Here is a 53,461-nt window from a genome sequence, read left to right on the forward strand (position 1 = left end):
CCCCCCCCCCCCCCCCCCCCCACGAAAATGGAAAAAAGCCCAAACATGCCGTTCAATGGAGCTAAGCTGCAGTCACATAGTAAATTTTTGTAAGATAATACAATAGTTGTCATTCCGGAGGAATCTAAACAATCTTCCATATTATTTTAATACAATACCTGGATTACTGCCGTACGGTAAACCCTTTAGAAATAATTACGGATAAAAGAAAGTTTTATCAACAAAAACGTTACTGTTTTCATTAATGGCATGCATGTAATGAATTATATAAAATTAAATTTTTACTTGATAAAACAGAGAGGATTTTACTTTAAAAAGCCCCAAAAAATTGTATTTTTGTTCAAACTATTAGAATTTATGGAATTTTTAGACAGATACCAGCAGATGGTTGCGGATGCTATTGCCAAATACACTTTTAAAGATAAACCTGCAGAACTGTACGAACCGATGAATTACATCATTTCGCACGGCGGAAAAAGGCTGCGTCCGATTATGGTTCTTATGGCTTGCGATCTCTTCGGAGGCAGCCTGAAAGAAGCCATAAAACCTGCCTTAGCTATCGAATTTTTCCATAATTTCACCTTAATTCATGACGATATTATGGATGAAGCTCCGTTGAGAAGAAATAAACCAACCATTCACACATTACATGGAATCAATGTAGGAATTCTTTCGGGAGACGGACTCATGCTGAAAGCTTACAAGTTTTTTGAAGATCTTGAACCTGAAACCTTCAAAGCGTGCATTAGGATATTTACCCACACAGGTCTGCTTTTATGCGAAGGCCAGCAATATGATATTAATTTTGAAACCCAGGAAAACGTAACTTTTGATGATTACATCAGAATGATTACCTATAAAACAGGTGTTTTGAGTGCTTCGTCTTTTGAAATCGGTGCGCTGATCGCTAAAGCAAACTTTAAGGATGCCAAAGCCATTTTCAATTTTGGGAAACATATCGGGATTGCCTTCCAGATCATGGATGATTATCTTGATGTATTCGGAGACCAGGCGCAGTTCGGGAAAAAGCATGCCGGAGATATTTATGAGAACAAAAAAACGGTTCTCTATCTCATGGCAAGAGAACATGCAACGGAAGAAGAAAGAAAAGAACTGGATTACTGGTATTCTAAAAAAACCGACAATATTGATAAAGTATACGGTGTAGAGAAAATTTTCAGAAGAACAAAAGTAGACGAAAAAGCATTGCGGCTTATTGAAAAACACAATGAGATCGGGCAGAGCTACCTTCAGAAAATTGATATTCCGGATGAAAAGAAAAAGCCGTTTACAGAATTGGCAAACTATTTACTAAGAAGAGAAAGTTAATGTACCCATTAAAAAATGTATCAATTTTTAAAATTCTAAATTGTTTTCATTTTCAAATTTCAAATTGAATGAATGAAGTTCAGGACAGAAGTTGATATTAAAGAATCGGAAGATAAAATTGAGATTGAAGATAAAATATTTTCAATAGGATCATGCTTTGCTTCGGAAATGTCGGATCTTTTCTGTCAGGGTCAGCTTCAGGCGCTGAACAATCCTTTCGGAACGGTTTTTAATCCCTTTTCCATTAATAATTCTGTGAAAAGGCTCCACGATGCGGAGTTTTATCACGAGGAAGAATTAATCACGTTTAATGACGAATTTATTTCTTTAGATCATCACACCAGTTTTGATACAAGATACATTCACCAGACATTAAATAAAATCAATGCTAAGATAGAAGAAGGAAATTCTTTTCTCCAGGAAACCGATTGGGTAATTATTACTTACGGAACGTCTTTCATTTATGAGTTTCTTCCTAAGAAAAAGCTGGTGGCAAACTGTCATAAAATTCCGCAGAAATTTTTTGAAAAAAGATTGCTGAGCCATCAGGAAATTACAGATTCTATATACAAGACAATTCTGAACCTGAATGACATCTGTAAGGACAACGTTCAGATTCTTTTTACGGTTTCCCCGGTTCGGCATACCAAAGACGGAATGATTGAAAATCAATTAAGTAAATCGAAGCTGATTACAGCGGTTCATGAAACGATTCAGCAGTTTGAAAACTGTCATTATCTTCCGGTGTATGAAATCCTGATGGACGATTTGAGGGATTATCGTTTTTATAAAGAAGATATGATCCATCCGAACAATCAGGCGGTGAATTATATTTTTGAAAAATTCGGGAATGCTTATTTTGCTGATGAAACCAAAGAATTTATCAAAGAAAATTTTAAGATCAATAAAGCGCTGGAACACAGAACTGACGACGAAAAAGATCCGAAATATATTGAATTCAAAGAAGAGCTGAATCAAAAAATTGAAGCGCAGCGGCAAAAAGTAAAGCATAAAATTTTTCAAAATGATTGACTTTACCAAGATTGATTACCTGAAATCGGGAAATGAAAGACAGCAAAAAGCCTATCAGCTTCTTTCAAAATATCGCTTTTTTGAAAAATTAAAAGCATATTCCCCAATTTTAGCCGGGACAATTCCTATTGAAATTGATGTTGAAGGCAGCGACCTTGATATCATCTGTGAAGTTGATCTCAGCTTTGAAGAAGATTTTTTAGATGAATTAATGTTGAGCAAATGCATTCCGGGAAATACCGACGTTCAGGTACATTATCCGGTGATTGATGGTGAAAAATGTATCGTTCTTAATTTTGTTCTGGAAGATTTTCCCATCGAAATTTTCGGACAAAATAAACCGACTACACAACAGAACGCCTATCTCCATATGATGGCAGAATATCGAATTTTGCAGGAAAAAGGAGAAGAATTTAAACAAAAAATAATACAATTAAAACAACAGGGGATGAAGACGGAGCCCGCTTTTGGGCTATTATTAGGACTTGAAAATCCTTATGAAGACCTGTTAAATTATAAATAAAATGATTGATACCCATACCCATTTATACGCAGAAGAATTTGATGAAGACAGAAAAGAAGTGATTCAAAAGGCTATAGATAAAGGAATAACCCAATTTTATCTTCCTGCCATTGATTCAGAATCGCATGAAAAAATGCTTCAGCTGGAAGCGGAATATCCGGGACAGATTTTTTCCATGATGGGACTGCATCCTTGTTATGTAAAACCTGAAACCTGGGAAAAAGAACTGGAAATCGTTAAAAATTACCTTGATGAAAGAAATTTTCCGGCCATCGGTGAAATCGGAATTGATCTGTATTGGGACAAAACAACGCTGGATATTCAGGTAAAGGCTTTTGAGCAGCAGATCGACTGGGCGATTGACAAAGATCTGCCGATTGTGATTCATACCCGTGAAAGCTTTGATGAAACCTTTGAAGTGCTGGAAAGAAAAAAACACCCGAAAATGAGAGGGATTTTTCATTGTTTTTCAGGAAACCTTGAGCAGGCAAAGCACGCCGTTGACCTTAATTTCATCTTGGGAATCGGTGGAGTAGTTACTTTTAAGAATGGTAAAATAGACCAGTTCCTGAATGAAATTCCTTTAAATAGAATTGTTCTGGAAACAGATTCTCCTTATCTGGCGCCGGTTCCGCACCGTGGAAAAAGAAACGAAAGCTCGTATCTTGATCTGGTGGCCGGAAAACTCGTGAATATCTACGGAAAAGACTTTGCGGAGATTGACAGTATAACCACAGAAAATGCAAGGAATTTATTTAAATAGTAATTTCAATAGGAACGGACTTTAGTCCGTTTTTCAAATCAAAAGATTCAGTTGGCTTCAGCCAAAACATAAAAAGTCTTCCATATCGGAAGACTTTTCATTATTTTTTTCTTGTAAAATTTTTATTTTTCGGCTTCTTGAATCCTGTAGGAGCAGCTGAAGAATCCGGTTTATTCCTGTTTTTTGATCTTGGAGCGCCGGATCTTGAAGGTTTGGGCTTATCTGAAGCAGGAGTAAAGGGTTTGTTATTGGAATCCCTCTTCTGAACCACAAGATCGTCTGTATGAAACGGATGATCTTTGATCACAGGAATCTTTTTCCCGATCAGTTTTTCTGTATTTTTCAGGTTCAGCAAATCCAGCCCGTCTACAAAAGAGATGGAAGATCCTTCTGCTCCGGCTCTTCCTGTTCTTCCGATTCGGTGAACATACGTTTCGGAAACATCGGAAAGTTCAAAATTAATGACATATTTCAGCTCATCAATATCAATTCCTCTCGCTGCAATATCAGTCGCTACCAAAACCCTTGTTTTGCCTGATTTAAAATTATTTAAAGCATTCTGACGTGCATTCTGGGATTTATTTCCATGAATGGCTTCTGTCGTGATCTGGTCTTTCTGGAGTTTCCTGGCGATTTTATCAGCACCATGTTTTGTTCTCGAAAAAACAAGAACAGAATCAGAAATATCGTTCTTTAAAATATGTGTTAAAAGATTCAGCTTATTTTCTTTATCGACAAAATAAACAGACTGCTTTATGGTATCTGCAGTTGATGAAACGGGTGTTACTTCTACCTTTACCGGGTTGTTAAGAATAGAATCTGCCAGTTTCTGGATCTCTGCAGGCATGGTTGCGGAGAAAAATAAAGTCTGCCTTTTCTGTGGCAACAGCTTGATGATTCTTTTTACATCGTGTACAAAGCCCATGTCAAGCATCCTGTCGGCCTCGTCCAGTACAAAAATTTCAAGGTTCTTTAAGCTGATGATTCCCTGGGAAATAAAATCGAGTAATCTTCCCGGAGTCGCCACAAGGATGTCAACTCCTTTTTTCAAAGCAGCCTCTTGGCTTCCCTGTTTTACTCCACCGAAAATCACAAGGTGCTTTAGCGGTAAATATTTTCCGTAAGCTTTAATGTTTTCTTCGATCTGGATGGCCAGCTCTCTTGTCGGCGTTAAAATTAAAGCTTTGATATGTCGGTTCGGAAATTTATTCTGAGTAAGATTCTGAAGGATTGGAATGGCAAAGGCAGCTGTTTTTCCTGTTCCTGTCTGTGCACATCCTAAAAAATCCCTTCCTTTTGTAATTTCCGGAATCGATTTTTCCTGAATGGGGGTTGGGTTGGTATATCCTTGTTCCTGAATTGCTTTGGCAATAGGTTCTATTAAGTTTAAGTCTGTAAAATTCAAATGAATTGTTTTTTTTAATTACAACAAAAATTCCTTCATTTTGAAGGAATTATATTTGCAAAGGTAGTTTAAATATTTTTAAGTACGTTAATTCACTTTTGTCCACTGTTGATTCTTTCTCAAATCTTCAAAAAACTGGTACAGTTCCGAAAGTTTTTCACTTCCTTTTTTACCGTAATCTTCCACATGTTTTGAAGTTCCGTCTGCAAATTTAATTCTTAAATGAGAAGATGGAAGATCGGTCACATTCTTTTCTCCATAATTATCATTCAGGTTTTTTACATCCAGTCCGTCAAGTAAAGAGATAAGTTTATTATAATCCTCCTGTTTGATGGTTCCCTTAAAAGTTCCTTCGCGTGGCTTCGAGAATTCGTCTTTTGATGGTCTTTCGCTGAAATTAAAATGTTCTGCTTCAAAAACAGCCGTTTTGTCTGCATTGATGGTCATTTTAAAAACCGGGCAAAACCCGAAACAAGGCGTAGCTTCATATTCGATAACATCATATTTTGAATTCATCTTCTGAGAATTGCATGAAAATAAAAAAATGAATGCGCACAGACTAAATAAATATTTCATAGCTCAAATTTGAATGGTTTGCGTCAATAATTGTTCCAGAAGTAAAAAGCGATTCAAATAATTTTTGTTATTTTGAAAACTGTAATTTTATCCTGATATGTATAATTTCCTGAAGCATGTTGCTAAAAAAATTGTTCCCAAAGAAATTCTGATTAAGAATGAAGATCTTATGAGAAATTTCCTTAAACCATTGTATCAGGGAAAAAATCATGAGTGCAATATCTGTACAACCAAACTTAAAAAATTTGTACTGTTGGAAAACGGGCAGCTTATCTGCCCTATGTGTGGAAGTTTACCAAGAACGCGCCGGCTTAATCTGATTTTAGAAAATGAATTTCTGAAGCCAAAAGCTTTTTTTCTTGACTTTTCCCCATCAAGAATGCTGTATAAAAAATGGAAAAAAAGAAAAGATATCCATTATTATCCTACGGATTTTGAAAATGAATTTCTTTCTGATTATCAATATGATATTACAAGAATTAATATTGAAGACAATACGTTTGATTTAATTGTATGTTATCATATCCTGGAACATATTATTAATGATAAAAAAGCAATGAGCGAGCTTTACAGGGTTCTGAAAACAGGAGGGAATTTACTTATACAAACACCATTTAAAGAAGGAGAGATCTATGAAGATTATTCTGTAAAAACTGAGCAAGAACGCTTAATGCATTTCGGACAGAAAGATCACGTAAGAATTTATTCTGTAAAAGGGTTGGAAAACCGGCTTAAAGAAGCGGGATTCACTACTGAAATCAGAATTTTCGATGAAGATATTTATCTGGGATTAACAAAGAATGAAACGGTGATCATTTGCAAAAAATAAAGGAGAAACATTTCTGTATCTCCTTTTATATGATTGGTTTTATTGATTTCTATCCGTGAAGCTGTTTCCAGATGGCATCTTTCAATTCCATAAGACCTTCTCCCGTAACCCCTGAAAAAAACAACGGCTGCTTGTTTTCAGGAAATTCCGCAGCGATTTCCTTTTTCAGCTCATCATCCAGAAGATCGGATTTTGAAACGGAAACGATGAAATCTTTATCCAGCAATTCCGGGTTATATTCTTTCAGCTCATTTTCCAGAATTTTAAACTCCTGGAAATGATCTTCAGAATCAGCAGGAATTAAAAACAATAAAATGGAATTTCTTTCAATATGTCTCAAGAAGCGGTGTCCCAATCCTTTACCTTCCGCAGCACCTTCAATAATCCCCGGAATATCTGCCATTACAAAAGATTTGTAATTTCTGTAATCCACGATACCTAAATTCGGGGTTAATGTGGTGAAGGCATAATCGGCAATTTTTGGCTTCGCTGCTGAAACGGATGCCAATAGGGTTGATTTTCCTGCATTTGGGAAACCTACAAGGCCTACATCGGCAAGAATTTTAAGCTCAAAAGTAACGTAACCTTCCTGGCCGTCCATTCCCGGCTGTGCATATCTTGGCGTCTGGTTGGTAGAAGATTTGAAATGTTCGTTTCCAAGACCGCCCTTTCCGCCTTCCATCAGGATGATTTCCTGTCCGTCTTCCAAAATTTCCCCGATGATTTCGCCGTCTTCATTTTTAGCAATCGTCCCGATCGGAACTTCAATATATACATCAGCTCCGTACGCTCCGGTCAGCTGGTTTTTTCCACCGTTCTCACCGCGTTCCGCTTTTACGTGACGCGTATAACGAAGAGGAAGTAAAGTCCATTCATTGGCGTTTCCTTTCATGATAACGTGGCCTCCGCGACCACCGTCACCGCCATCCGGTCCGCCTTTAGGAATATATTTCTCACGACGAAGGTGGGCAGAGCCTGCTCCTCCGTGGCCGCTTTTACAATGAATCTTTACGTAATCTACAAAATTTGACATAATTTTAATTCAAGGTTTAATGTTGAAGGTTCAAAGTTTTAACCTTGAATTTGGAACTTTGAACCTTGAATCAAAAATTTTTTATTTTTGAACCTTTTCTACTTCAGCAAAAAGTTTCTCAGAAATCTCGTCGATATCTCCGACACCGTTAATTTCCACATATTTGCCCTGCTGCTTGTACAGTTCGGCAACTTCTGCTGTTTTTGCGTAGTATTCTTTTATCCTGTTTTCGATGATCTCTACATTGCTGTCGTCTGATCTTCCGCTTATTTCTCCTCTTTTAAGAAGTCTTTCCACCAAAATTTTATCTTCAACAACCAATGAAAGACAGATGTCGATCTCATCATTCAGCTCTTCTTTTACGATTTTTTCCAGTGCTTCCGTCTGAACGGCAGTTCTTGGGTATCCATCGAAAATAAATCCTGCCGCATCGGTAGGTTTTCTGATCTCGTCAATCAGCATATCTGTTGTTACCTGGTCAGGAACCAGCTCTCCTTTGTCGATGTAAGATTTTGCCAGTTTCCCAAGCTCGGTATCATTTTTCATATTGAATCTGAAAAGGTCACCTGTTGAGATCTGTTTTAAATTGAATTTCTTAATCAGGTTCTGAGCCTGAGTTCCTTTTCCACTTCCCGGAGGGCCGAACAGAACAATGTTTATCATAATGTTGTTTTGCTTCTGGCGATTGGCAACTGGCTTTTGGCTTTTTACCTTGAGCTTGTCTGCTTTTAGCCTTTAGCGTTTTTAAGTTATTATTAAATTTATTTTTTATTTTACTTTTTAAGCTAAAAGCTATCAGCTAATAGCCAACAGCGTTTAATGATTGATTTGTCCTTCTTCCAGTTGATACAGATTCGGTAAATTTCTTCCCAATTCATCGTAATCCAGTCCGTAGCCGAGAACAAATTTGTTCGGAATCTCTTTTCCGATGTAGTCTAATTTGAAATCTTTTTTATACACTTCCGGCTTTAATAAGAAAGAAGCAATTTTTACAGATTTCGGACGCTGTGTTTCATTAAAATATTTGAAAAGGCTTTCCACTGTATTTCCGGTATCTACAATATCTTCCACCAAAATAATGTGACGGTCTTTTACGTCTTTCGTTAGTTCCATTTTCTGGTAAACGATCCCGGTAGATTCCGTTCCGGCATAAGAGCTCATCTGAATAAAAGCGATCTCACAATCTCCCGGATAATGCTTCAGAAGGTCTGAGAAAAACATAATCACCCCGTTCAGCACTCCGATGAATACAGGAACTTCATCCTTGTAGTCTTCATAAATTTTTAAAGCGGTAGCTTTTACAATCTCCTGAATTTCGGCGTCCTCTAAATAAGGAACAAAAGTTTTATCGTGAACTTTAATACTTTCCATAAAAATTTTAGTAGACGGCAAAGTTAAGGATTTTTGATGAAAGTTTTCAATGGGTGAAAGCGTGATTGTATATAGTAAGAAGTAAACCTCACATGTTTCAAAAACCTGTAAGGTTGATGTTTTTTTTGGTATACGGCCGTTTTAAACCTTCAAGGTTTTTAAAACCTTGAAGGTTTGTTAGACAATTTCTTATTTGATTATCCTCAATGATAATAATGTTGATCTTCAAAATGTGCAAATTCAGACGAATTCGTCGGTGATGATTTCACATGATAGGGGTGAAATTATTTTGGATAAAAATATTTCTTTATAAACTCTAAACCTAACAGCTTTTTAAAACCTGTTAGGTTTAGGCAGAGTTCATCAACATCAGGTAAGAGCAAAATAACTTAGTTAATTCTGTTTTCACTCAAACTCATGATTTCCACCCCCACCCGAAAATAAATTCCACACAAATTTGCCCACCCAATTTTTTAAAAGTAATTTTGCATGAATCTAAAATAAAAGTAAAATATGTCAACTTACGTAGTTGTAGGTCTTCAGTACGGAGATGAAGGGAAAGGAAAAATCACGGATGTTTTATCGGCGAAATCGGATTATGTGGTGCGCTTCCAGGGGGGAGACAACGCAGGGCATACCGTATATGTAGGCGATGAAAAATTCGTATTGCACCTTCTTCCGTCGGGAGTTCTTCAGTGCAAAGGGAAATGTATCATTGCCAACGGAGTAGTGGTAAACCCTAAATCTTTCATTAAGGAGGTGAATCAGATCGAAAGCAAAGGCTTGAGAACGGATCATATTTTCATCAGCAGAAGAGCGCATGTCATCATGCCTTACCATATTCTTTTGGATACGTACCGCGAAGAAGAGCACGGAGGAACGCAGATCGGAACTACCAAAAAAGGAATCGGGCCTTGCTACGAAGACAAAATTGCCAGAGTGGGGATCAGAATGGTAGATCTTCTGAACCCTGAGATTTTAAGAGAAAAAATTGAGAAAAATTTAAAAATTAAAAACTCTCTTTTTGAAAAATATTTCGATAAGCCTACATTGGACGTTGAAGAAATGTACAACGAATATTTAGAAATCGGAAAGCAGCTTCAGGACAGAATCGTTGATACGGAACTGGAACTGAACGAAGCAATTCAGGAAGGTAAAAACGTATTGTTTGAAGGAGCGCAGGCTTTGATGTTAGATATCGATTTCGGTACCTATCCGTACGTAACGTCCTCTTCACCATCAACCGGAGGAGTTTGTACCGGAGCAGGAGTGCCGCCAACTTCCCTTCAAAACCTTATCGGTGTTGCAAAAGCATATTGTACAAGAGTGGGTAACGGGCCTTTTCCATCAGAATTAGACAATGAATTAGGAGAAAAGATCAGACAAATTGGTGGCGAATTCGGGGCTACAACAGGAAGACCGAGAAGAACAGGCTGGTTAGATTTGGTTTCTTTAAAGCATGCCTGTATGATTAACGGAATCAATAACCTGGTAATTACCAAATTGGACGTTCTTACCGGAATTGATACGATTAAAATCGCTACACATTATAAAACAGAAGACGGAAAAATCATTGATTATTTCACCTCTTCCACCACAAAATTATACGACTACGAGGCCATCTACGAAGAGCTTCCGGGTTGGACAGAAGACATCACCAAAGCAAGAAGCTATGATGAGCTTCCCGAAACGGCTCAGCAATACATTGAGTTTATAGAAAAATATTTAGGAATTAACGTTTACTTAGTTTCCGTTGGCCCTGAAAGAAGCCAGAACATCATCAGAAAAGAATTATTCTAAAATATTTGTTTATCATATTAAAAAGACTGTCGGAAGACAGTCTTTTTTTATTTATTCTAAATAGCTGAAAATCAAACAAATGTTAATACTATAATAAAATGATTATTATTTAAAGCATAGTTAAATTTTAATATTGGTATGTAATTTTCTAAAATGTTGATTTTTTAACAAAAAAATGGCAAAAATTTTGATGTTGATTAAATAACCATGGATTAAAGGTGAAAACCTGATAATCTCAATTTAACAATTTAAATATCAAAAAGGATGAAACACATGCATCAGAATCAGGAATTTCGTTTTAACGAAGTTCTTTTCGAGCACCGAAACAAGCAGTACGGTGCTTACGTTTTAAGAAACGAATCAGACAGAATTTTAACAAAAGCACTTTTTATTGGAATTGGTCTTTTGGCGGCGGTATCATTTACGCCTTTAATTATTAATGCATTTAAAAATGAACCCGTTACAATGCCAACCGGAGTTGAAATAAATCTTAAAAATCCCATAATTCCGGATGATGTTGTTATACCTCCAAAACCTCAGCCTGTTCCTCAAAGCACGCAACCTACTGTAAAAACTTTTGATAGTACTGTTAAAACTCCTTCAAGAAATGCTCCGGATACAGATTCTGAGAAAATTCCGGATGACGCAGTAGCGGGATTAGCAAATAATTTCAAGGCAGATCCTGCTCCTCAACATTATGTTCCAACAGCACCAACTATTAATACAGGCCCAGTTTCAGTACCTGCTCCGCCGAGATCTGAAGTCAAACCGGTAGAAGGCAATGGTATTCCTGCTATTGTAGACGTAGAAGCAAGTTTTGTAGGCGGGCTGGATTCCTTCAGAAATAAGGTAATGAATAGCTTCGACGGATCAGGATTTGATTCCGGTGAAATAATGAAAACAGTAATCACTTTTATTGTTGAAAAAGACGGAACTATCTCAGGAATTAAAGCTGATGGTAAAGATGCAGATTTCAATAGCGAGGCTATGAGAACCATCAAAAGCATTAAAGGGAAATGGGTTCCGGCTAAAGTAAACGGACAACCGGTAAGAAGCTACTTTAAATTTCCGATTTCCATGAAGTTCGATAATTAAAAACAACAACACGTCTTAAACAGTTATCCACAAATAATTTTTTTTGTGGATAATTTTTTTTATCGTTAAAAGGCTTATTAACAATATTTTAACTCATTTTTCGTTTTATCGGTTTATTAATAGCGCAGAAAAATGTGTATTTTTGAAACTTAAAGTTCTAAGAATGGCAAAAATCATAGGTATCGCTAATCAGAAAGGAGGCGTTGGAAAAACAACAACAGCTGTCAATTTGGCTGCGGCATTAGGGGTATTGGAAAAGAAAATATTAATCATTGATGCTGATCCTCAGGCCAATGCAACTTCCGGTCTGGGAGTTGATGATGTTCAGTATTCTACATACAACTTATTGGAGCACAGTGTTGAAACGGAAAAATGCATCAAGCAAACGGCTACGCCGAATCTGGATATTGTTCCTTCCCACATCGATCTTGTAGCAGCGGAAATTGAGCTGGTAGACAAAGAGGACAGGGAATACATGCTGAAAAAGGCCCTGCAAAGTGTCAGAGATAATTATGACTATATCATCATCGATTGTGCACCAAGTTTAGGTTTAATTACTGTAAATGCGCTTACAGCAGCGGATTCCGTAATCATTCCGATCCAGTGTGAATATTTCGCATTGGAAGGTTTAGGAAAACTTTTAAATACCATTAAAAACGTACAGAAAATTCACAATAAAGATCTTGATATCGAAGGTTTGCTGCTTACAATGTATGACAGCAGATTGAGATTATCCAATCAGGTGGTGGAAGAAGTAAATGCGCACTTCCCGGAAATGGTTTTTGAAACGATTATCAGCAGAAACGTACGATTAAGCGAAGCGCCGAGTTTCGGGGAAAGCATCCTGAATTACGATGCCGAAAGCAAAGGAGCAGTTCAGTACATCCAGCTTGCAGAAGAAGTGCTTTTGAAAAATGAAAAATTAGTAAAGAATTAAAAGGCCAATAGCCAGTAAAGCTAAACGCTAAAAAAATATGAAGGATAAAAAAAGAGCGATGGGACGCGGATTGGGCGCTATTCTTAGTGCAGAATCCAAAGCAACGATCAATTCTGCCACCGATGAAGGAGCAGACAAGTTTGTAGGAAATATCGTTGAAATTTCGATAGAAGATATTTATCCGAATGCGACCCAACCAAGAACATATTTTGACGAAAAAGCATTAAACGAGCTTGCGCAGTCTATCAAAAACTTAGGGGTAATTCAACCAATTACGTTGAGAAAAGACGGAGAGAAGTTTGAAATCATATCGGGAGAAAGACGTTATAGGGCAAGTAAATTAGCCGGTCTGGAAACGATTCCCGCCTACATCCGTCTGGTAAATGATCAGGAGCTCCTTGAAATGGCTCTTGTTGAAAACATCCAGAGGGAAGACCTTGATGCCATCGAAATTGCACTGACCTATCAGAGATTAATGGACGAGATCGGGCTTACTCAGGAAAACCTTAGCCAGAGAGTAGGAAAAGACAGAAGTACGATTACCAACTCCATCAGGTTATTAAGGTTAAATCCGGATATTCAGAATGCTATCAGAAGCGGAGAAATTTCTGCAGGCCACGGAAGAGCGATAATCAGTCTTGAAAATGAAGAACATCAGCAGATTCTTTTTGATCTTATTATTAAAGAAAAACTTAATGTTCGACAGGCTGAACAGGCTGCAACAGCTTTAAAAAATCCAAAATCCCCTGCCGCAAAAAGAGCGAAGGCAGAGCTTTCCAATAATTACAAGAGGGCTCAGAAAACGATCGCGGATATATTGGATGTAAAAGTGGAAATCAAAACCTCCGGAAACGGTAAAAAAGGTAAAATTGTTCTCGACTTCAAAAATGAAGATGAACTGGAATATATTTTATCTCATATTAAATAAATGAAAAAAATACTTTTCACATTTTTTCTGTGTCTTTCCGTAATGGCCTTTTCTCAGGTCAATCCCAATGATACCATCAGGGTAGAATATCACCCGAAAGACAGTGTATCGGTAGAAAAAAACAATACGGTAACCGAAGAAAATGTTGTTTCGGATCTCGAAAAAGCAAACGGGCCGACGAATAATACGCTTAAACTTAACCCTACAAGAGCGGGGCTTTATTCTGCCGTTTTCCCGGGATTAGGACAATTCTACAATAAAAAGTACTGGAAGGTTCCCATCGTTTGGGGAGCAGTTGGTGCCGGAGTAGGAATTGCCGTTTGGAATGACAATCAATACCGAAAATACAGGGAATATTATATCGCAAAGCTCAATGGTACGCCTAATGAATTTGTTGATTCTCATCCCTGGCTGGATAAAGTAGCGCTGGGAAATGCGCAGGATCGTGCCAAAAGGCAAAGAGATTATGCCATCGCAGCAACAGCTTTAATTTATATTCTCAATATTGTAGACGCGGTGGTAGATGCGCATCTTTACGAAAGCAGGAAAGACCCTGATCTTACATTTACTCCTTCAGTAATTCAGGATCAGTATGGAATTGCAGCTCCCAAAACAGGAATCAGTTTAAGTTATAAATTTTAGATAAGTAATACTTAATAATTCATTCTGTTCTCGAATCATGCAGAAATTTGTAAATAAGATGCTTTTGCAGAATTAGTATTAAAAAAAACTTTGCGAGCTTTGCGTTAAAAAAAATTAGAAATAAAAATTATGAAAATAGCATTAGTTGGATATGGTAAAATGGGTAAAATCATTGATGAAATTGCCACGAAGAGAGGTCATGAAGTAGTAGCCAGGCTGAAAGAAACTCCAACTGCTGAAAATTTGAATAAGCCCGACGTTGTTATTGAATTTTCCTTGCCTGAAGTAGCTTATGACAATATCAAAGCATGTCTGGAAAACAACATTCCCGTAATTTGCGGAACCACAGGGTGGCTTGAGAAAAAGCCTGAAGTTGAACAATTGGCTATTGAAAATGGAACAGCATTTTTATATGGCTCAAACTTTAGTTTAGGCGTAAATTTATTTTTTGCCTTAAATGAAAAACTTGCAGATCTGATGAAAAATGTTGATGAATATTCATGCCAGCTGGAAGAAATTCACCATATTCATAAAAAAGATGCCCCAAGCGGAACAGCCATTTCTATCGCAGAAGGTGTTTTCAAAAATAACCCGAAATTCAATTCCTGGAAACTGGAAGAAACCCAGGGCAGCCAGTTGGGTATTTTTGCCATTCGTGAAGACGAAGTTCCCGGTACACACAGCGTATTTTACAGAAGTGAAGTAGATGAAATTGAGATCAAGCATACCGCTTTTAATAGAAATGGTTTTGCATTGGGCGCAGTAGTTGCTGCAGAATGGATTAAAGATAAAAAGGGAAATTTCACGATGAAGGATGTTTTGGGACTTTAATTTGTAACAAAATTCCTACATTGCAAACTAATTAGCAGTAAATGATCAGCAATAAAAAATTACGCATTGCCCATTACACATTACTTATATTATAGATTAGGCACAAAAATTTATGAATTATTTTTTAACTTATACAGTTTACGTTCTCATTTTATCTGTATTGATGGGGATTTCAACCTGGAAACTATTCAAAAAGCTCGGGTATAATCCACTCTTCGCTTTTATTCCTTTCTACAACTATTTTATTATTTTAAAGGAAACCAAACATCCGAAATGGTGGGCTGTTCTGTCTTATTTACCGATTGTAGGGCCGATTATGATGTCAGTGTTTCATTTATACCTGATGAAAAAATTCGGCAAAACGCTTTTCAAGGATCAGTTTCTTACAGTCATTCTTCCGTTTATTTACATGGCAACTGTTAATTACAGTAAAGATGCAGAGTTGGAAGATGAAAATGAGCTGTTCCTTACAGATGAAGAAAAAGAAGCAAAAAAGAAAGATTCTTTTCTGGGGTCGGTGACTTTTGCAGTAGTTTTTGCAACGATTATTCACGTTTTCGTAACCCAGCCCTTCGGCATTCCTACAGGTTCAATGGAAAGAACTTTACTGGTTGGAGATTTTCTGTTCGTAAACAAATGGAGTTACGGATACAGGCTTCCGATGCGTCCTTTGGCAATACCATTCCTTCAGGGAACTATTTTCGATTCAGGTGAAAAAGGAAATCCTAAAGACGATCCGAAATCATATGTTGATGGAGTAAAACTTCCATACGAAAGAATATTGCAGTTTAATAAACCGCAGAAACATGATGTGGTCGTTTTCAATTATCCTCAGGATTCAGTACACACGGCGATCGACAGAAAAGATCCTTATGTGAAAAGGTGTGTTGCTGTTGCTGGTGATACTTTTGAAATGAGAGGCGGAAGATTATATGTCAACGGCAAACCGGAAACCATTTTAGGAGATCAGGAAATTCAGCATAGATATATCGTGACTACAGGTAGTCAATTAGATATTCCTTCTTTGTATAATACTTTTGGTTTTCTTCCTGTTGTAGAGCAGCAAACAAATAATGGTTTTGTTTATGGTTTTCAAGGGCTTACAGACAAGATGGCTGCCGAGATAAAAAAACTTCCTCAGGTAATTGATATAAAAGAAGACGTTCAGGAGAAAGGGTATAGTGCTGTTGCTTACAGAGATGAAAATAAAAAGAAAATAGATACAACACAATCTATATTTCCAATCAACAAACCATGGAACCAGGATTGGTACGGTCCTTTAAGAATTCCTAAAAAGGGCGATGTCGTTACTTTAAATCAGGAAACACTGCCGGAATATCAGTGGATCATTTCCGAATACGAACATAATAGTCTGGAAAATAAAAACGGTAAAATTTTTATCAACGGTAAAGAAACCAATCAGTACACCATCAAACAGGATTACTATATGATGGTGGGAGACAACAGGGATGCATCCTTAGATGCAAGATTCTTCGGTTTTGTTCCTGAAGAAAATATTGTTGGGAAACCGATGTTTACCTGGATGAGCCTTCAGGGCGCTTTTGCAGATAATTCTTCTTCTTACCAGGCACCGTTTAAAGTTCGTTGGGACAGAATGTTCAAAGCAACAAACACCGGAGAAGCCAACAAAACTTCTTACTGGTGGATTGCCGCAATGATTCTTATCTTATTCTTCGGATGGGAATATTTTGTGAAATTATTTAGAAAGAAAAAAACAGACGACGATTTATAATCACTTTGTCAAAGTTGAAAATCTTTGACAAAGTTTAAATGAAAGTCAATTTAAAATAAATTAAAAAGAAGATGAAGTATTTGAAAAAGTACTTCATTTTTGCAATAAATATGAACAGCGTATTACTTCCGGTATTTTATTTACCGCCCATCTCATGGTTTTCAGTATTTCTTAATCCTGAAAATGAAATTAGATTTGAACAGTTTGAAAGCTTTCCGAAACAAACCTACAGAAACAGAGCCAATATATATGGAGCCAATGGTAAACTATCTTTAATTATACCTATTTCCCATAACGGTAAAAGAGAATATAAAGATATTGAAAGCTCTTACCGGGAAAATTGGCAGAACCTGCACTGGAAATCCATTAAAACAGCGTATCAGAGTTCCCCTTATTTCGAGTTTTATGAGGATAACCTCAGGAAAATTTTTGAAATTAAAGAGAAAAACTTACTTGATTTTAATCTGAAAGCACTTGAAATCATTCAGCAGATTCTTAAAACCAAAAAGGCATATTCTTTGAATGCAGAATACATCAGAAATCCTGAAGGAATTAATTTCAGAGAAGAATTTTCAGCAAAAAATCCTTCAGAATTTGAGATGGAAGCATATTATCAGACATTTTCCGATAAATTAGGATTCTTAAAAGATTTATCTATTTTAGATCTTATTTGTAACAAAGGACCCGAATCTCTTACTTATATTAAAAATATTAAACAATCATACTAACATGAAAAAGGTATTATTAGCCGCTGTTTTTTTAGTGGGATTCGGCTTCTCGCATGCACAGGAGGCCAAAACGGAGTCTGATCCGATGAAAAATAAGGATCTTATGACGTGGTATCATAAAGATTTTGCCACAACAAAAATTTATGGAGTCAATACAGACAACGCTTATAAATATTTAGAATCTAAAGGCCTTAAACCTAAAACGGTTGTAGTAGGTGTTTTAGACAGCGGTGTTCAGGTAGATCATCCGGGATTGGTGAAAAATGTATGGAGCAACCCGAATGAAGTTCCGGGCAATGGAAAAGATGACGATAGAAACGGGTACATTGATGATGTTCACGGATGGAATTTTATCGGTGGAAAAAATGGAGATATTGATGTAGATAATATGGAAGTAACGCGTGTTGTTGCTAAATATAAACCAGTTTTTGAAGGAGAAGATTCTGCTAAAAACAAAGCAAACCAGGCAAAAATGCCGGAAGAATTTGCCATGTATATGAAGTCTAAGGAAATCTTCACGAAAAAAAGTGTAGAAGCAAGACAAGGTTTCCAGACTTATACCATGATCAGCGAAGCGATTCCTACAATGGTAAAACTATTGAACGGAAAAGCCATTACTCCTGAAAATGTTGCTGCAATAAAGCCTGCAGACCCAAAAGAAGCAATAGCTGCACAAGTGCTGGCGCAGGTAGCGCAAAGCCCTGAATTTAAAGGTAAATCTGCCGCAGAATTCGAAAAGGCAATGAGCGGGCAAATAAAAGAAGCATTAGATTATTTCGGTCCTCAGGAAAAACAATATAATCTTGATTACGATCCGAGAAAAGAAGTCGTTGGCGACAATTATGATGACTACTCCGAGAAGAATTATGGAAACAATCATTATGAAGGTCCTGATGCAGAACACGGAACACACGTTGCCGGAATTATCGCAGGGCTTCCCAACGGATCAGAAATGCAGTATGGTGTAGCTTCGAAAGTTGCCAAAATCATGTCTGTAAGAACCGTTCCGAATGGTGATGAAAGAGATAAGGATGTGGCCAATGCGATTCGATATGCGGTAGACAACGGAGCTAAAGTATTAAATATGAGCTTCGGAAAACCGGTCTCTCCTGGTAAGAATGTGGTTTGGGATGCTTTCAAATATGCTCAGGACAAAGGCGTTCTTCTGGTTAAAGCGGCGGGAAATGAAAACGAAGATGTTGCAGAGCATCTTGCTTATCCTACCAATTTCAAAAATGTAGCAGATGAAAAACCTTTTGTTAATAATGTTTTGGTTGTAGGAGCAAGTACCAATGATAACAATGCATTGAGAGCAAGCTTCTCAAATTACAATAAGAAAATGGTCAATGTATTTGCACCGGGACAGGAAATTTATTCTACCGTTCCGCACAGCCAATATAAATATCTTCAGGGAACTTCCATGGCATCACCGGTAGTTGCAGGTGCAGCAGCGGTTTTACTAGCTTACATGCCTAACCTTACACCTGCCCAGATTATCGAATCTTTGGTGAAATCAAGCAATCCAGCTACGGCAAATGAATTCGGAACCTATTCTGAAGCAGGAGGAGTTATTGATCTAAAAAAAGCGGCAGAATATGCCTATAACAATTTCTACAATGGAAAATCAGGTGCATCTAAAAAGGCTACAAAATCCGTAAAAAAGACTGTTAAAAAATAGTTTATCTGCTTATATTTAAGCCTAATTGTAATAAAGTCCGAAATTTTCGGACTTTTTTTATTGCTATTTTGCATTTTTGGCACGGTTTTTTATAATCTTATTTTAACGAAAAATAATAAACTACAATATGAAAAAGTTACTATTTGCAGGGATGCTTGGAGCATCAGTTTTTGCAGTGTCTTGTTCCGGAGTTAAAAATGCGAAAACGGCCCAAAACCAAAGATCGGAATTTTTGAAAATGAAAGGAGACTGGCAGATTGTCAGTGTAAACTATGATAAACAATTCAAGGTGAAACCATTCGATGACGGTATTGATGCACAGTGTTTCGTTGGAAGCCATTGGAGATTAATTCCTAATAACTGGACGGGTGCTTATACTGTTAGCGGTGGCGGTACTTGTGGCGCAGGCTTTACCCAACCCATTAAAATAGATGTGGTAAGCGGAAATACTTTTAATTTTAAAAAGATTGCCGATGGTACAAAAGCAAAACAAAATATTGCGGGATACACCCTTACCCTTACAAGCCAGACGACCGATCAGTTTTCACTGGAACAAAACGTTCCTTTTGACGGAGAAAACGTAAGAGTGGTTTACAACTTCGAAAGAACCGGAATGAAATAATCAATCAACCGGAATTAATATTTAACATTAAAATTAAACAGAAATGAAATTTACAAAAACATATATAGGAGGTCTTTTTTTATCATCAGCTTTATTGTTAACAAGCTGTGAAGCCGTTAAAAATTCTAACCATCAGCAAAGAGGTACCGCAGTTGGCGCAGCTTCAGGAGCTGTAATTGGAGGGATTTTAGGAAATAATGTAGGAAGGGGGGGAAACGGTGCAATTGGTGCTGTTTTAGGTGGTGTTATCGGTGGTGTAGCCGGTAATGTGATCGGTTCTAAAATGGATAAGCAGGCAAGGGAAATTAAAGAAACATTACCGGGAGCTGAAGTGGAAAGAGTAGGAGACGGTATAAAAATTACGTTGAATGAAAGTATCGTCAACTTCGATTTTGATTCATCCGCCCTCACAACTACGGCTAAAACCAATCTTGACAAATTAGCGCAGGTTCTTGTAAACAACCCTGATACCAACATTAATATTTACGGTCATACGGACAGCAAAGGATCAGATTCTTACAATATGTCACTTTCAGAAAGAAGAGCAAATTCCGTAAAATCTTATTTAATGGGAAAAGGAATTTCTTCCGCAAGATTGTTTGCTAAAGGAGAAGGAGAAGCAATGCCTGTTGCCACCAACGATACAGATGCTGGAAGAGCAAAGAACAGACGAGTTGAGTTTGCAATCACAGCCAATGAAAAAATGATTAATGACGCACAGAACGGGCAATAGTAATTACATATAAATATTTTCTTAAATAACCGCTTTTGCGGTTATTTTTGTATTTTTATGCTGGCTTTTCTTTAAAATTATTATTTTTGTATCTCAAATAACATAAATGAAGAAATATTTTAAACTGCTCCGTGTAGAGCAATGGGTAAAAAACCTGTTTGTTTTTGTTCCATTATTTTTCTCTGGCAATATCCAGAATATCGATCTGCTTACCAAAAGTATTTTCGCTTTCATTATTTTCTCCCTGGCAGCAAGTGCCGTTTATATTCTGAATGATTATAACGATATTGAAGCAGACCGAAAACACCCCGAAAAAAGAAGAAGGCCTCTCGCAAGCGGTGCCATTTCAAAACATCAGGCAATAGGGATTTTAGCAGGGCTTATCATTGCAGATATTGCACTCGTATTTTTTGCACAGGTTTATTTTCAGCATAGTCTCTGGAAATTTGCTACCATTATAGGTTCTTATTTCGTAATGAACCTTGCATACACTTTCAGGTTAAAGCATGTTGCCATTATTGATATTTCCATTATTGCGCTGGGGTTTGTTCTCAGAGTATTGGCCGGAGGGTATATTACCGGAATCAGCATTTCCCAATGGGCTATTTTACTGACTTTCGTGCTTGCGCTTGTATTGGCCATAGGAAAAAGAAGAGGCGAACTCATCAATGCGCAGATTTCGGGTAAAACAAGAAAAGCTCTGGACGGATATAATGTTCAGTTTGCAGATATTGCACTTTCTATTTCCGTTACGCTGGCTATCGTGTGTTACCTGATGTTTACGCTCTCACCGGAAGTACAGGCAAAATTTCATCAGCGCGTTTTTTACACCGTAATTTTTGTTGTTTTTGCTTTTTTAAGATATTTACAACAGACGCTGGTTTACAACAGAACAGAATCCCCCACTAAAATCGTCTATCGTGACAGGTATATTCAGGCAACTTTATTGCTGTGGGTCGCTGCATTTTTAATTCAAATTTATTTTAAAAAATGAAGCCGGATTTTGTACAAAAAGTGACCAATTGGGGAAATTATCCCGTTGTGGAAAAGGAAATGCGTTCTGAAGACAGCTTCCGGAAAATAAAAGAATTTGTGCTTACCCACAATGAAGTGATCGCACGTGGAAACGGAAGATGCTACGGAGATGCTTCACTGGGAGAACATATATTTTCAACTAAAAAACTGAATAAATTCATCAGCTTTGACCGCTTAAACGGAATTATCGAATGTGAATCGGGAGTTTTGCTTTCCGATATCCTGGAAATTGCCGTACCGCAGGGATATTTTCTTTATGTTACGCCGGGAACGAAATTCGTATCGGTGGGAGGTGCCATTGCATCGGATATTCACGGGAAAAATCATCATAGCGAAGGATGCTTTTCAGAATATGTCATTGACTTTAAATTAATGATTGAAAATGGGGATATCATTACGTGCTCAAGAGAGGAAAATTCTGAAAAATTCTGGTCTACCATTGGAGGAATGGGACTTACAGGAATTATTCTTTCCGCAAAATTCAAATTGAAAAATATTCAGACGGCATATATTCGCCAGGAAAGCATTAAAGCGGAAAACCTTGATGAAATCTTCAGGCTTTTTGAAGAAAGTGAAAGCTGGACGTATAATGTGGCATGGATCGACTGCCTCCAGAAAGGTAAAAATATTGGAAGAAGCATCATGATGAGAGGAGAACACGCTTTTCAGCATGAGCTGCCCCAAAAATTCAGAGATCAGCCTTTAAGGCTCAAAAAAAAGTTTGAGCCAAAAGTTCCTTTCTATTTTCCCGGATTTGTTTTAAATGCCTTTACCGTAAAGATTTTTAATTACTTTTATTTTAAAAAACAATCTAAAAAAGAATTAAAAGATTTTATTGATTACGAAACCTTTTTTTATCCTCTTGATTTTGTAAAAGACTGGAACAAGATTTACGGAAAATCCGGATTCATTCAATACCAGATGATGATCCCAAAAGAAAAAGGCAAGGAGGGAATGAGAAAAATCCTTGAAACAATAGCCAATAGCGGAAACGGTTCGTTTCTGGCGGTATTAAAACTGTATGGTAAAGAAAATCCTGAGGCGTACAATTCCTTTCCTTTTGAAGGTTATTCGCTGGCGTTGGATTTTAAGGTAAATGCTAAACTAAAAAAGCTCATCGACAAGCTGGATGATATTGTGGAAGAATATAACGGAAAGATTTATCTTACCAAAGACAGCATGAGCAGATCATCACTCACGAATTACCTCAAAAATGTTCAGAGTTCAAAATTTGTGTCTTTGCAGCACAAAAGAATCATAAATAATAATTAGCACAGATGATTGTTTTAGGAAGTACCTCGGAAGTAGCACAGGCATTTGTAGAAGAAGCTCTGAAGCAGGGAGGAAAGTTTGAAAAAATTTATCTCATTACCTCAAATGTAGAAACAACGGAAAGATTTGCAAGGCATATTGACGTGAAATTTCTCCAGCAGGCGGAAGTGATTGAATTGGATGTAATGAAAGAAACGGATTACAGTGTATTTGAACACATTAATTCAAATCTTTTATTTTGTGCTGTAGGATATTTGGGTGAAGGAACGGAAGAGGGTTTGTATGATAATAAAAATACCGAAAGGATTATTGACATCAATTATGCGAAACTCGTTCCGGTGCTTACTTATTTTGCACAGAAATTTGAAAGCAGAAGATCGGGAACCATTATCGGGCTCTCATCGGTTGCCGGTGACCGCGGAAGGCAGAGTAACTTTATCTATGGCAGTGCAAAAGCAGCTTTTACGGCTTACCTGAGCGGTCTCAGGAATTATCTTTCCGATAAAAAAGTTCATGTCATCACCGTGAAACCTGGATTTATGGCAACCAAAATGACTGAAGGTCTTCCCCTGAATCCTAAACTTACAGCAACTCCGGAGCAGGCAGCCAAATGTATTTTTAAAGCTTATAAAAAAAGAAAAGATATCGTGTATGTTTTGCCCGTTTGGGAGATTATTATGTTCATCATCAGGAATATTCCGGAGTTTATATTTAAAAAGCTTAAATTATAATTATTTATATTTAAAAATATCTTTCCGACATTTGCGTTAACATAAAATTAAAGAAATTCAATGAAGAAATTGTATTGTTTTGATTTCGACGGGACTCTTACGTACAAAGACACTATGTTTATGTACCTTCGGTTTTACGATCCTGTAAAATTCAGATTACAGTTTCTGAAGCATGTTCCACTTTTCGTTTTGCTTAAATTAAAGCTTGCCGATACCGAAAAAGTAAAGAAGAGCTTCATTAGTTCTATTCTTAAAGGGCAGACGCAGGAAAAAATAGAAAAAAAATCCAGACAGTTTTTTGAGCAGCATTACCCGAAAATTATCCGTGAGAATGCCCTGGATTTCATCCGGAATATTGATCGTGAGCATACCCACAGCCTTTTGGTTACTGCTTCGCTGGATATCTGGGCAAAACCCTTTGCAGAAGCGTTTCAAATGCAGCTTGTGGCAACAAAAGCAGAATTTAAAAACGGAATTTTCACCGGCAATTTCATGGGAAGAAACTGTAACGGAAAAGAAAAACTCATTCGCATACAGGCGGAAATTATCAACCATAAATACGATAAAATCATTGCTTTCGGAGATACTTCAGGAGACAGGCCAATGCTTCAATGGGCAAATGAAGGACATTATCAATTTTTTCACTAATTTTGACAAATGAAATTCAGGATGGAGATTTGGCTTTTAAAGCTGAAAAATAAATCTTTATGCTGTGCTTTTCGGTAATAAACTGATTCCGTAGAAATAAAATCTTCAAAGTAAAATGAATAAAATATATTTGGATAACGCTGCTACAACACCTCTTGCAGAAGAAGTTATCGATGCCATGGTTGATACCATGAAAATGAATTTCGGAAACCCGTCTTCAACACACAGTTTTGGACAGGAAGCGAAAATTCTTATCGAAAACGTAAGAAGGCAGGTTGCAGATTATCTTCATGTTACTCCTGCCGAAATTATATTTACATCGTGCGGGACAGAATCCAATAACATGATCATCAAATCCGCTGTTGATCATCTTGAAGTACAGAGAATTATAAGCTCACCTCTGGAGCATAAATGTGTTTCTGAAAGTATTCTGGATATGAAAAACAGGAAAGGAGTAGAAGTAAACTATATCCGTCCTGACGAAAAAGGTGATATCGACCTTGTAAAGCTGGAAGCATTGCTGAAATCTTCAGATAAAAAAACACTGGTAAGCCTTATGCATGCCAACAACGAAATAGGAAATCTTATTGATATTAAAAAGGTTGCGGAACTTTGTAAAGCCAATAATGCCCTTTTTCATTCGGATACGGTGCAGACAATGGCTCATATGCCGCTCGACTTTTCCGATATTCAGGTAGATTTTGCATCATGCAGTGCCCATAAATTTCACGGGCCGAAAGGAATTGGCTTTGCCTTTATCAGAAAATCAAGTGGATTAAAAGGAATTATTACAGGTGGTCCCCAGGAAAGAAGCTTAAGAGCGGGAACAGAAAATGTGGCAGGAATTGTAGGATTAGGAAAAGCTCTCGAAATATCGTTAAATCATCTGGAAGAATATGCAGCTCACATGCAGAATATTAAAGCGTATGCTGTGGAAAAACTTACACAAGTTGTTCCGGGAATTAAGTTTAATGGAAGAAGCTCGGAAAAGGAAACCAGTCTTTACACGGTTTTAAGTGCTTTATTACCATATAAAAATCCATTGATCGGTCTTCAGCTTGATATGAAGGGAATAGCAATTTCGCAGGGCAGTGCTTGTTCTTCAGGGGCATCAAAACCCTCTATGGTTATGATGATGGTTCTTTCTGAAGAGGAGATGGATCATTGCACGCCATTGCGTATTTCGTTCAGCCACTTAACTACTATGGAAGATATTGATGCATTAGCTGATGCTTTACATGAAATTTCTAAAGATTTTGTTATAGAAAATACAAATGTTGAGCATAGATAATCCTATCACTAAAATGGCTTAATTTTGGGTACTGGTTTAGGAGTAAACAAGAATATAATATTAATTTAATAAAAGAAATAAAATGGCTTTAGAAATTACAGACAGCTCATTTCAGGAAACGGTTTTAAAATCAGATAAGCCGGTATTGGTAGACTTCTGGGCAGTATGGTGCGGGCCTTGCAGAACGCTGGGACCAATCATAGAGGAAGTTGCCGCAGATTTTGACGGGAAAGCAGTGGTAGGAAAAGTAGACGTAGACAACAATCAGGAAATTTCCATGCAATATGGAATCAGAAATATCCCTACGGTTCTTATTTTCAAGAATGGTGAGGTTGTTGACAAATTAGTTGGGGTAGCACCAAAAGATGTGATCGCTCAAAAATTAAGCGCACACTTGTAAAATAATAAGTTTGATAATGAATGCCTTCCGCTTTGGGAAGGCTTTTTTTTCTAAAATAGTTTGCAGGTAAGGAAAAAAGTTGTAGTTTTGCAATCACAAAAAAGAAACAACGTTCTTTAAAGAATTGATCCGGTAGTTCAGCTGGTTAGAATGCCGCCCTGTCACGGCGGAGGTCGCGGGTTCGAGTCCCGTCCGGATCGCAGAAGTTTTATCAATTTCTTTAAAAAATTGATCCGGTAGTTCAGCTGGTTAGAATGCCGCCCTGTCACGGCGGAGGTCGCGGGTTCGAGTCCCGTCCGGATCGCAACTACAATATCAAAGTAGTACAAAAAGCTTTAAAACGTATGTTTTAAAGCTTTTTTTGTTTTATGTCTGTTCAAAGAGAACTAAAAAAGCATAATCTGAAAGTGACCTATTCAGTGACCTGTTGAAATAGGTTAAAAAGGTCACTGGAAATTCAGACAAACCCTTTTCAGCAGCTGGTTCAGCAACTGAACATCTTGTGTTAAGTTTTTACTAAGGTTAATTTTAAATCTCAAAAGCTAAACGATATGAACAAGACATTCAATTTACTTTTCTATGTGAAGAAATCGAAAATCAATTCTGTAGGAGAGTCTCCTATTTATTTGCGGATTACCATCGACGGCAAAATAACCGAAATAAGCACAAAGCGTACAGTAAAGCCTACGAAATGGAATTCTGCAATGCAGAAGGTTAGTGGCTCTTCGGAAGAATGCAGATCCCTTAATTATTATTTGAAAACATTTGAGCAAAAAGTTTACGATACCTATCACGAATTAATCAGAGATAAGGAAGCCGTAACTTCTGAGGCTATTAAGAATAAGTTAGTAGGTAGAGGTAGAATAACCCGAACACTCATTCCCGTTTTTCAGGATCATAATGATCGAATGGAGAAACTTATAGACAAAGAATTTGCCCAAGGAACGTTAACCCGTTATAAGACCTGTCTGAAACATACCAAAGATTTTTTGAAATGGAAATATAGTATTACCGACATTGAAATAAAAAAGATCGATTATGCTTTTCTAAACGATTTTGAATTTTTTTTAAGGACTGAAAGATCCTGTAATAATAATTCTGCAGTAAAATATATCAAGAATTTTGGTAAGATTATACGTATCTGTCTTGCAAATGGATGGATGGAAAGAGATCCTTTTATGAACTATCATTCTAAGTTTAATGAAGTGACAAGAATGTTCCTTAATGAAAAGGAGATAGAAGTACTTTTTGCCAAAGATTTTAAAAATGAGAGATTGTCTTTGGTAAGAGATATTTTTCTGTTCAGCTGTTTCACCGGACTAGCGTACATTGATACTCAAAAACTAACATATCAAAATATCAATTTGGGACTTGATGGCTCTCAATGGATTTATACAAAACGTCAGAAAACTAAAACTACTTCTAATATTCCCTTACTTTCTCAAACAGAGAAAATTATTGAAAAATACAAAAATCATCCAGTATGTCTTAATAATGGAAAGTTGCTGCCTATTCTGAGTAATCAAAAGATGAATGCATATCTTAAGGAGATTGCCGACCTGTGCGGAATTAACAAAGAATTGACCTATCATATTGCACGACATACCTTTGCAACAACGATAACTTTATCTAATGGGGTTTCCATTGAAAGTGTTAGTAAAATGCTAGGTCACAAGAGCATTAAGACAACACAGCATTATGCGAAAATACTTGATAAAAAAGTCAGTGAGGATATGATGGAATTGAAGCAAAAATTTACTAATAAGGAAATTGTTGTAATTTTTTAGGTAACTCATTTTTGCTGAAGGATTCTTGATAATTGTAATAATAAAGATTATCTACTGAACTCTGGAAAAAACCTTAATTTCAAGGAAATCGGACTGCGTTTTCCCATCATCTATGTGAAACACTCTTTCGATTTTTATTGATTTATAATAGCTAATTAATTGAAATCTGTGAGTATCATTTATATGTTATTTAATAAGTAATGTATTAAAAAAATGCTCAGCAAAAATAAAACAGTGGTGACTATGAGCAAGAAAATGTTGTTCTCGTAAAATGTATTATTATTAATACGTTTTTTGTTATTGTAGTAATTAATATATGAAAATAATAAAACTATAGCTCCAACAATGACAATTACAATCCCTACAAGACTGGAATGTCCATTTTGAGCGTGCACTGTGTTTTTAGCTTCTGCAACTAAAGGTATCTGCTTAAGAAATAGGGAAAATTTAACTAGTATGAATCCGAAACCCATCAATGCTATCGATGTTCGCATCCACGCAAGAAATGTTCTTTCATTTGCCAAATGTTCACTGGTATGATTTGGTTTATCTTTATTCATATCTTATTCAAAATTTATCTTATGCCTACAATAGCTAACAATACCAAATTTACAAATTAAGTTTGAAATAGATTTTTTATCTATTAGCAATTTGCAACAAAATAAAATGTTCTAGGTTACATATTGACGGTTTATATTCAGAAGAAATATATTATATTAGAAGAAATATTTTTGCAATGGAACATACTGAATTTTCTTCCGATGTCATTTCTTCACAGGAATTACTTGATAAGCTTTACCAAAATGGTAATATAAAAACCTACCGGGAAGGTGAAATCATTTTAGATGAAAATGCTTCGATCCGATCTATACCAATTGTAATGAAGGGATTGTTGAAAGTAATACGAACGGAAGAAGATGGAAGAGAAATATTATTATACTATATTAAAGCAGGTGAAAGCTGCATTATGTCTTTTCTTGGTGGAATGCATAATGAAAAGAGTATTGTAAAGGCAGAAGTTGAAGAAGATTCCGAGATACTTTTCTTACCTGTAGAAAAGGTTTCGCTCTTTATCAAAGAATATCCGGAATGGCTGGACTATATTTTCAGACTATATCACAAACGCTTTGAAGAATTACTGGATATTATTAATGCTATAGCTTTTAAAAAGGTAGATGAGCGACTACTAAATCTTCTTACTAAAAAAGCAGAAATAGCAAATTCAAATACTATAGTCGTTACTCACGAGCAGCTTGCGAATGAACTTGGAACAGTAAGAGTTGTTGTTTCCCGACTTCTAAAGCAATTGGAAGATTCTGGAAAAGTGAAATTGGGAAGAAACAAAATTATTTTTTCAGATCTGAACTAAAATTTTCTTATGTAACAAAAGTAGCGGTGCAGTAAAATAGAAATATCCATTTTTGTCATATAAAATTAAAGAGATGGAAATTTTCGGATACATTGCCGCAATATTTATTGGTATTTCCTTAGGGCTGATAGGAGGAGGGGGAAGTATTCTTACTGTGCCTGTCTTAGTATATCTCTTTGGTATAGATGCCTTCGTAGCCACAGAATATTCACTTTTCATAGTTGGAATCAGCAGTGTGGTAGGTTCATTTTCCTACTTTAAGAAAGGGCTGGTTAATATAAAAACAGCTTTGGTTTTTGGTGTCCCGTCAATAATATCTATTTTTTTGACCAGAAATTTTATTTTGCCACTGATTCCTGATGAAGTTCTTACAATCAGTACTTTAGTGGTTACCAAAGATATCTTATTACTTCTGATTTTTGCATTATTAATGATTCTCGCATCGTACAAAATGATTCAAAGTAGAGTAGCGCCGCAGATAGAATCGATTCATTTTAATAAAAATAACAATCTTTTGGCAGCAGGGCAAGGGTCGGTTGTCGGGGTGCTTACTGGTTTGGTCGGTGCGGGTGGTGGCTTTATGATTATTCCTGCACTCGTCAATTTGCTCAAGACACCAATGAAGGTAGCCATCGGTACCTCGCTTGTCATCATTTCCCTGAATTCCCTTATCGGATTTTTCACTTCAATGCACAACGTCCCGATCAACTGGAAACTACTTGCAACGGTCTCATCCATTTCCATAGTGGGGATTATTATAGGAGCACAATTGTCAAAAAAAATAGACGGTAGAAAACTCAAACCTGCTTTCGGCTGGTTCATCTTAATAATGGGAATTTACATTATTGTAAGAGAGCTTTTAATGTAGCTTTTGAGCATCTTTTGCAGCGTGAGTTTGTCGGAAAATTATTGCATCCAGGTTCGCTGATTCTCAATAAAAGAATTCAGTTATTTTTATTCGAAAAATCTATTTTGTATTTTAGAAAAGAGAAATAAACTGCTCTGTAACAAAAGTAACCGTATATGTAATCTTAAACATATATTTTTGAAATAAATTAATTAAAATGATAGAAGTTATAAAACAACCCTGGCCGTGGTATATTGCGGGTCCGTTAATAGGGCTTACAGTTCCGGCTTTGCTGATACTGGGTAACAAATCTTTTGGAATCAGTTCATCTTTAAGGCATATTTGCGCAGCGTGTATTCCAGCCAACATTATTTTTTTCAAATACGACTGGAAAAAAGAACTCTGGAATTTGTTTTTCGTTTTTGGGATTTTGCTCGGTGGAGTTGTCGCATCTCAATTCCTTATGAATCCTGGAGAATTATCGATTAATCCGAATCTGAAAGCCGAACTTGCAACCTACGGAATTACCGATTACAGCAATCTCGTTCCTGCTCAATTGATGAATTTTGCGAGTCTTTTAACGATAAAAGGTTTCATTACTATGGTTGTCGGTGGATTTTTGGTAGGTTTCGGAACCCGTTATGCAGGTGGTTGTACCAGTGGACACGCCATTATGGGATTGGCAAATTTGCAGTTACCATCACTTATTGCCACAATATGCTTTATGGCAGGAGGTTTTCTAATGGCGAACGTGATTTTGCCGATAATTCTTTCACTTTAATTTAAAAAAATATGGCAACAGAAAAAGATATACGTCATCAGGACAGCGTTTGCACCAACGAAAGTCATCTTACTCACAAATGGTATTACAATCTTAAATACCTTTTGGTAGGAATTGTATTTGGGATTGTATTTGTAAAAGCAGAAATCATCAGCTGGTTCAGGATTCAGGAGATGTTCCGTTTGCAGTCGTTTTTTATGTACGGCGTAATCGGTAGTGCAGTTCTTACAGGAATGATTTCAGTGTTTATTATTAAGAAATTCAACATCAAAACAATTTACGGGGAAAGGATTTCAATTACACCGAAGAAATTTAACAAAGGACAAATCTATGGCGGGCTGATTTTTGGATTTGGCTGGGCAATGACGGGTGCCTGTCCGGGACCTCTTTTCGCACAGATTGGAACAGGTGCATTGGCTGTTGGAGTTACTTTGCTGAGTGCCATTTTTGGAACTTGGGTCTATGGATATTTGAGGGATAAATTGCCCCACTAATATATTTTATTTAAAAAAGATTAATAAAAAGCAAAGATAAGCAAAACGGTTAAACCCGTTATTATACAATGCTTTATAAAAGTGTAGTCTTTTTTCGGAAGTCGTTGTCCGATAGGTTTTGGGCTTGAAAATGCAAAGTTAGGTTCCTAAATCGTTACCAATTCAATCGGTAACTGATAAAGACTAATAGGTTATATTTCAGTCTTTTGCACTCCTTTTTACATTTCCTTGTAACTCAATGTAATTTAATTTTAAACATTAAACATTGTGGTTATGGAACAGACAAAAAGGTCAACGTTTAAATTGCTTTTCTACCTGAAAAAGAACGAACCAAAAAAGAACGGTAATGCTCCGATTATGGCACGTATTACCATTGACGGAACTCCTAAAACTTTCGGAACAAAGTTAGAAATTAATGCAGATAATTGGGATTTAAAGTTCGGCAGAGTTTTAGGCAAAAGTGCTGAAGCAGTGAGAGTAAATAAAAAATTAGACAACATACGTGGTCGTATTGATACGATTTACGAGAATATGCTCAAAAATGAGGGCTTTGCTACCGCGCAGAAAGTGAAGCTCGCCTTTTTGGGTGTAGGTGTAATGGACGATGCTGTTTTAAAAGTTTTTAATGACCAGAATGAGCAATTTGAGAAACTGGTCGAAAAGGAAGAACGCTCAGAGGGTACTTACAATAAGTACATCACGGTTTACAATCATCTTTCCAAGTTTATACAGGAACGTTATCATCGTGATGATATGGCTTTTCGTGAATTGAACAACGATTTTATCCGTGAGTTTGATTTTTACCTCCGCTATGATTTACAGTTAAGCCATAATACTATTTGGGTGTACACAATGCCCGTATTGGCTTTGGCAGAACTGGCTATTAAAAAGGGATTGATACGAGATAATCCGTTTCAGGATTACGAAATAAATATGGAAGAAACCGACAGAGGTTACATATTGAAAGAAGACGTTGAGAAACTAATGTTATCCAAAGCACCGCACCCACGGTACGAAGTTGTAAAAGACCTGTTTATTTTCAGTTGTTTTACAGGGCTTGCGTATGCGGATATTAAGAAATTGAAAAGAAATAATATTCAATCTTTCTTTGACGGTCATCAATGGATTATCAGCCGGAGAAAGAAATCAGATGTTGCTTCCAATGTCAGGTTAATGGATATTCCAAAACGCATTATTGAAAAATATCAAGGTACAACAAGGAATGAATTTATCTTTCCAATTCCAACCAATGCTACCTGCAATAACCACGTTACCAAACTGATTGAAAACGCAGAGATTGTTACAGAGCAAAAAGTAACTTTCCACACGGCAAGGCATACTTTCGGAACAATGTTTTTGACCGAGGGCGTACCACTTGAAAGTTTAAGCAAAATGATGGGACACAAAAATATTTCTACCACACAGATTTATGCAAAAATTACCAGTCAGAAAATCAGTAAGGATATGGATTTGGTAACACCTAAATTCAAGGCAATGGAAGAAGCATTTTTAACGGTAGCTATTTAATTAAATCCGACACAACTAATAGAACAGAGCTTGACGGCTCTGTTTTTTTTTGCCCTAAACTTTTTATAGCCAAAGCACATTTACCCCTTTCCAATTCCCTCGCTGTAAAAGAGCTTTTTTCGGCTACTTCTGAAACAGCCATTTTAAAAACACCCTACCTCCGCTAATTCCATTTACAGCATTTTTAAAATCCCTGATAATGTGGCTTTGAGAGCCACACAAGCTAAAAAAACATTTATCAATCCAGCTAATTGGAAGTGTTATTTCAAATCACTACGAACCATTTTCAAATGCCATCTTCTTAGGCTTCCACAATAGTTTTTATCCAAAGTGCCGTATGCTTTTTTGTCTCATTTCAAGAGCAAAGGTATTTCCGTGTTCTTAACGCCACCAAAAGGTCACGCAAGTTTGGAAAAAAATCTCCACCCGTTGGGTAGTATTTGTTTTCCAAAACCTTGTGTCGGCTAAACACGAACCTTTTATGCTCGTGAAACGAAACATAGCATACTCCGGCTCTTTACACGAATAAAAAAAAATGTCAGATACGAAGATTAAAAGCATTGAAAATGGTAATGAAACGAAACAGCACCTCCTCTCATTGCCGAATAAATCAAAAAAAAAACAAATCGAAATCAATAACTAAAAATCAAAGAAGATGAACATCACAGGCAGACTGACAAGAAATGCGGAAGTACGCACATTGTCGAACGAAAAACAGGTAGTAAACTTTTCAGTAGCGGTAAACGACAGCTACAAGAACAAGCAGGGCGAACGAGTAGAGCAAACAACCTACTTCGATTGTGCCTATTGGATAACCGCAAACGTGGCAAGGCTACTGACAAAAGGCACTTTGGTAGAACTCACAGGACGTGTAAGCACAAGAGCGTGGGTAAACAAAGAGGGCGAAGCAAGAGCAGGTCTGAATTTCCACACCTCACAAATCAAATTGCACGGAGGTGGCAACAGAGCCGAAACCGTACAAGCTACTGCACAATCAGAAAGCAACGGATTTACAGCACAGGGAACAGAGGACGACCTACCATTCTAAAACAACAATTCAATCATTTTTTAACATCAAAATTTTATCAAAATGGCACATAACATCAATTTCAACGAGAAAACAGGAAAGTACAGTTTCTTTTCAGTAGAGCAAAAAGCGTGGCACGGTTTGGGGCAAATCGTGGAGCAATACCCAACAAGCGAGGAAGCAATCAAACACGCAGGGTTAGATTACGAGGTAGTGAAATCCCCACTATTTACCAAAGGTTCGGGCATTATCGAAACTGCCAAAGGCATAGAGATAGGCAGTAGCGAATTGGAAGTACCTAACTATTTCGCCAACATACGCACCGATAACAATGCAGTATTGGGCGTAGTGGGTAAAGATTACCATATCGTACAAAACCGTGAAGCCTTTAATTTCTTTGATGCTATCGTAGGCGGTGGCGAGGGCATTCTCTATGAAACCGCAGGAGCATTGGGCAACGGAGAACGCATTTTTATCACAGCCAAACTGCCTGACTATATCCGTGTAGGCAATGGCGATGATGTAACGGAGAAATACATTTTCCTTACCACTTCGCACGATGGTAGCGGAAGTATTACCGCAGCGTTTACGCCTATCCGTATCGTTTGCCAAAATACCTTAAACGCTTCATTGCGTAATATGACCAACGTTGTCCGTATTAAGCACACTTCGGGAGCAAAACAACGTATCGAGAACGCCCACAAGATTATGGGATTGGCAAACACATTGAGCGACCAATTACAGGGCATTTTCAACGATTGGACAAAGGTAAGAGCAACAGACAAAGAGGTTAGAAAACTGATACAGTTGGCACTTTGCCCGAACAAAGAAACGCTTGACCTTATCAAAAAAGGTGCGGAAGATGAAATGTCCACAATGTTCAAAAACACCGTTGAGAACGCATTTGCATACGCAATGACAAGCGACACCCAACAAATGGACACCACAAAAGGTACATTGTTCGGAGCGTACAACGCTGTTACAGGCTATTTCCAAAATGTACGCAGTTACAAAGACAACGAAGCCAAACTACAATCCATTGTATTAGGTGGAACGGCTCAACTCAAATCACAGAAAGCATTTGAGTTGTGTACCGCCTTTGCTTCGGACGGTGCGGAAATCCTAAACCTTAATTAAATAACCACAGGCTACCGCCTTAATCGGTGGTAGCCTACTATAAAACCCAAGCAATGACAATAGGAATATATAAAGCAACGCTGAAGCACGACACAGGCACAACAACGCTCAGAGTAGTATCACTAAGCGGAAAACAGGGAGCTATACAGCAGATAACAACCTCAGAGGGTTGCCCCGAATGTGCCATTGTGGATATAGTAGAAATTTTAAACGATACAAAACAGCAGGATATGAAAGCAACAACAATCGAGGAAGCTAAAAGTCTGGCGAGAGCCAAGAGCCTTGAAAAGAAGCATAAAGACGAAAGCGTATTTATTATTTACTGCAATCGTACAGAGCATTTCTATATAGATACAGACGGTTTAATACGCCTTTGGGAAAAGTCGCACGGCTACTATGTAAATGGGGTTTACACCGCAGAAAATTAACACTAACAATAAAACATTTGATTATGGTTAATTGGTGCAACAATACGGTTTATTTCGAGGGAACACCCGAAGCAATCGAACAGATACAACAGCTATTCAAAGCAATGGCTGAAAAACAGGAAAAAGAAGAATGCGGACAATTGCCCGACTTCGTAGAGGATAGCAATGGCGGTTATTTTTTCGACATCTATTGTAACGAGGGCGATACAGGGATATTTCAATACGAAACAAAATGGTCGCCAAATACTGAAGTGCTGAAAAAGATAGCAGAACAGTATAATGTGAGTTTCTCACAGGACTATGAAGAAGTGAGCAACCTTGTATATGGCAGGGCAACCTATTCTGACAAGCTACTCACGAATATTTATTTGGAGTACGAGGACTTTGAAAAGTTTCACTTTGACGAAGAAACCGATACCTACCACTTTGAGGGCGAACCTCACGAAAGTGATTGCGACATATTGGAAACTCTATTGGAACGGAAAATTGAAAATCATCAACCTTTAAACCAAGTACAATGAAAACTGAAACAATAGCTACAAAGTTTGTACGTCACGATGTACCCGAATTACAATCCCTGCAATACGCTAAAGTGTACCTGCTAAGGGAAAAACTGAACAAAGGAGAGAAGATGAACCGAGCCGAGAAAAATTGGCTTGCGGAAGCCGTAAACCGAAATGCCTTTTTCAAAAAAGCCGTTCCCTTGCAAGGCTATCGTTTTGGGTTTGAAGATGTGCTGAAAACTTATTTGGTAAAGCAGTACGACAGTTGGCACGAATACAATGCTCCCGACAAAACAAGCCTTAAAACCATTGTTTACGGCAAGATTGAGCAAATCGCAGAAATCAAAAATTAACAGGATAGCAATGTACATAACAGATTTAAACGGTTGCCTAATTGAAGTAACAGACCTTGACGAAGCCATTAAAATAACAGCAGATTACAAGGAATACAGGCACAAGGACAAAAGTTTTTCAGAGTTCGACAAACGGAAAAAAGCCTATTGGACGGATATGTACGAGAAACTGAAAGCAATTAAAGAACAAGTAACAACAATTAAAATTTAGAACAATGAACACAAATTTTTTCAATCAGATACAGCAGTTGGATTTTACAGGAGTATTGCAACTGAACATTTCTAAGGGAGTAGAAAATAACCTAATTGTATCGGTTATTCTCAACAATGAGCAATGCGGAGATAGTGCCAAAAACCTCATTCCCCCATTGACATTTAACGCCACGCCCGAAGAGTTTGACGAGGGATTTTTTCAGCAGATAACCGCACCTATACAAACTGTTTCGGGCTTAATGGTGGATATGGAAGCCTTTATGAAGCAAATGGAAGCAGTCAAAATGCAATCCGAAATGGAGAAGCAGAAAGCCGAGAAAGCCAAAAAGGAAAAAGAAGCCAAAGACAAGAAATACAAAGACGGTATGGCAAAGGTGGACGAGTTGGAGAAAGAGGGCAAATTCCGTGAAGCGTGGATGAAAGTACCTGACATTACCGAGTTTCCCGAAAAAGCGGACGATATACGCAAACGCAAATCCACCTTATCCGACAAGTTCGGAACACCGAGCCTTTTCGGAGCAATGGAAGAACCAACAGCAGAGCCACCACAAACGGAAGAAGCTACTGCCGATTATCCCATTGATGAAGCAGACGAGAACGAAGAACAGTATTAACCCTTAAAATCGAATTTATGTTATTAGCAACAGTATTACCGAGAGTTTTTATACTCAAAGATAAAGGACAGGACATCACATTGACCGACCCCGAAACACGTTGGAGCGTGGAAGCAGTAATGAATTTTTATGCCAATATGTACCCAATTTTGACAACTGCAAAGGTATCAGCACCGAAGATTAAGGATGATGCAGTCGAGTACAGATTTGAAAGCGTAATGGGAACAAAAGGATAATTTAAAACCGTAAAGCAATGAACTATGCAACGCAACAAAATATCGGGAACAATCCATATACCCGAACAGCAAAGGCAACAGAAGTTGCACCGACAGTTGGGCGAGTTCGCACAATGGATGCAAAGACCAAAAGACGCAGACCAAGTACAGAAAGACAAACGGAAATCCGTACCGATAGCAATGCTACCAATGGTTTTTTAAAATGTACGTTTCTGCCTAAACTGAAAACCGCACAATCTGTACAGGCTTGTAAGAAATCGGAAAGGGATTTTTATCAGTCCCTTTCCAAACTTGCCAAGCATTACAGCATTGAGCCAATGCCAACCCGACAGGATTACGGCTATCCATACAATATGGTATTGGCTATGTGGGATATGGATACCCAAATGAAACGAAGCAATAGAAATTGGGACGGTTTTAAATTGGTACAGGACAGTAAGAAAACCTTTTTAGCAAGCGAGGAAAGATACGACACAGGTACAACGTTGTTTTACATTCCCATTGTTCCACTCTTTGAAATGTTGCACGACAAACAGCGGAAGCACACCGCACATTTACTGACTTCGGTTTGCAGTTATCTGTACCATATTACCCAAATACCGTATTACAGACAGCAAGACAGCTATTTGTATTGGCTGTATGAAACCCACAAAGATTGGGTAGAACAGGACGATGAAACAGAAGATACCGAAAGCTATAAAAGTGAGTTGAGAAAAGCGGAAACCGTGGGCGATAGGATTGAGCAGAAGTTATACAACCGTATAAATCTAACGGTATTTGAACAGCGTTTAAGCCGTTTTAAAAGCCGTGATACATTTGATAAAGAATGTTGGAACGTGGCTTGTAATGCCTTTGCCCTTTATACGGAATACCCGACAGCAAGTATTTTCCGAAACGCACCAATGCCCGAACAAGACCCCTATAACGATGATTGCGAAAACGAAGTTATCGGAATGGAAAAGTATATCTCCTTTATTTCCGATACCAAAGGTTGGCTTTATGAAAGCCTTACAGAAAGCATCAACAACGAGTTTAACGAGTACGGAGTAATGGAAGAACCGACCATTAACAAAGTCTTTGACGGAAGTAAAATATCGGTTGGAAACCTTGATTTTGAGAACCGACTGTTTGAACTATTGGACGACCTTTCATACCTATTGAATAACTATAAAACCACAGAATAATGAACAATGCAACCGACATAACAGCAAATTTCGGAACGCTTTATTTTCCTAAATCAGCATTGGTTTTTTACGAAACCAACAGCACGGAGAAAGAAACCTATGTAGAGCATTTCGATATGGATAAGGACGGAAACCCTATCAATGCCCACCCATTGACCGTAAAAGAAGCCAATGTTTTGGCAAAGTGTTTACAGACCGATGAAGAAAAGAACACCGCCTTTTTAAAGTCAAAAGGAATTTTGCCTACCAATGTTCTGCACATCAATCCGAGCCTTGATAAAGGCACTGTACTATGGTACACCAAAACACAGCAAAGACAACTGTATTTTGTGGACAGTCTGGGCATTCCCAACGGAATGGCACAAGTACCCGCAATGCTTTGGTTGGCGAGCAAAAGCAGTCTGACTGTATTTGCTTTGGCAAACGACAGAAGACCCACCGAGAAAACACCTTTGCATTACACCCCATTTTTCAACATCTACGAAAAAGGCAATGTATGTATGGGAACGGTAAGTATTGATATTAAAAATTCGGCTTCGGTTGAAGAATTTATACAGGCTTGGGAGCATTATTTTTTCAATTCCTATTTCAGCCATTCATTGTGTGAGAACTTGACCAAAAAGAACATCGTAACCCTTTGGAAAGACCTTGTTAATACAAACAAACCCTTTCCGAAAGAAGCATTAAAAAAGAACAACAAAACACTTAAAAATCTATTGTGATGAATACCGATAAAACAAAAATACATTTTACAGACAACTATCTGCTAAACCCGACCAACCCCATTACGGTAAACCTTATCGGAGCAGGTGGCACAGGCTCAAAAGTTTTGACAGCCTTGTTAGAAATAAACGAAAGTTTGACCGCTTTAGGACACGCAGGGTTGTCCGTAAGATTGTGGGATGATGATATTATCTCGACTGCAAATTTAGGCAGACAGCGTTTTTTTGAAAGCGAAACAGGATTGTATAAATCCGTTGCTTTAATCAACCGTGTAAACCGTTGTATCGGTACAAATTGGAAAGCGGAGAACCGAAAATTTGAAAAGGATAATTTCGGGCGAATACCCGAAGAAGCACAGGCGACCATTACTATTACTTGCGTTGATAATGTACAGGCACGTTTTGGCGTTGCCGAAATACTGAAAGCAGTCAGCCACCGCAGAAGTTACAGAGATACACCAAAATATTGGTTGGATTTTGGGAACAGCCAACACACAGGACAAGTTTTGTTATCTACTATCGGAGAGATAAAACAGCCTAATTCCGAAAAATACGAAACGGTGGCAAGCCTGCCATTTGTTACCGAAGAATTTGGCGACTTGCTGAAGCAATCCGAAGAACAGGACGACACACCAAGTTGCTCACTTGCCGAAGCATTGCAAAAACAGGATTTGTTTATCAATGGCTCATTGGCTCAAATGGGTTGTTCCTTACTTTGGGACTTATTTCGCTATGGAATGACGGAATACAGGGGATTTTTCCACAATCTGAAAGACTACCGCACCCAACCGATAAAGGTTGGGTAAAGCCCGAAAATCGGGCGGCAAAAAGACACACCTCCCGATGGTCGGGCAGTCTTTTTGCATCTTATAAGGTGCAACCCCTTTGCCAAAATGCAGGACTACGCACCGTCCTTACTTCACATTTTACCAAACAGGTTGCGACATTATTTGCGTGGGATATTCATTATCCCATTTATTGTTTATGGTATGACTTCTTTTCTTTTCACACAGCGACCAAAGAAAAGAAGCAAAAGAACGTCGCTTTATTTAGAACAGATATTTAAACTTTCTCGATAGCTCTTTTAAAATCGTCTGCATCGCTACCGATAAGCAGATGACTTTCTACACCTATTTCCGAAAGGATTTTTGCGGTTTCTATATCATCAATATCACTGTGGGCAATTAGTCTAATAGTTGGGTATTTAGCCTTTAATTCCTGAAGCTGTTCCAGCACATTCTCATCATAAAAGTCAAGGTCTATAATAGCCGTTTTGGGGAGTTTCTTTAATGTTGATAATTGAGATAAGCCGTTCGTAATGTTTTCCGAACGGAATAAGATTTCAAATCCTGAAGCAATTAGGTCTTTGCAGATAAAATCTAAAACAGGGCTTTTATCATTGATAAGGGCAAGACTGTTTTTTTCGGGGGTGTTTATTGTTTCCATACTACCATTTTTTTAATGTTAGTCGGTGGAACCTGCAAAAAAATAAGGCGCAGGCAACCACACTTACCGATACTAAGGCACTGGTACGCCCAAACCCCGAATAAGCGAGCGCCCACGCCTATGACGTGAGCGTTCTTACTTATTGCCTCGGGGTTACAAAAATTACCAGTTTTTAGTACCAAGACCTAAAGCAAAAACACTTTAAGTATTTCTATATTTTCACTTACAAATATACAAAAGTAGTTTTGATGGAAAGATACCCGGAACGAAATTAATTGTAATTAAGAAGTTTGAATAGATATGTAATTCTGTTCCAGCACGGTCAGAATATCACTTTCTTTATAGATTATCTTACCACCTATCTGTATATATGGTAAAATGGTATCATCACGGTATTGCTGTAAAGTCCGTTTGCTGATGTGTAACATTCTGCACACCTCTTCGCCCGACAGATAAATTTCTCCATTCATTACAGGACGGTAATTTTTCAATATTTCCTCAATACGGTTTCGTAACTGCGTAATCATTTCCTTATGGGCAATGATTTCTTCGGTTTCATTTGTCAGTAAATCCATTGTCATTTGTATTGTACGGCTGTCCGGCTTGTAGCAAAGCCTGTACATCCGAGAGTTTATAATAATTCTTGCGGTTGAGTTTAGAATACGGCAACAAACCTTTGTCCTTATAGGTCTGTAAAGTCCGTTTGGTAATGTTCATCATCAGGCATACCTCCTGGTTATCCAGCCATTTTTCTTCATTGAAAATCGGGGTGTATTTTTGGGTAGCACTTTCGGTTAGTTCCAAAAGCTCCTTTATATCATTCGTCATTCCGTCCAATGCGGATTTTGCTATTGCGATTACTTCCATATTTGCTCAATTTTTCTGTGGAAGTCGAAGATATTAAGGCTTGTTACAGGGCTAAAGAATGTTGCACCCTTTGGCTTTGAAAGGCAGTGTTTGGCGTTTTACGTTTGCCATAAACAAAAAATCGGATAACCTTTTGGGCTATCCGATTTATTTAGTTGGGATTTACGAAATTCAAAATTCTGTTATATTCAGGAGGGTAATAAGCAAGCTCCCATATATGTCCATCGGGGTCAGAAAAATATCCTGCATATACGCCGAGTGTTTCATTGATAGTAGCATCGTGCGTAACCTTGCCACCGTACTCTGAAACTTTTATCAATGCTTTATCTACTTCTTCTTCAGACGACAGAATACAACTCATAATTGTCCCCACATTATCTTTTGGAAGTTGTACGGAACGACCTGTTTTAAGGCTGTAATACGCTTCAAACCTGTTCTTTTCTATTAGGAATAGATTAAGGTTAGGCAGTTCGATAATAATCAAACCGTCTTCAAGAAATATATCAGGCGTATTGCTGAATAGATTTTTGTAGAATGTTACCGACCTTTCCGGAAACTCAACGGGTAAATAAATGATTGCACCTTTTACGTTCATACACTGTTCTTAATATGCTGCAAATTTAGCCAAAACTAACGTGTGCTTTGTACCTCTACCTGTTGCTGTTTCTTTTCCTTATCCTTTTTCATCTGCCTCCACGACCAGATGAGTAGAATGCCAAGAATTATCAAAGCGTATGCAATCCATCTGCCTACACGCTCTATAAAGCGAATAAATACCGATGCTTCAAAGCTCGAAAAACCCTCAGCACCTACGGCATTACGCCTGTAAAATTTTCTTCTTTTTATCCAATAGATAAGCCCTATCCCTATCACAAGCGGGATTATACCCATCACCAATTGAGAAGTTACCGCATTCATAGCCACAAGATTTTAATTCAAGTAAATTTAAACAAAATAGACCTGAATAGGTGTTGATTTTTAAACTTTTAGGTATTATTAATAAATCCATTTGTTGTCAAATGCTTAAAATCGAAAACGGCTTACCATTAAGATAAGCCGCTTTCTTTGTTTATGGAAATAATAAATTATTCAGAGTTTGTCGCAATGTATAAAATATTACTTAATCACTGCTGTTAAACTGAAAACTTATTTGCTTTTCGTTCCCAAAGCTGTCAGAAATCCACACATCAAAGGATTGTGATACGGCAGAAGTAGAAGTATAGTACAACCTGAATTGCTCCGTTGGTAATGGGTACAAATCATTCGGCTGATACGGCGGTTCATCGTAATATCTCAATGTGCCTTGTCCGTCAAATTGAAAATAACGGAGGAAATATTGCGTATTGCTGTAATTTCCGGTACGCTGTATGGTAATGCGTATTTCAACAGTCTGTCCGTTGGCAACGTCCTTTGGTACTGGCATTACATTGACCTCAAAAGGAAAATCGTTTTGTATTTCGAGGTCATCATCTTTGCTGCAAGATACCAAAGAAACTGAACTTGTCAGGACTGCCAGCATTACATATAACGGCAGTAATCCTATTCTGAATTTATTAAATATTGCTATCATCTTTTTACGTTTTAAAAGTTAAACCTTAATCCCAAGCCTGCGGACGGTCGGAACTGTCGCAAATCTGTACCCCAAAAGACTTTTGTGCGTCCTTGCAGGACGAGTACAAATCGGTCAGACAGGTACGTTTCAAAGGTCAGCCGACCACCGGCACCATAAATGAAATTATCTTCGCTCATTATCTTCGCACCGTCAAACAACATTTCTTCGCCACGGTTGATATTTTCGTAACCGACAACGCCTGTTATCCCGGCGTTGAGCGTAATGTTCTTACGGGTATCGCCCAACAAAAAGAAACTGTAACCGCCCTCAGCGGTATAAGTTTCCTGTGGTATGCGTTGGTCTTTATAATCGTGATATTGGTGTGTATATTCCAATGCCCATATCTGATAATTCCCGTTTTTGCCATTTACCGTCATACCGAGGTTGATGTAATAATCGTTACCGATTTTATCATCAGACAAAATGCCTGTGCTTATTTCCAAACCTTTCTGTTTGGGTAGCATTCTTTGTGCCTGTGTTACCGTGATGGCCACAAAGAGCAGCATCACGGTATAGATATATTTATTCATTGTAATTGCTTTAAAGGGTTATTAAAATTTCAGGTGCATATCATTGATTACACGGGCTTTGATTAAGTCCGAATTTTCCACCTGAAGCGTTTGGTGTCGTCCGCCGTTTTTCTCAAAGATTTCAATCAGCAGAACCTTGTCATCGGCAATAGTAAACTGGTCTAAGAGAAAAACATTTTGTTCGGTAGATTGTCCGTTTATGCTGTCCTCCAAAGGTTTGTAAGTGCGAAGCGGTATCATTGGTCGTTCCTGCACTACGGTGCGTTTGGCAACTTTTTTATCTACTACTTTGAAATTGATAAAATCAATGTTAAACGGTACGTTGCTTTTGTTTCTCAATTCCGTATGGAAATAATATTTGCCGTTGTGTATGTAAATGCCTTTCAGGATAAACTGAATACCGAAGCTCTTTGCCCCAATGTGCTTTACAATACGCTTATCTTTCTTGTAAATGGTTTCCAATAACAAACCAGCCAAAGACGGCGAATTGTTTCCCAGTTCCTCGAAAAGCACATCGTTTCCGTTGGCTTTATCTACCGCTTTTTGCATTGTCAGCAAGTCATAGCTCAACGCTTCCGGGTAAGAACTGTAATACACGTTAAAGGAGTAAAAACGTCCGTCATTGGTAATTACGGAAAAGTTGGTTTCGGCTTCAAAATTCCTAACCGATGCTTTTACACGCAATACGTTTTCTGCATCTTCCGCTTTTCCGGCAATCAGGTATTCACTACCCAAATCCACATAACGGATAGCGGTCGGGAAAATCAGGTGCGAAGTTTTATCATACGTTACTTCCATACGGTACGGTTCAATCCTGCCCAATTCCAGAGGCGTTTTTACCGTTGCACTATCCTGTGCAAAGGTGGTTACGGCAGAGCCGATGGTCAGGGCTACTGCCCAAAATGTTTTAAAAATATTTTTCATTTTCTTTGATATTTAATTTTTATGGTAATGAAACAAGATCCGTTGCACGGAACTGGTTTCATTTTTTAATTATTTGAAATTGACTTTACTGTTTTGATACAAGAAATACCTGGTGTCCTGCTTTTAATGTTACTTTTGGGGTGCGTACTTTCTTGGCGAAATAGCCCGAAATTCCCTGCACCACACCACGGCTTAAATCGGCAGCTACCTGTTGTCCGGCATTCTGTGTCAGCATTACACTTGTTCCACCTGTCTGGCTCATATTACCTGCCATTTCGGTAAGGGCATTCATTTCAGGAGAGTATGGAACATACAGACCTTGCTGTCCGTCCAAATCATAAATGGTTATATCTACCGGAATGATGTTGCCCTCCAATTCAACAGAGGTAATTTTAAGCTGTAAACGTCCGCCCTGAAACTTGGCATTAGCCGTTACAATCGTTCCCTGCGGGATGGTACGGTTGGGTGTTTTTGCAGGTTCTAATAACCGCAATCTTACACCCGTTTCGCCAACAACAGTCTGTGCATCGTGTACGCAGGCTTTGATACTGTTTTTTGGCTGTACCACTTGCTCGGTAGCACCTGCTGTATAAAAACCCCTGTTTCGGGTTTCGCTCCAATTTTCCAAAAACTCGCTGTCCGTAGGTTCACGATACAAGGCAGATACGGTATTTTTTCTTGCCGCAGTAAAAGATACAAAATACTCTTTCTTGCTTGCACCCGCAGTTCCTGAAGCTGTACCGTTTGCAGGTACGGGTTGTTGTTCTGCGTTGCCTGTGGTCGTATTGGTCGGTAGATACTTTGCCGCCATCTGGTAGGATTTTTCCATTAATGCCAATTGGTCATCTACGGTTGTTGGCTTTGGTACAACTTTTTCAGCCAACTTTTCTTTCAGTTCGTCCAATTGCTTACGGAGTTCCATCGTTTCCGAATTGTTGTCCTGATAGAAATTGCCCAATGTACTTTGTGCATTTCGATAGCTGTTCAATGCAGAATTATTGTTTCTTCCCGAATTTCTACCACCGTTTCCATAGCCTGTGCTTTCGTTTTCATCATCTTCTGTAAATTCATCAGCAGGTTCTTCCTTATCATCGGCATTCCAATAGTCCGAAAGTGTTGCCAAAGCGTTACGCTTTTCCTGTTCTTTGCGTTCCAGCATTTCCTGCTCATACGCCTTGCCTTTGTCGGCAGGCATTCCTGCTCCGGTAGCTTGTGGGACGGCATCGTTTAGCCCGATGTTTTCGATTTCCTTTTTGTCAGCAGACGGTTTGAAAATTAAATACATACAGCCAACGAAAACAATACCCATCAAACCAAAAATCAAAGGTTTTTTGAGCTTTTCCGTTTTGTTCTCCGTACCGTTTTGCAGTACATCGGCGGTTTCTTTCGGGTTCCCTTCCGTTACCCGAACAACCGACTTTTTGTTCTCATTTTCTTTCATAAATCTGATTTTTTAAAATTGTTGATAATGTGTCCTGCAACCTTGCAGGACTTTCATTCTTTTTGAGGACAGGATTTTCGATATGCTCTATCGACATATCGTTTTTTGACTTGCCTGTATCGTACCATACTTTGGCAACAACACCTACGGTCAGAAGCAGATAACCAATAAAGAAGTACAGCGTATATTGGTGTTGCTTCGCTAATGGTAAAGCTCTCCAACGGTCGTCCAGCTTATCAAAAAACCTGTCCATATTTTCCCTTAATTTTTTCATACTTTAATTATTTGAGGTTATCACATTCTAAACCCTCTTTTTTTCGGAGCAAGCTGTTCTTTAGGTGTGTCGAGGACTTTAGAAAGGGCTTCCTTTGTGGTCGGAACTGACCCTGTTGTAAGGTTTGTCAGTTCCGATTTTTTCATTGACTGCCCGTAACGGTCTGTTCTTTCAATGTTCATTTTCTGCACATCGAAATTGCCGTCTTCGTACTGTACCCGCATATAACATTCGGTTTTCGGCTTTTCTTCGCCGTTCCATTCGATGTAAGTCCTTAATGAAAAGCTGTCTGCATTAAGCGGTTTATCTGTACCGTTCTTGCACGCCTCCAAAAAATCGCTGATACTGTCCTTTAGCTTACCTGCATAAGCACTCTCCGTTTGGAAATAACCGTTATATCCTTTATCCGTAAGGGTTTTTACGAACGTGTTTAAATCAAGTGATTGTTCCATATTCATAAATTTTAGCGTTCGATGACTTCAATATCCTTATTCTCCACCACCGCAAATTTTTCGATGTTAAAGCCTTGTGGATTGTTGTCGGAACGAACGGAGTTTACGAGATAGCAGGAAGTAACCAGGTTACGGCGTGTTACATTACTTGACCTTATGATGAACTGTTTGGCGTAGGTACGAACCGCATACGGATAATTGTCGAAGTTGCACACGACACTATCCACCTCGATGCGTTGCTGTACGTTACCTGAAATAATCCTGCTGTAATAGCCTTTCTCCGACAGGTCTTTGTAATAATCGAAAGCACTTTTATCGGCAAGGTTGAAAGCCCTGCTCATATTGCTCTCGATAGCGTTCTTGTCCGGAGCAAGGGTAAAGAACAGTTCGTGAAAACGTCTGACGTGTTCCCTTGCTTCCACAGGTCGGTTAATACTCGCATCCTGCGACAAGGCAAGCATTAAGGATTTACCGTTATCCAGCACATAGATTTTTTGGCGTTGCTCATTGGCAAAACTGTACGATTTCCATACGGCAAATCCTACCACACCAATACAGAGAACCGCAAATACTATGGCATACAGACGTATCTGCCTGAAGCTGTTTTCTATATTTCTTAAAGTTTTAAATTCCATTGTTAAATGATGATTATTCGTTTTACATTATTTTTTGAGCAATTGCCCTCCGATGTTTCCGGCAGCAGAACCTGCTCCGGCACTTGCGATATTTCCGGCTTTCATTGCAGCTTGGTTTACATTACGTGTAAAGTTTCCTGCTCCGCCTGCCTGAATTACCCAGCCTGTTACCGTTGGAATAGTGAAGTAACCGATGATACCGATAATCATAAAGATGATATACACCGTATTGGAGGTATCGGGTACGAATGTGGGGTCAGACAGCATCGCAATATCCTTTTCCAATATGAGGGACTGTATTCTTGCAAGCATCGAACTGAACAAATCCGAAACAGGAAGCCACAGGTAAACACTCACATACCTCGTGAGCCATTGCGTGAGTGTGGACTGAAAGCCATCCCACACGGAGATGGCAAAGGCAATTGGACCGAGAATGCTTAAAACAATCAGGAAAAACGTTCGTATGGTATCAATGACCAAAGCAGCCGCCTGAAAAAGTATTTCCAAAAGATTGCGGAACCAGTCCTTTATAACTTTTTCTAACTGATAGGCTGTCCTGTCCATATACATTCCCGCCATTGTACCAATATCTGATGGCGACCACCCCAGCTCGTCCAGTTTTTTATCAAACTCTTCGTCCGATACCATAAAGGCGGTTTCAGGATTTCTGACCATTGCCTCGTATTCCAATTGGTCTTTCTGCTGTTGGAGTTTGTTCAAATCAAGTACCTGGTCTTCGAGTATGGCGTGTGTTCCTGTAACCACCGGGCTTAATACCGCATTGATTGTTCCCAACACCATAGTTGGGAAGAACATAATGCAAAGCCCCAATGCAAACGGACGCAAAAGTGGAAACATATCAATAGGTTCGGCACGGCTTAAAGCCTGCCAAACCTTTAATGCCACATAGAACAATGCTCCCAATCCGGCAAGTCCTTTAGCTACTGCCGCCATATCGCCTGCAAGCGGCATCATATCGTCGTAAAGCGAACGCAGGAGTTCGTGAAGATTATCCCATTCCATTTTTACCAGTATTTTTGGTTAGCAGTTCCATAGAGGTTAAGCACTCTTTGGGCATCATTTTTCTTTTTCGCTCTCAGGTAGCTGACAGATATATTTTTGTTGGTGTAGTAGCGAACAAGGCTGTGGTAGTCCTTAACTTCTTTGTACACACGGTCAATAATCTCCATACGCTCTTTGTCATTCAGCGAAAGGCTTGATGAGGTTATAATCTGTTTGAGTTCTTTCAGCAGTTCGGTACTTTCGTTAAGCAATGCTGCATAACCATTGCCGATGGCGACCAATTCGTTTGGTTTGAAATTCGGGTCGTTCATCATCTTACCGAAATTGGTAACATACATTTCGGACACATCGCCTACCAATAGCACTGTTTGCTGTACCTTACGGGCATCTTTCACAAGGTTGTTTACAGCTTGTAGCTTGTCGTAATATTCCTTACCCTGTTTGTACACTTTCTCTACCTCTTTGAAATTTTTAATCACATTGGACACTGTTGAAGAGGTCTGTACGATTTCGTTTGCAGAGTTGAGAATACCTGAAGCCAAATTTGCAGGGTCGGTTACAACCCATTGCGCTTTTGCGGACGGTGCTGCGGCAAACATTAGTGCCGTACACACCATAAAAAGAAACTTTTTCATTGTCTTGAAATTTTTGATTGTTAATTACTATTGATTTACATTGTCACGCCGTTGCATTGCGATATGCTTGATGGCGAGTTCCACGTTACCGTCCAGTTCGGAAGCGAGTTGCATCACTTCCATCTTTTCGGTTTCTTCCGTTGTGTATGCGTAGGATAAGGACCCGGCGCCTTGCCATATTGACTATGGTAGGTTTCCAAGAACTCTCCCCCGAACCGTACGTACCTGTCTCCAGGTATACGGCTCTCCATCAATTTATTCAGTCTAACTTGCCTGCGTGTATCTTATCGTGGCATTTTGAGCATACTGCCAAGGTTTTTCTTCTCCTTGCACTCATTCGTTTTTCCCAGTCTTGCTTACCTTTCAGGTCTTTCAATTTGCGTATATGGTGCATTTCCAATTTCTCGTTGGCACCGCATAATTCGCATTTCTGGTTTTGCAACCTTGTTATAAGGCTGTTTCTTCCTCCTGTAATGGTAACCGTGACGGGTAAACTATCCACGTAAGCACCACGGGCAGCTTTTTGGCGTTTGAAACCCTCTTTGTAAAAGCGTCTGTACATTATATCTCCTTTCCTGTTTTTGTAGGGAATGGAAAACACTCCGTTGATACATCTTTTAGTCTTTTCCTGACTGATTGAAGTTTGGTATTTCAGTGCATACGTTTTGTACATACTGTACTCCAAGATGTAAGAAAATGACTGGACAAACGAGCTGTTGTTGGCAATTGAGTAATAATTGTAAAAGCCCCGTATTTCAGCGTTGTACTGACTGATGATTTCTAAGTCATCCAAGTCTTTCATGTAATAGCGTGAGCGTGGTTTCCAAACTTCTGTGCCTTTTTCATTTACCTGTTTCATGGCATTATATCTCAGTAGCTTTTTCTTCATCACGTCTGCTGTGACACGGAGTACAATCTTATCTCCGAAACATCTTACGGATCTACCGTGCTTATCTCTCTTGGATTCATCGGAGTTTCGCACGGAGACATCAAAGCCTAAGAATTTGGCTGGTTTCTTAGCATTAGTCACCAAGGTTTTTTCATCAGACAGTTCAAGTTTCAGTTTTTCATCAAGGTAAACCTTGATGTCTTCCTTTATCTTTTTGCAGTCTTCTTTGCTACCTATGACCCCGATAAGAAAATCGTCCGCATACCTAACGTATTTTAACTTTCTGAAACTGCCATCCATCTTGTCATAAGCTGGATATTTGTTTCTTTCCTGTCTCGACTCTTTGATGTACTTAATCATCTGCTCTCTGACAGTTTCGTCTGTCTCACATTTGAGTTTCTTGGCCAAGCGGTATCGTCTCTGTTCGTGTAGCCTGTACTGGCGTGTTGCCGTAGTTCTTTTACCCTTATCGAAGTCCTTGATATAATCCTTGACATATTTATCGAGTTTATCAAGGTAAATGTTGGCAAGGATGGGGCTTACAATCCCACCTTGCGGTGTGCCACTGTATGTTTTGTGGTACACCCAATCTTCAATATACCCTGCATTGAGGAACTTTCGTATCAACCGAATGAACCTGTCGTCAGCGATACGCTCCTTTAGGATACCAATCAATATTTCGTGATTGATATTGTCGAAGAAGCCTTTTATATCGCCCTCGATGAACCACCGTACAGCAGTGAATGACTGTTGGACGCTTAATAGGGCTGTGTGACAGCTTCTATTGGGTCGGAACCCATGTGAAGTATGCTCAAAGCTACCCTCATAAATTGCTTCCAATATCATTCTGATAACCTCCTGCACTAATTTGTCATCAAAAGATGGTATACCTAGCGGACGTTTCTTCCCGTTCTTTTTCGGAATGTATGTCCTCTTGGATGGGTTTGGCTGATAGGTCTCGTTTCGCAACGATGCAATCAGCCTTTCAATGCGGGATATACTCATTCCGTCGATGGTCTTTCCATCAACTCCTGCCGTCATATTGCCTACTTTACTGTAGATTTTCTGATAGGCGATAAAGTACATCTCTTCATTGAACAGAACCTTGTACAGCCTTTCGAACTTATAGTCCGTGTTTCCGCTGTGCCTTATTAGACTGTTCAATACTTTTTCTGGATTTCTCATAATGTCTCTCACATTTTCCGTTAATCGTATTAAACTAAATTGACTGTCTCCCTTCGCCATGTACAGGGCTTTCCCCTGCTCGGACTACTACGGAGACTCCGTTGCCGTATCGGATATTCAGGAGCTTTTTCCATAGCCACGCCTGTGGCATTCCGACTTAGGCAATCCCCATTTAGACATATAGCAACTATTGGCACGTTAGATTGTCGGATGCGATGTTCGCCCTTTTCTGCTTATTGCAGTTACGTTGTGGTCTGTTTATGCTATCACTACTACCTGTCATTAGGATATTACCACAAAGTGACGTTGGTAACTGTCTTCCGTCACTGCCTAAGAACTGACCGTTCGGACTGTCGTTCAATCAATCAAGACTTCATCCTTATATCTAACTTTTCAACTCGCCATTCAGTCGCAACACGACAATTAGTTGACTTATGGCTTTTCCGACATGCTACACTCCCCGTCGGGTTTCCCGTTCGGATAAGTCGGCTGTTGATGGGCGTTATAAACACTTGCCCAGTGGTTGCCAAACCACATTCACTATATGCCCTTATGGGCGCACGAGATACTCCTCCAAACTAACTTCTGTTGCGTACACTGCCGAGTGTGTTCCGCCCAAACCTATCCAAACCTCTTTGTACAAGCGACTGGCATCGTTGTTCATATTGATGGATAGTACCTGTCCTTTCTCTTTGTCCGTTAATCCGAGCATTGCCTGTATGTCATCGAATTTGTTCATATACTTTCGCTGGTCTAAGAGAATTTTGCAGTCCGAATTGTTGATGATACTTTCCTTTACGATAGGCGATTGGATTATATCATCGACCTCCTGCGTTACGACTATGGCTTCGCCGAAAAACTTCCTAACCGTTTTAAAGAGGTACTTTATGTATTCCGCCATACCTTCTTTGGCGATTGCTTTCCAGGCTTCTTCAATCAAAATGAGCTTGCGGATACCTTTCAGCCTTCGCATCTTGTTGATGAACACCTCCATAATGATAATCGTGACTATGGGAAAGAGGATTTTGTGGTCTTTAATCGCATCAATTTCAAACACAATAAAGCGTTTGGATAACAGGTCTAACTGCTTGTCCGAGTTCAGCAGATAGTCATACTCGCCACCTTTGTAATAAGGTTCCAAAACGTTGAGAAAATTGGCAATGTCAAAGTCTTTTTCACGAACCTGTTTTTCTTCCAATACTTTGCGGTAATCTCCTTTTACATATTCGTAAAAACCATTGAACGATGGAAAAATGCCCTCGTTTTTTATACGGTCGATATAACCGGAAACGGCATTGGAAAGAGCTACTTCTTCAGACCTTGTAGGCGGTTCATCATCACGTTTCCAAAGCGTGAGTATCAAAGTTTTGATACTTTCACGCTTCTCGATGTCGAACACGCCATCATCGGTGTAGAAAGGATTGAACGCAATCGGGTTGTCCTCCGTGTAGGTAAAATATACACCGTCTTCCCCTTTTGTTTTTCCTTTAATCAGCTCACACAATCCCTGATACGAGTTCCCCGTATCTACCAGCAGTACGTGAGCACCTTGCTCATAGTATTGCCTTACCATATGGTTTGTGAAGAACGATTTACCCGAACCTGACGGACCAAGTATGAACTTGTTCCGGTTCGTTATTATCCCACGTTTCATCGGCAAATCCGATATATCCAAATGGATAGGTTTTCCTGTAAGCCTGTCAGCCATTTTTATCCCGAAAGGGGACGGCGAATTGTGGTAGTTGGTTTCTTCGGTAAAGAAACATAAGGCAGGTTCTATGAACGTGTAAAAACTTTCCTCACTCGGAAAATCGCCTGCATTGCCGGGCATTGCCGCCCAGTACAAAGTGGCTACATCCGTAGTGTTGTGCCGAGGCTTACACTCCATCAGTGCCAACGCACTACCGCAATCGTTCTTTAGCTGCTTCAGTTCCGCAGGGTCTTCCGACCACGCCATAATGTTGAAGTGCGCACGGATTGAGGACAGCCCGAAGCTGTGGGCTTCGTTCAGGTACTTTTCTATCCACTCTTTGTTGATTTGGTTGGCACGGCTGTACCTCGCCAGTGAGTGCATATTCCTTGCGGACTTCTCAAACTTTTGCAGGTTGTCTTCGCTGTTATCCAAAAAAATGTACTGGTTGTAAATGTGGTTACAGCTTAACAGCAAGCCCACGGGTGCGGCGAATGACAGGCGGCAGTCGCTACGGTCGGTAGATAGCTTTTCAAAACGGGTATCTGCCGATACCGTTCCGGGCAGGTCGTCCGTATCTGAAAGGGTATGCAGGCTTAACCTTTTGTTACCGATGCGCACCTCTTCGTTTCCGAGTGCGATGTCCTGCAT

Annotated in this window: 62 protein-coding genes and 2 tRNA genes; 41 read left to right on the forward strand and 23 right to left on the reverse strand. The window is 38.6% G+C overall.

What is annotated here, in order from left to right; translation table 11 throughout:
* Nucleotides 1-357 precede the first annotated feature (357 nt).
* From SOP96_RS03215 to SOP96_RS03230, 4 genes are all read left to right on the forward strand, one after another.
* On the forward strand, nt 358-1,329 hold the full coding sequence (locus SOP96_RS03215; protein ID WP_326319783.1) for a polyprenyl synthetase family protein: 972 nt from the start codon (nt 358-360) through the stop codon (nt 1,327-1,329).
* A gap of 72 nt (nt 1,330-1,401) precedes the next feature.
* Nucleotides 1,402-2,361, forward strand: coding sequence for a GSCFA domain-containing protein (locus SOP96_RS03220; protein ID WP_326319784.1), 960 nt, complete (start codon nt 1,402-1,404; stop codon nt 2,359-2,361).
* Nucleotides 2,354-2,884 (forward strand): DUF4269 domain-containing protein, encoded by a 531-nt coding sequence (locus SOP96_RS03225; RefSeq protein WP_326319785.1) that lies wholly within the window; start codon nt 2,354-2,356, stop codon nt 2,882-2,884. The genes SOP96_RS03220 and SOP96_RS03225 overlap by 8 nt, the downstream gene beginning before the upstream one ends.
* A gap of 1 nt (nt 2,885) precedes the next feature.
* Nucleotides 2,886-3,647, forward strand: a complete 762-nt coding sequence (locus SOP96_RS03230; protein ID WP_326319786.1) for a TatD family hydrolase — start codon at nt 2,886-2,888, stop codon at nt 3,645-3,647.
* 100 nt (nt 3,648-3,747) lie between these two features.
* Here the strand turns inward: SOP96_RS03230 and SOP96_RS03235 are convergent, their stop codons facing one another.
* Nucleotides 3,748-5,052: a DEAD/DEAH box helicase gene (locus SOP96_RS03235; protein WP_326319787.1), complete on the reverse strand. Its 1,305-nt coding sequence runs from the start codon at nt 5,050-5,052 to the stop codon at nt 3,748-3,750.
* Nucleotides 5,053-5,139: 87 nt separating this feature from the next.
* On the reverse strand, nt 5,140-5,568 hold the full coding sequence (locus SOP96_RS03240; RefSeq protein WP_326319788.1) for a DUF6438 domain-containing protein: 429 nt from the start codon (nt 5,566-5,568) through the stop codon (nt 5,140-5,142).
* Between the two features lie 157 nt (nt 5,569-5,725).
* Here SOP96_RS03240 and SOP96_RS03245 point away from each other — a divergent pair, with 157 nt between their 5' ends.
* Nucleotides 5,726-6,457, forward strand: a complete 732-nt coding sequence (locus SOP96_RS03245) for a class I SAM-dependent methyltransferase (RefSeq protein WP_326319789.1) — start codon at nt 5,726-5,728, stop codon at nt 6,455-6,457.
* 49 nt (nt 6,458-6,506) lie between these two features.
* Here the strand turns inward: SOP96_RS03245 and obgE are convergent, their stop codons facing one another.
* From obgE to hpt, 3 genes are all read right to left on the reverse strand, one after another.
* On the reverse strand, nt 6,507-7,490 hold the full coding sequence (gene obgE, locus SOP96_RS03250; RefSeq protein WP_326319790.1) for a GTPase ObgE: 984 nt from the start codon (nt 7,488-7,490) through the stop codon (nt 6,507-6,509).
* Nucleotides 7,491-7,571: 81 nt separating this feature from the next.
* Complete coding sequence (locus tag SOP96_RS03255; protein WP_072884751.1) at nt 7,572-8,153, reverse strand: adenylate kinase; 582 nt, start codon at nt 8,151-8,153, stop codon at nt 7,572-7,574.
* Between the two features lie 153 nt (nt 8,154-8,306).
* Nucleotides 8,307-8,861 carry a hypoxanthine phosphoribosyltransferase gene (hpt, locus tag SOP96_RS03260; protein ID WP_326319791.1) on the reverse strand — a complete coding sequence of 185 codons (555 nt, stop codon included), beginning with the start codon at nt 8,859-8,861 and terminating at the stop codon, nt 8,307-8,309.
* A 513-nt stretch (nt 8,862-9,374) separates the two neighbouring features.
* Between hpt and SOP96_RS03265 the strand changes: the two genes are divergently transcribed.
* From SOP96_RS03265 to SOP96_RS03360, 20 genes are all read left to right on the forward strand, one after another.
* Nucleotides 9,375-10,661 (forward strand): adenylosuccinate synthase, encoded by a 1,287-nt coding sequence (locus tag SOP96_RS03265; RefSeq protein WP_326319792.1) that lies wholly within the window; start codon nt 9,375-9,377, stop codon nt 10,659-10,661.
* Nucleotides 10,662-10,925: 264 nt separating this feature from the next.
* Complete coding sequence (locus SOP96_RS03270; RefSeq protein ID WP_326319793.1) at nt 10,926-11,756, forward strand: energy transducer TonB; 831 nt, start codon at nt 10,926-10,928, stop codon at nt 11,754-11,756.
* 163 nt (nt 11,757-11,919) lie between these two features.
* Nucleotides 11,920-12,693 (forward strand): ParA family protein, encoded by a 774-nt coding sequence (locus SOP96_RS03275; protein ID WP_169232622.1) that lies wholly within the window; start codon nt 11,920-11,922, stop codon nt 12,691-12,693.
* Between the two features lie 37 nt (nt 12,694-12,730).
* Nucleotides 12,731-13,621, forward strand: coding sequence for a ParB/RepB/Spo0J family partition protein (locus SOP96_RS03280; protein WP_123851087.1), 891 nt, complete (start codon nt 12,731-12,733; stop codon nt 13,619-13,621).
* Nucleotides 13,622-14,263, forward strand: a complete 642-nt coding sequence (locus tag SOP96_RS03285; RefSeq protein WP_326319794.1) for a DUF5683 domain-containing protein — start codon at nt 13,622-13,624, stop codon at nt 14,261-14,263.
* Nucleotides 14,264-14,392: 129 nt separating this feature from the next.
* The gene (gene dapB / locus SOP96_RS03290) at nt 14,393-15,094 is read left to right on the forward strand and encodes a 4-hydroxy-tetrahydrodipicolinate reductase (protein WP_326319795.1); all 702 of its coding nucleotides are present in this window, start codon (nt 14,393-14,395) and stop codon (nt 15,092-15,094) included.
* 112 nt (nt 15,095-15,206) lie between these two features.
* Nucleotides 15,207-16,847, forward strand: coding sequence for a signal peptidase I (lepB, locus tag SOP96_RS03295; RefSeq protein WP_326319796.1), 1,641 nt, complete (start codon nt 15,207-15,209; stop codon nt 16,845-16,847).
* Between the two features lie 110 nt (nt 16,848-16,957).
* Nucleotides 16,958-17,575 carry a WbqC family protein gene (locus SOP96_RS03300; RefSeq protein WP_326319797.1) on the forward strand — a complete coding sequence of 206 codons (618 nt, stop codon included), beginning with the start codon at nt 16,958-16,960 and terminating at the stop codon, nt 17,573-17,575.
* A 1-nt stretch (nt 17,576) separates the two neighbouring features.
* A complete protein-coding gene (locus SOP96_RS03305) occupies nt 17,577-19,253 on the forward strand; it encodes a S8 family serine peptidase (protein WP_326319798.1) in 1,677 nt (558 codons plus the stop codon).
* A 127-nt stretch (nt 19,254-19,380) separates the two neighbouring features.
* The gene (locus SOP96_RS03310) at nt 19,381-19,875 is read left to right on the forward strand and encodes a hypothetical protein (protein WP_326319799.1); all 495 of its coding nucleotides are present in this window, start codon (nt 19,381-19,383) and stop codon (nt 19,873-19,875) included.
* 43 nt (nt 19,876-19,918) lie between these two features.
* Nucleotides 19,919-20,608 carry an OmpA family protein gene (locus tag SOP96_RS03315; protein WP_326319800.1) on the forward strand — a complete coding sequence of 230 codons (690 nt, stop codon included), beginning with the start codon at nt 19,919-19,921 and terminating at the stop codon, nt 20,606-20,608.
* Between the two features lie 106 nt (nt 20,609-20,714).
* A complete protein-coding gene (locus tag SOP96_RS03320) occupies nt 20,715-21,602 on the forward strand; it encodes a decaprenyl-phosphate phosphoribosyltransferase (protein WP_326319801.1) in 888 nt (295 codons plus the stop codon).
* On the forward strand, nt 21,599-22,915 hold the full coding sequence (locus SOP96_RS03325) for an FAD-binding oxidoreductase (RefSeq protein ID WP_326319802.1): 1,317 nt from the start codon (nt 21,599-21,601) through the stop codon (nt 22,913-22,915). The genes SOP96_RS03320 and SOP96_RS03325 overlap by 4 nt, the downstream gene beginning before the upstream one ends.
* 5 nt (nt 22,916-22,920) lie before the next feature.
* On the forward strand, nt 22,921-23,646 hold the full coding sequence (locus SOP96_RS03330) for an SDR family NAD(P)-dependent oxidoreductase (protein WP_326319803.1): 726 nt from the start codon (nt 22,921-22,923) through the stop codon (nt 23,644-23,646).
* A gap of 60 nt (nt 23,647-23,706) precedes the next feature.
* Entirely contained in the window at nt 23,707-24,294 is a 588-nt protein-coding gene (locus tag SOP96_RS03335; RefSeq protein WP_326319804.1) for an HAD family hydrolase, read from the forward strand.
* Nucleotides 24,295-24,409: 115 nt separating this feature from the next.
* Nucleotides 24,410-25,585, forward strand: a complete 1,176-nt coding sequence (locus SOP96_RS03340; RefSeq protein ID WP_326319805.1) for a cysteine desulfurase family protein — start codon at nt 24,410-24,412, stop codon at nt 25,583-25,585.
* Between the two features lie 82 nt (nt 25,586-25,667).
* Nucleotides 25,668-25,985 carry a thioredoxin gene (trxA, locus tag SOP96_RS03345; RefSeq protein ID WP_326319806.1) on the forward strand — a complete coding sequence of 106 codons (318 nt, stop codon included), beginning with the start codon at nt 25,668-25,670 and terminating at the stop codon, nt 25,983-25,985.
* Nucleotides 25,986-26,111: 126 nt separating this feature from the next.
* A tRNA-Asp gene (locus tag SOP96_RS03350) sits at nt 26,112-26,185 on the forward strand.
* Between the two features lie 30 nt (nt 26,186-26,215).
* A tRNA-Asp gene (locus tag SOP96_RS03355) sits at nt 26,216-26,289 on the forward strand.
* Between the two features lie 247 nt (nt 26,290-26,536).
* On the forward strand, nt 26,537-27,772 hold the full coding sequence (locus SOP96_RS03360) for a site-specific integrase (RefSeq protein WP_034741491.1): 1,236 nt from the start codon (nt 26,537-26,539) through the stop codon (nt 27,770-27,772).
* 179 nt (nt 27,773-27,951) lie between these two features.
* Here the strand turns inward: SOP96_RS03360 and SOP96_RS19970 are convergent, their stop codons facing one another.
* The gene (locus SOP96_RS19970) at nt 27,952-28,332 is read right to left on the reverse strand and encodes a YidH family protein (protein WP_034741488.1); all 381 of its coding nucleotides are present in this window, start codon (nt 28,330-28,332) and stop codon (nt 27,952-27,954) included.
* Nucleotides 28,333-28,508: 176 nt separating this feature from the next.
* Here SOP96_RS19970 and SOP96_RS03365 point away from each other — a divergent pair, with 176 nt between their 5' ends.
* The 16 genes from SOP96_RS03365 to SOP96_RS03440 all read left to right on the forward strand — a co-directional run bounded on the left by SOP96_RS03365 (nt 28,509) and on the right by SOP96_RS03440 (nt 40,013).
* Nucleotides 28,509-29,141: a Crp/Fnr family transcriptional regulator gene (locus SOP96_RS03365; RefSeq protein WP_034741485.1), complete on the forward strand. Its 633-nt coding sequence runs from the start codon at nt 28,509-28,511 to the stop codon at nt 29,139-29,141.
* Nucleotides 29,142-29,214: 73 nt separating this feature from the next.
* A complete protein-coding gene (locus SOP96_RS03370) occupies nt 29,215-30,009 on the forward strand; it encodes a sulfite exporter TauE/SafE family protein (protein WP_034741481.1) in 795 nt (264 codons plus the stop codon).
* Nucleotides 30,010-30,205: 196 nt separating this feature from the next.
* Nucleotides 30,206-30,769 carry a YeeE/YedE family protein gene (locus tag SOP96_RS03375; protein ID WP_034741478.1) on the forward strand — a complete coding sequence of 188 codons (564 nt, stop codon included), beginning with the start codon at nt 30,206-30,208 and terminating at the stop codon, nt 30,767-30,769.
* 11 nt (nt 30,770-30,780) lie between these two features.
* On the forward strand, nt 30,781-31,263 hold the full coding sequence (locus tag SOP96_RS03380; RefSeq protein WP_034741476.1) for a DUF6691 family protein: 483 nt from the start codon (nt 30,781-30,783) through the stop codon (nt 31,261-31,263).
* A gap of 273 nt (nt 31,264-31,536) precedes the next feature.
* Nucleotides 31,537-32,790, forward strand: a complete 1,254-nt coding sequence (locus SOP96_RS03385; protein WP_312768661.1) for a site-specific integrase — start codon at nt 31,537-31,539, stop codon at nt 32,788-32,790.
* A gap of 655 nt (nt 32,791-33,445) precedes the next feature.
* Nucleotides 33,446-33,838 (forward strand): single-stranded DNA-binding protein, encoded by a 393-nt coding sequence (locus SOP96_RS03390; RefSeq protein ID WP_312768664.1) that lies wholly within the window; start codon nt 33,446-33,448, stop codon nt 33,836-33,838.
* Between the two features lie 42 nt (nt 33,839-33,880).
* Complete coding sequence (locus tag SOP96_RS03395) at nt 33,881-34,954, forward strand: DUF932 domain-containing protein (protein ID WP_312768666.1); 1,074 nt, start codon at nt 33,881-33,883, stop codon at nt 34,952-34,954.
* Nucleotides 34,955-35,007: 53 nt separating this feature from the next.
* A complete protein-coding gene (locus SOP96_RS03400) occupies nt 35,008-35,382 on the forward strand; it encodes a hypothetical protein (RefSeq protein ID WP_312768669.1) in 375 nt (124 codons plus the stop codon).
* 23 nt (nt 35,383-35,405) lie between these two features.
* Entirely contained in the window at nt 35,406-35,903 is a 498-nt protein-coding gene (locus tag SOP96_RS03405) for a DUF1281 family ferredoxin-like fold protein (protein WP_312768671.1), read from the forward strand.
* Nucleotides 35,900-36,238 (forward strand): molybdenum ABC transporter ATP-binding protein, encoded by a 339-nt coding sequence (locus SOP96_RS03410; protein WP_312768673.1) that lies wholly within the window; start codon nt 35,900-35,902, stop codon nt 36,236-36,238. Before SOP96_RS03405 ends, SOP96_RS03410 begins: the two co-directional genes overlap by 4 nt.
* 10 nt (nt 36,239-36,248) lie before the next feature.
* Nucleotides 36,249-36,449 (forward strand): hypothetical protein, encoded by a 201-nt coding sequence (locus tag SOP96_RS03415; RefSeq protein WP_326319807.1) that lies wholly within the window; start codon nt 36,249-36,251, stop codon nt 36,447-36,449.
* A 4-nt stretch (nt 36,450-36,453) separates the two neighbouring features.
* Nucleotides 36,454-37,065, forward strand: coding sequence for a PRTRC system protein E (locus SOP96_RS03420; protein ID WP_326319808.1), 612 nt, complete (start codon nt 36,454-36,456; stop codon nt 37,063-37,065).
* 17 nt (nt 37,066-37,082) lie between these two features.
* Nucleotides 37,083-37,301 (forward strand): PRTRC system protein C, encoded by a 219-nt coding sequence (locus SOP96_RS03425; protein ID WP_062696096.1) that lies wholly within the window; start codon nt 37,083-37,085, stop codon nt 37,299-37,301.
* Nucleotides 37,302-37,318: 17 nt separating this feature from the next.
* On the forward strand, nt 37,319-38,485 hold the full coding sequence (locus tag SOP96_RS03430; RefSeq protein ID WP_326319809.1) for a hypothetical protein: 1,167 nt from the start codon (nt 37,319-37,321) through the stop codon (nt 38,483-38,485).
* On the forward strand, nt 38,485-39,207 hold the full coding sequence (locus SOP96_RS03435) for a PRTRC system protein B (protein WP_312768675.1): 723 nt from the start codon (nt 38,485-38,487) through the stop codon (nt 39,205-39,207). Before SOP96_RS03430 ends, SOP96_RS03435 begins: the two co-directional genes overlap by 1 nt.
* A complete protein-coding gene (locus tag SOP96_RS03440; RefSeq protein ID WP_312768677.1) occupies nt 39,207-40,013 on the forward strand; it encodes a PRTRC system ThiF family protein in 807 nt (268 codons plus the stop codon). The genes SOP96_RS03435 and SOP96_RS03440 overlap by 1 nt, the downstream gene beginning before the upstream one ends.
* Before the next feature lie 256 nt (nt 40,014-40,269).
* On the opposite strand, the gene SOP96_RS03445 is transcribed toward SOP96_RS03440, so the two are convergent.
* From SOP96_RS03445 to SOP96_RS03525, 17 genes are all read right to left on the reverse strand, one after another.
* Nucleotides 40,270-40,653: a DNA-binding transcriptional response regulator gene (locus SOP96_RS03445; RefSeq protein ID WP_312768678.1), complete on the reverse strand. Its 384-nt coding sequence runs from the start codon at nt 40,651-40,653 to the stop codon at nt 40,270-40,272.
* 281 nt (nt 40,654-40,934) lie between these two features.
* The gene (locus tag SOP96_RS03450; protein ID WP_312768679.1) at nt 40,935-41,228 is read right to left on the reverse strand and encodes a helix-turn-helix domain-containing protein; all 294 of its coding nucleotides are present in this window, start codon (nt 41,226-41,228) and stop codon (nt 40,935-40,937) included.
* Entirely contained in the window at nt 41,209-41,520 is a 312-nt protein-coding gene (locus SOP96_RS03455; protein WP_312768680.1) for a helix-turn-helix domain-containing protein, read from the reverse strand. The genes SOP96_RS03450 and SOP96_RS03455 overlap by 20 nt, the downstream gene beginning before the upstream one ends.
* Nucleotides 41,521-41,671: 151 nt before the next feature.
* Nucleotides 41,672-42,115, reverse strand: a complete 444-nt coding sequence (locus SOP96_RS03460) for a VOC family protein (protein ID WP_312768681.1) — start codon at nt 42,113-42,115, stop codon at nt 41,672-41,674.
* A gap of 35 nt (nt 42,116-42,150) precedes the next feature.
* Nucleotides 42,151-42,393: a molybdenum ABC transporter permease gene (locus SOP96_RS03465; RefSeq protein WP_459349241.1), complete on the reverse strand. Its 243-nt coding sequence runs from the start codon at nt 42,391-42,393 to the stop codon at nt 42,151-42,153.
* 247 nt (nt 42,394-42,640) lie between these two features.
* On the reverse strand, nt 42,641-43,090 hold the full coding sequence (locus tag SOP96_RS03470) for a DUF3872 domain-containing protein (RefSeq protein WP_312768683.1): 450 nt from the start codon (nt 43,088-43,090) through the stop codon (nt 42,641-42,643).
* A gap of 11 nt (nt 43,091-43,101) precedes the next feature.
* Nucleotides 43,102-43,662, reverse strand: a complete 561-nt coding sequence (locus SOP96_RS03475; protein ID WP_312768685.1) for a conjugal transfer protein TraO — start codon at nt 43,660-43,662, stop codon at nt 43,102-43,104.
* A 21-nt stretch (nt 43,663-43,683) separates the two neighbouring features.
* Nucleotides 43,684-44,586 carry a conjugative transposon protein TraN gene (gene traN / locus SOP96_RS03480; protein WP_312768687.1) on the reverse strand — a complete coding sequence of 301 codons (903 nt, stop codon included), beginning with the start codon at nt 44,584-44,586 and terminating at the stop codon, nt 43,684-43,686.
* 85 nt (nt 44,587-44,671) lie between these two features.
* The gene (gene traM, locus SOP96_RS03485) at nt 44,672-46,027 is read right to left on the reverse strand and encodes a conjugative transposon protein TraM (protein ID WP_312768688.1); all 1,356 of its coding nucleotides are present in this window, start codon (nt 46,025-46,027) and stop codon (nt 44,672-44,674) included.
* The gene (locus tag SOP96_RS03490) at nt 46,014-46,301 is read right to left on the reverse strand and encodes a nitrogen regulatory IIA protein (RefSeq protein WP_312768690.1); all 288 of its coding nucleotides are present in this window, start codon (nt 46,299-46,301) and stop codon (nt 46,014-46,016) included. Before SOP96_RS03490 ends, traM begins: the two co-directional genes overlap by 14 nt.
* Before the next feature lie 20 nt (nt 46,302-46,321).
* On the reverse strand, nt 46,322-46,753 hold the full coding sequence (locus tag SOP96_RS03495; RefSeq protein ID WP_312768691.1) for a hypothetical protein: 432 nt from the start codon (nt 46,751-46,753) through the stop codon (nt 46,322-46,324).
* Between the two features lie 11 nt (nt 46,754-46,764).
* Nucleotides 46,765-47,388 carry a conjugative transposon protein TraK gene (gene traK / locus SOP96_RS03500; RefSeq protein WP_312768692.1) on the reverse strand — a complete coding sequence of 208 codons (624 nt, stop codon included), beginning with the start codon at nt 47,386-47,388 and terminating at the stop codon, nt 46,765-46,767.
* A gap of 27 nt (nt 47,389-47,415) precedes the next feature.
* Nucleotides 47,416-48,411, reverse strand: coding sequence for a conjugative transposon protein TraJ (traJ, locus tag SOP96_RS03505; protein WP_312768694.1), 996 nt, complete (start codon nt 48,409-48,411; stop codon nt 47,416-47,418).
* A 2-nt stretch (nt 48,412-48,413) separates the two neighbouring features.
* Nucleotides 48,414-49,046, reverse strand: coding sequence for a DUF4141 domain-containing protein (locus SOP96_RS03510; protein ID WP_312768695.1), 633 nt, complete (start codon nt 49,044-49,046; stop codon nt 48,414-48,416).
* A gap of 113 nt (nt 49,047-49,159) precedes the next feature.
* Entirely contained in the window at nt 49,160-49,297 is a 138-nt protein-coding gene (locus tag SOP96_RS03515) for a hypothetical protein (RefSeq protein WP_326319810.1), read from the reverse strand.
* An 8-nt stretch (nt 49,298-49,305) separates the two neighbouring features.
* Complete coding sequence (locus SOP96_RS03520) at nt 49,306-51,180, reverse strand: reverse transcriptase domain-containing protein (protein WP_459349242.1); 1,875 nt, start codon at nt 51,178-51,180, stop codon at nt 49,306-49,308.
* A 490-nt stretch (nt 51,181-51,670) separates the two neighbouring features.
* The coding region (locus SOP96_RS03525; protein WP_326319812.1) for a TraG family conjugative transposon ATPase at nt 51,671-53,461 on the reverse strand (1,791 nt) is incomplete at its 5' end.

It is taken from the genome of Chryseobacterium salviniae (assembly GCF_035819015.1).
GTDB classification, from domain to species: domain Bacteria; phylum Bacteroidota; class Bacteroidia; order Flavobacteriales; family Weeksellaceae; genus Chryseobacterium; species Chryseobacterium salviniae.

Coding starts and splice junctions, on each gene's coding strand:
- SOP96_RS03215 (WP_326319783.1), top strand. CDS start 358: ATGGAATTTTTAGACAGATACCAGCAGATGGTTGCGGATGCTATTGCC.
- SOP96_RS03220 (WP_326319784.1), top strand. CDS start 1,402: ATGAAGTTCAGGACAGAAGTTGATATTAAAGAATCGGAAGATAAAATT.
- SOP96_RS03225 (WP_326319785.1), top strand. CDS start 2,354: ATGATTGACTTTACCAAGATTGATTACCTGAAATCGGGAAATGAAAGA.
- SOP96_RS03230 (WP_326319786.1), top strand. CDS start 2,886: ATGATTGATACCCATACCCATTTATACGCAGAAGAATTTGATGAAGAC.
- SOP96_RS03240 (WP_326319788.1), bottom strand. CDS start 5,568: ATGAATTCAAAATATGATGTTATCGAATATGAAGCTACGCCTTGTTTC.
- SOP96_RS03245 (WP_326319789.1), top strand. CDS start 5,726: ATGTATAATTTCCTGAAGCATGTTGCTAAAAAAATTGTTCCCAAAGAA.
- obgE (WP_326319790.1), bottom strand. CDS start 7,490: ATGTCAAATTTTGTAGATTACGTAAAGATTCATTGTAAAAGCGGCCAC.
- SOP96_RS03255 (WP_072884751.1), bottom strand. CDS start 8,153: ATGATAAACATTGTTCTGTTCGGCCCTCCGGGAAGTGGAAAAGGAACT.
- hpt (WP_326319791.1), bottom strand. CDS start 8,861: ATGGAAAGTATTAAAGTTCACGATAAAACTTTTGTTCCTTATTTAGAG.
- SOP96_RS03265 (WP_326319792.1), top strand. CDS start 9,375: ATGTCAACTTACGTAGTTGTAGGTCTTCAGTACGGAGATGAAGGGAAA.
- SOP96_RS03270 (WP_326319793.1), top strand. CDS start 10,926: ATGAAACACATGCATCAGAATCAGGAATTTCGTTTTAACGAAGTTCTT.
- SOP96_RS03275 (WP_169232622.1), top strand. CDS start 11,920: ATGGCAAAAATCATAGGTATCGCTAATCAGAAAGGAGGCGTTGGAAAA.
- SOP96_RS03280 (WP_123851087.1), top strand. CDS start 12,731: ATGAAGGATAAAAAAAGAGCGATGGGACGCGGATTGGGCGCTATTCTT.
- SOP96_RS03285 (WP_326319794.1), top strand. CDS start 13,622: ATGAAAAAAATACTTTTCACATTTTTTCTGTGTCTTTCCGTAATGGCC.
- dapB (WP_326319795.1), top strand. CDS start 14,393: ATGAAAATAGCATTAGTTGGATATGGTAAAATGGGTAAAATCATTGAT.
- lepB (WP_326319796.1), top strand. CDS start 15,207: ATGAATTATTTTTTAACTTATACAGTTTACGTTCTCATTTTATCTGTA.
- SOP96_RS03300 (WP_326319797.1), top strand. CDS start 16,958: ATGAACAGCGTATTACTTCCGGTATTTTATTTACCGCCCATCTCATGG.
- SOP96_RS03305 (WP_326319798.1), top strand. CDS start 17,577: ATGAAAAAGGTATTATTAGCCGCTGTTTTTTTAGTGGGATTCGGCTTC.
- SOP96_RS03310 (WP_326319799.1), top strand. CDS start 19,381: ATGAAAAAGTTACTATTTGCAGGGATGCTTGGAGCATCAGTTTTTGCA.
- SOP96_RS03315 (WP_326319800.1), top strand. CDS start 19,919: ATGAAATTTACAAAAACATATATAGGAGGTCTTTTTTTATCATCAGCT.
- SOP96_RS03320 (WP_326319801.1), top strand. CDS start 20,715: ATGAAGAAATATTTTAAACTGCTCCGTGTAGAGCAATGGGTAAAAAAC.
- SOP96_RS03325 (WP_326319802.1), top strand. CDS start 21,599: ATGAAGCCGGATTTTGTACAAAAAGTGACCAATTGGGGAAATTATCCC.
- SOP96_RS03330 (WP_326319803.1), top strand. CDS start 22,921: ATGATTGTTTTAGGAAGTACCTCGGAAGTAGCACAGGCATTTGTAGAA.
- SOP96_RS03335 (WP_326319804.1), top strand. CDS start 23,707: ATGAAGAAATTGTATTGTTTTGATTTCGACGGGACTCTTACGTACAAA.
- SOP96_RS03340 (WP_326319805.1), top strand. CDS start 24,410: ATGAATAAAATATATTTGGATAACGCTGCTACAACACCTCTTGCAGAA.
- trxA (WP_326319806.1), top strand. CDS start 25,668: ATGGCTTTAGAAATTACAGACAGCTCATTTCAGGAAACGGTTTTAAAA.
- SOP96_RS03360 (WP_034741491.1), top strand. CDS start 26,537: ATGAACAAGACATTCAATTTACTTTTCTATGTGAAGAAATCGAAAATC.
- SOP96_RS19970 (WP_034741488.1), bottom strand. CDS start 28,332: ATGAATAAAGATAAACCAAATCATACCAGTGAACATTTGGCAAATGAA.
- SOP96_RS03365 (WP_034741485.1), top strand. CDS start 28,509: ATGGAACATACTGAATTTTCTTCCGATGTCATTTCTTCACAGGAATTA.
- SOP96_RS03370 (WP_034741481.1), top strand. CDS start 29,215: ATGGAAATTTTCGGATACATTGCCGCAATATTTATTGGTATTTCCTTA.
- SOP96_RS03375 (WP_034741478.1), top strand. CDS start 30,206: ATGATAGAAGTTATAAAACAACCCTGGCCGTGGTATATTGCGGGTCCG.
- SOP96_RS03380 (WP_034741476.1), top strand. CDS start 30,781: ATGGCAACAGAAAAAGATATACGTCATCAGGACAGCGTTTGCACCAAC.
- SOP96_RS03385 (WP_312768661.1), top strand. CDS start 31,537: ATGGAACAGACAAAAAGGTCAACGTTTAAATTGCTTTTCTACCTGAAA.
- SOP96_RS03390 (WP_312768664.1), top strand. CDS start 33,446: ATGAACATCACAGGCAGACTGACAAGAAATGCGGAAGTACGCACATTG.
- SOP96_RS03395 (WP_312768666.1), top strand. CDS start 33,881: ATGGCACATAACATCAATTTCAACGAGAAAACAGGAAAGTACAGTTTC.
- SOP96_RS03400 (WP_312768669.1), top strand. CDS start 35,008: ATGACAATAGGAATATATAAAGCAACGCTGAAGCACGACACAGGCACA.
- SOP96_RS03405 (WP_312768671.1), top strand. CDS start 35,406: ATGGTTAATTGGTGCAACAATACGGTTTATTTCGAGGGAACACCCGAA.
- SOP96_RS03410 (WP_312768673.1), top strand. CDS start 35,900: ATGAAAACTGAAACAATAGCTACAAAGTTTGTACGTCACGATGTACCC.
- SOP96_RS03415 (WP_326319807.1), top strand. CDS start 36,249: ATGTACATAACAGATTTAAACGGTTGCCTAATTGAAGTAACAGACCTT.
- SOP96_RS03420 (WP_326319808.1), top strand. CDS start 36,454: ATGAACACAAATTTTTTCAATCAGATACAGCAGTTGGATTTTACAGGA.
- SOP96_RS03425 (WP_062696096.1), top strand. CDS start 37,083: ATGTTATTAGCAACAGTATTACCGAGAGTTTTTATACTCAAAGATAAA.
- SOP96_RS03430 (WP_326319809.1), top strand. CDS start 37,319: ATGAACTATGCAACGCAACAAAATATCGGGAACAATCCATATACCCGA.
- SOP96_RS03435 (WP_312768675.1), top strand. CDS start 38,485: ATGAACAATGCAACCGACATAACAGCAAATTTCGGAACGCTTTATTTT.
- SOP96_RS03440 (WP_312768677.1), top strand. CDS start 39,207: ATGAATACCGATAAAACAAAAATACATTTTACAGACAACTATCTGCTA.
- SOP96_RS03445 (WP_312768678.1), bottom strand. CDS start 40,653: ATGGAAACAATAAACACCCCCGAAAAAAACAGTCTTGCCCTTATCAAT.
- SOP96_RS03450 (WP_312768679.1), bottom strand. CDS start 41,228: ATGGATTTACTGACAAATGAAACCGAAGAAATCATTGCCCATAAGGAA.
- SOP96_RS03455 (WP_312768680.1), bottom strand. CDS start 41,520: ATGGAAGTAATCGCAATAGCAAAATCCGCATTGGACGGAATGACGAAT.
- SOP96_RS03460 (WP_312768681.1), bottom strand. CDS start 42,115: ATGAACGTAAAAGGTGCAATCATTTATTTACCCGTTGAGTTTCCGGAA.
- SOP96_RS03470 (WP_312768683.1), bottom strand. CDS start 43,090: ATGATAGCAATATTTAATAAATTCAGAATAGGATTACTGCCGTTATAT.
- SOP96_RS03475 (WP_312768685.1), bottom strand. CDS start 43,662: ATGAATAAATATATCTATACCGTGATGCTGCTCTTTGTGGCCATCACG.
- traN (WP_312768687.1), bottom strand. CDS start 44,586: ATGAAAAATATTTTTAAAACATTTTGGGCAGTAGCCCTGACCATCGGC.
- traM (WP_312768688.1), bottom strand. CDS start 46,027: ATGAAAGAAAATGAGAACAAAAAGTCGGTTGTTCGGGTAACGGAAGGG.
- SOP96_RS03490 (WP_312768690.1), bottom strand. CDS start 46,301: ATGAAAAAATTAAGGGAAAATATGGACAGGTTTTTTGATAAGCTGGAC.
- SOP96_RS03495 (WP_312768691.1), bottom strand. CDS start 46,753: ATGGAACAATCACTTGATTTAAACACGTTCGTAAAAACCCTTACGGAT.
- traK (WP_312768692.1), bottom strand. CDS start 47,388: ATGGAATTTAAAACTTTAAGAAATATAGAAAACAGCTTCAGGCAGATA.
- traJ (WP_312768694.1), bottom strand. CDS start 48,411: ATGGAATGGGATAATCTTCACGAACTCCTGCGTTCGCTTTACGACGAT.
- SOP96_RS03510 (WP_312768695.1), bottom strand. CDS start 49,046: ATGAAAAAGTTTCTTTTTATGGTGTGTACGGCACTAATGTTTGCCGCA.
- SOP96_RS03515 (WP_326319810.1), bottom strand. CDS start 49,297: ATGGAGAGCCGTATACCTGGAGACAGGTACGTACGGTTCGGGGGAGAG.
- SOP96_RS03520 (WP_459349242.1), bottom strand. CDS start 51,180: ATGGCGAAGGGAGACAGTCAATTTAGTTTAATACGATTAACGGAAAAT.